Below are 57,671 nucleotides of genomic sequence, written 5' to 3'. Positions count from 1 at the left end.
GTATGCAATTTGCCCTGCACATGGCGCTGTGCTTGCACTGAAGCCAAATGCACATCTGTCACTCCTGCCTGTGACAAAATTGGCGTTTCAACTTCAAGTACTTCACGTTCCGCAAAAAACTGGCGTATTTGTGCATACAATTGTGCACGTGCGCGCATGCTGTTTAAGTCGCAAGTTGGTTGATATTGGAGATTTGAACTCATGCTTGCGGGCCTCCGTGTGCTGCCCATTCACGACGCAGAGGATAGGTTTTTCTTAAATGATCAAAAGCCTGCTGCTCAACTTTGCCCGCTTTGACACAGGCACGTAAATTGGCATCATCCTGTGCAATATCATAAATTTGACTTAAATGTGCATGCAGACTATTTTTCAAATCTTGGGTTTTGAAATATTGCGCGCAGCTTGGCAATTGAGTTTCAAATTGTTTTGTGGCATCTAAACCAAAATTTTCACAAAAAGCCTGATAAATCATTTGTGTGCCGCGTGCCTTGCCTTCTAGGCTATACCCTGCAATATGCGGGGTTGCCAAAGCAAGCAAATCTAATAATTCTGCAGAGATTTCAGGTTCATATTCAAAAACATCTAATACCACTAAACGCTGAGTATGTTGAATATCCTGCATTAAAGCCGCTTCTTCTACCACTGGCCCACGCGCTGAATTAATCAGAATGGCTTGAGGCTTCATACATGCCAAACGCGCTGCATTAATTAAATGATGAGTAGGATGTTCACCAGTTTCTGTTAATGGCACATGAATGGAAATTGCATCTGCCTGTTGTAATAGTGCATCTAAGTCACATTGCTGCACATTGGACAACTGCACAAATGGATCGTATGCGATGACATCCCAACCTAATAATTGTGCCATTTTGACCAAGCGCGAGCCGACATTGCCCAGTCCAATAATGCCAAGTTTAAAGTTTTGATTGGCATGTAGTAATTCAGGCTCGAGATGAAGCAATGCGGTAATCACATACTCACTCACCGCCTGCGCATTACAACCTGCCGCATTTGACCATGCAATGCCCTGCTGCTCGATGGCTGGGATATCAAGGTGGTCTGTGCCAATGGTCGCGCTGCCAATAAATTGAAGCGCGGTCTGTTGAATCAATGCTGCATTCACTTGGGTGACGGAACGAACTAGCAGCGCATCAGCATCTTGCACATCTTGATGCGTTAGACGGCGTCCAGCCTTGTGCTCTATTTCTGCCAAATCTGCAAAGAAATAATCGGTATATGCCAGATTTTCATCTGCAATGATTTTCATAACGCCATCCCATGTGTGTTTGCTTGTTTATGATAGCTTGAGTTGTCTAGGATGACTATGATTGTTGAGATTAATGCAGAATTGTTGAACAGCAAGCCGACGATTCATTTAGGTGGAAACATGCACGTCTATATAAAAGTTGCATATTCACAGCAAAAAAATCAGCCACCCGAAGGTGGCTGACTGCTATAGATTAAGCGAGTGAAATCTTAACCAATAAATTTACGCGCATTGCGGAACATACGTAACCATGCACCATCTTCAGTCCATTCTTCAGGTTTCCAAGAATGTTGAAGCGCACGGAAATTACGTTCAGGGTGCGGCATCATAATTGTTGCACGACCATCTTTTGAAGTTACGCCTGAAATACCTTCTGGCGAACCATTCGGGTTCATTGGATAATGTTGAGTCGCATTTCCGTGGCTATCGACATAACGTAAAATCACTTGGTTACCTGCATTTAAGGCTGCCAAATTAGCTTCAGGTGCAACGACACGACCTTCGCCATGCGCCACCGCGATTGGTAAAATCGAGCCTTCCATATCTTGCAATAATACAGAGTTTGATTTTTCCACACGGACGTTAACGCTACGCGCTTCAAACACTTCTGAAGTATTGCGATGGAAACGTGGCCACGCTTCTGCACCTGGAATGAGTGGTGCTAATTGTGACAACATTTGACAACCGTTACAGATACCCAGTGAGAACGTTTCTTGACGGTTAAAGAATTTCTCAAACTGGTCGCGTAATTTCGGGTTGAACAAGACTGACTTCGCCCAGCCACCGCCAGCACCTAATACGTCACCGTAAGAGAAACCACCACACGCCACTAAGCCTTCAAAGTCGTCTAAATCGACACGCCCTGCAAGCAAGTCACTCATGTGTACGTCAACGGTGTTAAAGCCGACTTTGTCAAATGCTGCCGCCATTTCTACATGACCGTTTACGCCTTGTTCACGTAAAATCACCATGTTAGGACGACGTGTGTTGATGTATGGCGCTTCAACTGGCTCATTTAAGTCAAATGTCGGTTGAGCAATTAAGCCTTTGTGGTTTTTGTCTGTGATCAAAGCAAATTCTTGATCAGCAGTTTCTGAGTTGTCACGTAAACGCTGGATTTGGTGTGATACTTCACTCCAAGCCGCTTGCAAATCGGCACGTTCAAGCACCAAGCCATTTACAGCAAGTTGGTCTGTGCTATTAACTGTACCGACTACCGAAATCGCATCTTTCAAAGTAGATGCAGCAACTTCAGCAGCTAAGTTAGCCCAGTCTGCTTTAGAGATTTGTAGTACTGCACCAATTTCTTCAGCAAACAATGCCGCAACAGATTGATCTTCTAACGCCACACCTAAACGTGAAGCGAACATCATTTCTGTTACAGTTGCCAATAAACCACCATCACCAATGTCGTGATAAGCTTGAATCAAGCCACGGTTATTCCAGTCTTGTACCAAAGCAAAGAATGCTTTGAATTCGTCAAAGTTATCGACATCTGGTGTTACTGAACCAATAGCTTTATACACTTGCGCTAAAATTGAACCGCCTAAACGGAACTGACCTTTAGACAAGTCAATACGTACCAATACTGAATCGGTATTTTTCAATTCAGGGGTTAGTGTTTTACGTACATCGGTCACTGGTGCAAATGCAGTAATTACACCTGACATTGGTGAAGTTACAGATTTATCAACACCTTCGTCATTCCAAGTGGTACGCATAGACAATGAGTCTTTACCTACTGGAATTGCAATTCCTAGCGCAGGACACATTTCCATACCAATGGCTTTTACACCTTCAAACAAAGCTTGGTCTTCGCCTTTTTGACCTGCTGCTGCCATCCAGTTTGCAGATAATTTAATGTCGCTGATCTGGTCAATTTTGGCTGACATGATATTGGAAATAGATTCTGCCACTGCCAAACGCGCAGATGCTGCAGGGTTTAATAAAGCTACAGGTGGACGTTCACCCATCGCCATTGCTTCACCTGTAAAGCCTTGCAAGCTGGTAGTGGTTACTGCTGCATCTGCAACAGGCACCTGCCATGGGCCAACCAACTGATCACGTGCAACCATACCTGTAATTGAACGGTCACCAATCGTGATTAGGAATGATTTAGAAGCAACAGTTGGATTCTTGATGACACGGTAAATCGCATCTTTCAGATCAGTAACTTGAGCTGCATCAAAATCATCACCTTGACGCTCAATGCTTTCATAAGAACGGCTCATGCGTGGCGTACCACCTAACAAGACCTGCATTGGCATATCTACAGCTTTGTTATTGAACAGTGGATCTTCAACCGTTAAATGACGCGCTTCTGTCGCTTCACCCAATACTGCAAACGGACAACGCTCACGCGCACAGATTGATTCAAATAATTCTAAAGAACTTGGACGGATGGCCAATACATAACGCTCTTGCGCTTCGTTTGACCAAATTTCCATAGGCGACATGCCAGGTTCTAAAGATGGAATCTTACGCAAATCAAGCACTGCACCTAGTTCGTGATCATTTACCAACTCAGGCATTGCGTTCGAAATACCACCTGCACCCACGTCATGCACTGATACGATTGGGTTAGCATCTTCCAAACGCCAGCATGTATCAATCACTTCTTGGCAACGGCGTTCCATTTCTGGGTTTTCACGTTGTACTGAAGCGAAGTCAAGATTTTCACCCATGGTTCCGCTATCTACAGAAGATGCAGCGCCACCGCCTAAACCGATCAACATCGCAGGGCCGCCTAAAACGATTAATAAATCGCCTGGCTGAATTGGGTCTTTTTCGACATGGTCTGGACGAATGTTGCCGTAACCACCTGCAATCATGATTGGTTTATGGAAGCCTTTTACTTCACCATTCACGTTTTGCTCGAAAGTACGGAAGTAACCATTTAACGCAGGACGACCAAATTCGTTGTTAAACGCTGCACCGCCCAATGGGCCTTCAATCATAATTTGTAATGGCGATGCCATACGTGAAGGCTTGCCATAGTTTTCTTCCCAAGGCTGTTCAAAACCAGGAATATTTAAATTCGATACTGTAAAGCCTGTTAAACCTGCTTTTGGTTTACCACCACGACCTGTCGCGCCTTCATCACGGATTTCACCACCCGAACCTGTCGCAGCACCTGCAAATGGTGCAATTGCAGTTGGGTGGTTGTGTGTTTCCACTTTCATAAGAATGTGGGCAGCTTGGCTCTTATATTTATAAACGTAGTGACCTGTTGCAGCATCTTTTTTCGGATAGAAACGCTGCGTATCAAAACCAACAATCACCGAAGCGTTGTCTTTGTAAGCCGACAATACGTCTGTTGGTGATTCTTTATAAGTATTTTTGATCATTTGGAACAATGACAATGGCTGTACTTCGCCATCAATTGTCCATTCAGAACCAAAGATTTTGTGACGGCAGTGCTCAGAGTTGGCTTGTGCAAACATCATCAATTCAATGTCATGCGGATTACGGCCTAACTTGATAAATGCTTCGGTTAAATAATCAATTTCTTCATCAGACAAGGCAAAACCAAACTCACTGTTGGCTTTTACCAATGCCGCTTTGCCTTCACCCAAAATATCAATGCTATTTAAAGGTTTTGGTTCAGTTTCAACAAATAACGCTGCAGCATCGTTAATGTGGTTAAACACACTTTCGGTCATGCGGTCATGCAATACTTGTTTTACTTCGTTTGAAACGTCTGTAATACCTTTTAAGGTAAACAAAACACCGCGTTCTAGGCGGTGTACAGGCGTATTACAGTTGGCAAAAATATCGGTTGCTTTTGATGACCAAGGAGAAATTGTGCCCACACGTGGTGTCACTAAAATTTGAACTTCATCACTTGCAGCTTGGCGTAATTCAAAAGATGCACCATCGTTTAAAAGCTGTAAAGCAGATTGCTGTTGTTGCTCGTCGAGCGCTTGGTCAAATAAATAAACCCATTGGCTATCGAAAGATTGAACAGAACTCATTGACGCTAAACGGTTTAAGAGTTGAGTTTTCTTAAAAGATGAATGTGCAGGTGCACCGGCAACGATAAACATGCTGATTTTGGCTCCACGGGCTGATCTTTTGGACCATGCCACAATGTGACTTGAAGAGAGCGCATATTCTACTGTGAAATGCCATAATCAGCTAGATGGAAAATGGTTTTCTTGGCGCGTTTCGGCAGTAAAACTTCCGAATGTTGATTTAAAGCCTCTATTTCAGATCAATGTATTCAAGATTCGTGCTTTAAATTGCACAAAGCACTCTCACTGTGGAAATTACTGAATGATTGATGCTGTTTTTATTTTCTATGCCATCTGTTTACACACAGATGCTCTAAAGATCAGGACATGACGCTCAACTTCCGCCTTGCTCAATATCAACTAATCAAAGCACCTCAAATTCAATACGTCGATTTTTCTTACGTCCTTGTGGCGTTGTATTGTCTGCGACAGGCTGATTAGAACCTTGACCTTCGGTGCTTAAATGCGTTATCGCAATACCTTTATCGATCAAATAATTTTTTACCGCGCCTGCACGTGATTGGCTTAACACTATATTTTTATGCGCATCGCCCGAACTGTCTGTATGTCCAACAATTTTCACTTTTTTGGTGCCAACTTGCTTCAATGCCACAGCCATTTCATCCAGAATTTTTTGCCCTACGTCAGTCAAAATTGCACTGCCCGATTCAAACTCAACAATCCTGTTTTTGAGCGCAGCATCCAGCATTTTTTGTTCATACTGACTCCCCGAAAGCTGTGTGTTCAAACAATAAGGCTGCTGTACCAAAGCCTGAAAGTTTGCTGTCGTAGCTTGAATTTGATGAGCAGCACTCACCTTTCCTATCAAATCAATTTGAGTCCCTTTCACACGTAACTGCCCTTGCGAAATCTTTTTTAAATCCGCTGTAATCATACGCGAAACTGAGTCATCCCAACCATTCGGTGCAACAACTGCACGGACTTGAATTTTATCTAGTACCTGCGTTTCACCATACACAGCTTGCATTTTCGCCAAAATAGCTTGTTTACTTGCTTCGTTTGGCACCACACCTTCTATAACAATGGGCGCTGCATAGATCAAATGACTTTGGACTAAAAAACACAAGCCAATAAGTAGACTTACGCGAATACGTTTTTGATTATTTTTCATATTTATTTATCTAAAAAAGTTTGCCTAAACAGCTTCAAGGCTTGGTTAAGATTTAACTGCCGCTGACAAAGTAATTGTTCCAATGTTGCAAGACCTGCATTTTGTTCTAAATAAGCATCAATCCAAGTGGCTTGAATTAAAGAAACCCAATGTTCATCCTGCATATTTTGAATAAATAGATCGCGCAGCGTCATGACATCAGCCCCCTGAAAATCAATGATCAAAATGGGTGCCTCAAAATGTAGTATCCCCAGCAAAATTTCAGTATGATGCGCGCCTAAAAACCGCCCGATCATGCCCATCCAAAATGCTGCGATTTCAAAGCAATATCGCGGATGATTCAGCGGTAAAATCATCACTTTGTTTAAACGACGAGTGCCATTTTTGAGGACGGGTTGCAGTAAAAGTCCCAACCCAATCATACTCTGAGCCAAGTCATTGACACTGATTTTCATTAATTGTGCCAATGAATGCGTGCTGTGTTTTTCATAAAAGTCTTGGTATTCTTCTGCACTCAAAAGTTGAACCCTATTCGGCAATTGATTCAACAGTTCAAATGACATATTGGGATCACGGATATTGCTTAAGACCTGATTGCGTTGCAATAAATCAGTCCAAATAGCTTTGTAAAAAAACGGCACAAATAATAACTTTTGACTCGGCTGTTCGACCTCAAACAACTGCCCCAGTAGCATTGGAAATGCCCGCCCCGAGCTATCTTGGCTCGCCTTTAAATTAACAGCTAAAAACATTGGTTCTGCTGGATGGGCAATCAAAAAATCTAAAGCAGGCAAAGTTGCATAACGCTGTTTAAAATCTGCGCTCTGCATGGCATGTTCCAGTGCATTACTAATCCACTGATCGAGCTGCTGAATGAGTTCCGATTGCCCTTTAGACTTTATAAAATCACCACGGGCAGGTATTTTTCCATAATATAAAGGTACGGTTTTTACTGCTTGCATACCCACCACGCCTTTTGCCAAGTGTTATTTCTCTTGATCATTGCGGAACGCCTCCCACTTGTGCAGACATTGTAGTTTTAGACTGCGTAGCCGCTGTTTGTGCGGGACTCATTGCTGTCGTTTGTGCAGCAACCACAAGAAGTGCTTTGGTCGTGGTGACTTGATCGACCAACTGCAACCCCACATAACCACGACTTGAACCAATATTGCCCGAGCTATGTCCGCTAATGAGTCGGAAATTCACTTTTAAAGATAAAGATGGTTCCGTTTTACTGACCCAAGTCATTTCAAAGTGACCGTTTTGCTCTTTGCGCTGTGCAGCATCAATTAAACGGTTAATACCATATTCGCCCGGTGCTTCAAAAATAGTATGCGACTGACCGTTTAAATCGACTGCACTAATACGCACGCCGGGAATTGCGCCTGGATTGGGCCACACAAAGTTGACCCATTGTTGAATTCCATTTTCAAACTGCATTCGCTGACCATCAATATCGATGCTATACGATAAAAATTGTGGGTGCTGTAATGGATAAAATTGGAAATTGGATTGATTTGAAACAGCAGATGTTGCAGGCTGATCTAAACGTCCTGTTGCCATACCATGAATTGGCGCAACATATTGCGGAAATGCCATCACAAACTGAGGATTTAAATTTAAGCCTAAATCTTTCCATGTTTTTGAAGTTAAGACATAACCACGACGAATCAACAACGGATCTAAAGTGTCTTTGACAAAGCCAGCAATACTTCCTGTTTCACCAAAAATTTGTCCCATTTCCTGACTGGTTGCCTGTAAAGTCCCCCCTGAATGAAATGGATATTTCTGACCTAAATGTGTTGCAAACGGTTGATAGGCTTGAATACGCCATAATTTATTAATTTCATCTTGTGTCGGTACAATTAAACTTGCAAAAGATTGAGTTAGCGGTGTCATCAACAGTTTTTGTAATAATTGTTGGTCAGCCTCTTTTAAACCCACCATCATTTTTTCATCGACATATTTTTGCGTTGTATTAAAGACCGAGTTTTGATCATGGATGGTTTGTTTGAACAATGCCATTGCACTTGGTCCAATTTCCCCTGCCGTTTGAAGATCATTTAACTTGCTGCGCACCTGTGCAAGGTTGTTCATATACACATCAAACAGAGATTGATCCTGTAAATCGTCACGTTTACGCAGCAGTTGATAAAACATTTGGTATTCTTGAGAAATCGCACCTTGCGCTTTTAGAGCTGCCTGCGCTGCAGCTTTGTCATTAGATTGACGCAGCACTTTGTCTTTAAACCACGCCATAAATCCTTGTTCAGGCACAGCAAGTTCAGCTTGCACAATTGGATTATCCCAATTGGTTTCCACTGCAATACGTTGCAATAACTTGCGAATTGGCGAGTTTTGCGGCTCTCCCAACAGATCAAGCTGTTTCACTTGCTGATTGAACTGATCTGTTTTTGCATAATGGATGCCATTTAGAAATTTCTTCCATTCACTCACATATTCTTGCTGATACAAGCTCAGCAATTGTTTACGGATTTGTTCAGGACTTCCTGAAAAAGTTAGATCATCCGACTGATGACTATTGAGCACCCAATCTTTGCTGTCCGTTGGCTGATTGGCTACCTGATCAATGGCTTGTTCGACATATTCATTCCACGCCTGCTGCGTAAAAATACCAGGCAAAGCATGACTGCCTAAAACAATGCGACTGTGTTGCTCCCCCACAATTTGACTGACCGTAAGTGCAGGAAAACGTACTGCTGCACGCATTTTTATTTCGTTATATACCCGATCTCGTGCAGGCATTCCCTGAATGACCGACAACAGCACTTGACGAGTTTGATCGACCATTTGTGCATCGCTTTCCAGTACAGGAAAATCGTCCTGATGAGCGAGTGTCATGGCATAAGACAGGATTTTTTCTGCCTGCTGAATCATGTCCGTACGTGGCATTTCTCCACGATGGGCATCCAACCAAGTGCGCCAAAAACGTGAAATCTGATCACTTAAATGACTGCTCTCCCGATATTCAGGATTCGTCAGCATTAAATAAGCCTTTAACGCATTATAAGCATCTTGCGGATTTTGCACGGAAGGCTCTAAATATGGTTGAGTTTTCGCAACTTGCTGCGTTTTTGCATGTATATGATGCGCTTTGAGTGTTGCCGCATCTTGTTGGACACGCTGTAAGTATTGCGCGATATTTTGCTGGGTTGGCAACAATACAATCTGCTGAACGCCTTTTAGATATTCAACTTTGAGCTGTTCGCGTAACTTCTTGCCCTGATATAAGCCAAAACTGAACTTAAGTGGACGTTGTTCGGAAAACCCATCCAACTGTTGCAGACGTGCTTGTAAAATTAATAAGCTTTCGAGTTGTGTGGATAAAACCTGTCCAAAAGTTTTTTCCAGTCGTATAACTTGATCTAAGTCTGCCTGAACATCGGCAATGAGTTGTTGGTTATGACGATATGACCACACCCAAACACTGAGCAACAATCCAACACCAAGTAATGCAGCAGTAAACGCCATATATCGCTGACGTTTTTTCGCAGGATTAATATGTTGTTTCACCAAATGTTGATCACGCAAAATCACATTGGAAAACAAACCTTGTAAAAAATAACCATGATTTGGGGCAATCGAACTTTTTTCTTCGTCCTGAAAAGGGCTTGCAAGCTGCTGCAGTTGAAATTCTTGTGCAATACTTTCTGTCATCGGGCTTTCGATGCTGCATTCCTGTAAAGCACTGGTAAAATAAAAACCTCGAAAAACAGGTTGGAATTGATACGGATTATCTTCAAATAAAGTACCAATAAAACTTTTTAATGCTGGCTTTAAGGTTTTAAATTCCATCGGGTGAGAGTTATCGTTTGAAGGATAAAAAAAGAATAGGGATTCAGCCACAGGTTGAAACTTAATACGAGATCAAAGGGGTCAGTTTTAAATTGCCGTTGACAGAGTTCTTGAAAGGCTGGCAGGGCTATCTAGTCTGTGATGATTACAGTGGTTATAAAGCACGCTTCAAATCAGGCCAGGTCATTGAGGTGGGCTGCATGGCCCATGCACGTCGTAAATTCCATGAACTGCATGTGACCGGGAAAAGTCAGGTCGCTGAACAGGCATTAGTGCTGATTCAGAAACTGTATGCCATAGAAGCAGAACTCAGGAAAAAGACGGATGGTACAGCGGAAGACCGCCGCGAATACCGACAACAGCATAGCCAACCGGTGATGCAACAACTATATGAATGGCTCAACCAACATCATCTGACGGTGCCATCGAGTTCTCCCACCGCCAAGGCCATCAATTACACTCTGAAGCGTTGGCCAGCCTTAAGCCGTTATCTGGATGATGGCAATCTACCGATATGCAACAATTGGGTAGAGAATCAGATGCGTCCCTGGGCGTTGGGGCGCAAGAACTGGCTGTTTGCAGGTTCGCTGCGCAGTGGTCAGCGAGCGGCGAATATCATGACTTTAATCCAGTCAGCAAAGCTGAATGGCTTGGATCCGTATGCCTATTTAAGTGATGTGCTGAAAAGGCTGCCGACACATAAAGTGACCCAAATTGAAGAATTGCTGCCGCACCGCTGGAAACCTGAATCGAATTAAAAAAAGCTATGGGGTTCAGCGGATGCTTACTGTACTGAAAAGGCTGCCGACGCATAAAGCGACCCAAATAGAAGAATTACTGCCACATCGCTGGAAATCCAACTCAAATTAAAAAATAGGCATGGGGTTCAGCGGACGCTTACATTTAATTTTTCTAGCCCGTTGAAAAGCATTACAATTGATCGCCATTTGTTCAATATTTGAAGGAAGTACTTGTAATAACTGTTGAAAATGAATCATGATACGCCACGGTAGTTGTGTTTTGTGTTAGCGCATTAATAAATACAACCACCTTTTTTATTTTTCAAGCGATAATTATAATATATTTCAACAATTTAAGCCTTAAGTTGGCGCGTATGCCATCATGGGTCTTATGCACCTTGTTCTTCATATCATAAAATTTTTCATCGGTGCCATAGAGATCAATAGCCACATACTTCAAAAGCCCTTCCCAATTAAAAGAGTTATTTAAATATCGAAGACTTAGACCAGTACCCACAAATAAAACTGGGTGATTCTTGTAACTACTAACAAACTCAAAAATGTCCATAACTTAACTTCTAAATTGTTGTTCTGAAGATAAGCACATCTTATATATTAGAAACAATTCAAGCAATTTGATAATTAGTATTTCAAAATTAAATATTTTTTGCTTACTACAGGCTTACGTTGCATAACCCTAGAAACAACAAAGCCCTGAATATGTCAGGGCTAAGTCATTGATATTTGGCGGAAGCGGTGAGATTCGAACTCACGGAGGACTCGCGCCCTCGTCGGTTTTCAAGACCGGTGCATTAAACCGCTCTGCCACGCTTCCATGTGGGCCATGATACGAAGCTTTTGATTTGATGACAAGTAAAAAATACCACTCAAGCACTCAAGTGAATATTGTTTCACCAAATCAGCGCTAAAGTTCATCAAAACAACAGCATAGCCACCTCACTTTTTAAAGTTTAGCAGCCAATTCAGCCCCTTCACGAATCGCACGTTTTGCATCTAACTCTGCAGCAAGCTTTGCACCACCAATAATATGATAGTTAGCCAAAGTATTTTCATCTGCCGCAGGCATTAAATCTTTAACCGACTCCTGCCCTGCACAGACTACAATGCTATCTACACGTAACAATTGGTCTTGACCTGCCATTTCAATCCACAAGCCTTCATTGCTGATGGCTTTATATTGCACACCACGTAGCATACGCACCGCATGTTTTTTCAACTGTGCACGATGTACCCATCCTGAAGTTTTACCCAAACCTGCACCTAAAGCTGTCGTCTTACGTTGCAATAAATAAATTTCACGGACTGGGGGATGAACTTCTGGAGCAAGCATACCACCTTCAGTCACATAGTTAGGATTCGGATCGACTCCCCACTCACGCTGCCAATCTGCCAAAGGCTGCGGTTGTGGCTGATGTTCAGGTTTCAGTAAAAACTCCGACACATCAAAACCGATACCGCCTGCACCAATCACAGCGACTTTTTGTCCAACAGGTGCACCACGTAATACTTCTGCATAAGACAATACTTGCGGTGCATCGCTGCCTTCAATTTTTAAAGCACGTGGTACTACACCTGTTGCAATGACCACTTCATCAAAACCTTCACGTTCGAGTTGCTCGCGGTTGACTTTGGTATTTAAACGCAAATCGACCCCAGTTTTTTCAATTTGCACTTTAAAGTAGCGAATGGTTTCGTGAAATTCTTCTTTGCCCGGCACGACTTTTGCCAAGTTGAATTGACCGCCCACTTCGTTGCTGGCTTCAAATAAAGTCACATGGTGCCCACGACTAGCAGCAACTGTAGCAGCAGACATTCCCGCAACACCACCACCGACAACTGCAATACGCTTCGGTTGCTTGGTTTTTTCATAGACCAATTCAGTTTCATAGGCTGCACGCGGATTGACCAAACAAGTCGCACGCTGATTTTTAAAGGTATGATCTAAACACGCTTGGTTACAGGCAATACAGGTGTTAATTTCATTGACACGATTGGTCGCAGTTTTATTGACCCAAAACGCATCTGCCAACAATGGTCGTGCCATTTGAATCATATCAGCTTTACCCGCTGCCAATATTTCTTCTGCAGTATCAGGCATATTAATACGGTTGGATGCAATTACAGGAATCTCAACGTGTTTTTTCACTTCTGCGGTGTAATCAACAAAAGCTGCGCGTGGCACAGAAGTCACGATGGTTGGAATGCGCGCTTCATGCCAGCCAATCCCTGTATTGAGCAAGTTCACACCCGCATGCTCTAAGGCTTTGGCAACGGTAATCACTTCGTGCATGGTATTGCCATCGTGGACTAAATCCAGCATCGACAAGCGGAAGCAGATAATAAATTTTTCACCCACTTCGGCGCGAATGGCTTTGACTACTTCTAAAGCAAAACGCATACGGTTTTCAATCGTACCGCCCCATTGGTCTTCACGCTGATTCACATGACGGCTTAAAAACTGATTCAGTAAATAGCCTTCCGAACCCATAATTTCGACACCATCGTAGCCTGCCATTTTGGCTAAACTAGCTGTTTTCGCATAATCTTCAATGGTATTTAAAATTTGTCTTTCACTCATTTTACGTGGTTTAAATGGTGAAATTGGAGATTTAATCGGACTTGCAGACACCACAAATGGTTGATAACCATAGCGTCCTGAATGCAGAATTTGCATTAAAATTTTCGCACCATGCTTATGTACGGCATGTGTCACTAATCGATGTGGTGCAACATCGCCCAATGTATTCATAGTACCGCCCGCAGGCAATAACCAGCCTTGACGGTTAGGTGAAATACCACCTGTAATAATTAAACCCACGCCACCTTTGGCACGTTCGCCAAAATAAGCAGCCAGTTTTGGATAATTATAAAAACGATCTTCCAAACCCGTGTGCATTGAACCCATCACGACACGGTTTTTAATGGTGGTAAATCCTAAATGTAATGGTTTTAGAATATTTGCATAGCGAGTTGTCATGATGAGTCCTTATATAATGAGCTTTGCAACTTGTTGCATGAATACTTTAACCGATTTTTATAAACTGTTTATGACTCTAAAGTTCGACTGTGTGGCGCAAACGTCAATTTATAGGGTCTGTTGACACTTCTTCTATGTTTGCGACGTGAGAGATATATCTCGCAAGGTTTTTTAGCTGATATAAGGCATGAGGCAGGAAATTTAATCATTCTAAATGACTGACTCATAACGCAATAGCAGCAAAAAATATGCTTGTCCCCTTGCGCAGCAAACAAAGCAGTGCTTTGTTCTTGCTCATGTGGCTAAAACTTTCTCAGATTGCGTTATGAAACTTGGCAATAGACCCTAACTATTCTTGATATAAACTTGATATAAAACCGCCCAAAAGTAAAAGTGATTTTATTCTGCACCATCCCAATTGCAGGTTTTGATCTTCAACATCTATACCAAGTTTGCCATTTCTAAATGAAAATTTAAGCCTGAACCTGATTTTTTTATCAAATGCGCTTTTTTAACGAAAACAAGCATTTTAAAGAGTGCTATAATTTGCAGTTTAGAATTCTCCTTGGCCACCAAATGTGGTGCCTATTTTAAAAAAGTTAGGACTAGCAATGACTGATAATGCAACTATCTTGCAGAATGTACCAGTAGGCAAAAAAGTCGGTATCGCCTTTTCTGGTGGTCTAGATACTTCAGCTGCTTTATTGTGGATGAAGCAAAAAGGCGCTGAACCATATGCGTATACCGCAAACTTGGGTCAGCCAGATGAAGATGACTATGATGCCATTCCAAAGAAAGCCGAAGAATACGGTGCGGTAAAAGCAGTCTTGGTTGACTGCCGTATGCAGTTGGCTTTGGAAGGTATTGCTGCCATCCAATGTGGTGCATTCCATATCAGCACAGGCGGTATACCTTACTTTAACACCACCCCGCTTGGTCGTGCAGTAACAGGTACAATGCTAGTGACTGCCATGAAAGAAGATGACGTAAACATCTGGGGTGATGGTTCAACCTATAAAGGTAACGATATTGAGCGTTTCTATCGTTATGGTTTATTGACTAATCCTGCGCTTAAAATTTATAAGCCGTGGTTAGACCAAACCTTTATTGATGAATTAGGCGGTCGTGCGGAAATGTCACAATTCCTTATCGACAATGGTTTTGACTATAAAATGTCAAAAGAAAAAGCTTATTCAACTGACTCAAACATGCTAGGTGCAACACACGAAGCGAAAGACCTTGAGTACCTAGATGCTGGCATCAAAATCGTTGATCCAATCATGGGCGTGGCGTTCTGGAAAGATGACGTTGAAGTTAAAGCCGAAGAAGTGTCGGTTACCTTTGAAGAAGGTATGCCAGTTGCATTAAACGGTCAGCGTTTTGAAAACCCTGTTGAGTTGATTCTTGAAGCGAACCGTATTGGTGGTCGTCATGGTTTGGGGATGTCTGACCAAATCGAAAACCGTATTATTGAAGCAAAATCTCGCGGTATTTATGAAGCACCAGGCATGGCGTTATTGCACATTGCTTATGAGCGTTTGGTTACGGGTATTCACAACGAAGATACTATTGAACAATACCGCATTAACGGTTTACGTTTAGGTCGTTTATTGTATCAAGGTCGTTGGTTCGATTCTCAAGCGTTAATGTTACGTGAAACTGCGCAGCGTTGGGTGGCTAAAGCAATTACTGGTACAGTGACTTTAGAATTACGTCGTGGTAATGACTATACCATTATGAACACTGAATCTCCGAACCTCACTTATGAAGCTGAGCGTTTAACTATGGAGAAAGGTGATTCAATGTTTACGCCAATGGATCGTATTGGTCAGTTAACTATGCGTAACCTAGACATTACCGATACACGCGCTAAATTGGGTCTTTATACCAATTCTGGCTTATTGTCGATTGGTTCAGGTTCTGCAGTGCCACAATTGAAAGACAAAAACAAATAATCACTTGGTGATGATTTTGTGAAATCGAAAGCCGCTCAAATTGAGCGGCTTTTTTATGTTTGTTTAAACATGAGGACTAAACAATTCATACTAAATGAAAGCTGCAATAGAAAAATTTACAGCACTTCTTCCACCTGCAAAGTGTGGTAATAAATTTGATTACGTCCCAACTGTTTCGCACGGTACAAGGCTTGGTCTGCACGTTGTAAGAAATCGCTTTTAAAAATGTCCGCCTCACCTTTATAGACGGTAAAGCCCAAACTGATGGTGACATTACTGTCAACCAAAGATTGACTATGTGGAATCGCTAAACGCTCAACCGCTTTAAAAATATTGGAAGCCACAGCATACGCACCATGCGCATCGGTTTCTGGCAATAACACCACAAATTCTTCACCACCATAACGCGCAACAAAATCCATGTGACGAATTGAGTCTTTAATGGATTTGGCAATCGCTGAAATGACTTCATCTCCCTTTTGATGCCCATAATGATCGTTATATTTTTTAAAAAAATCGACATCGATAAAGAGTAAAGACAATGGCACTTCATCATGCCGTGCCTGTTCGAAATAGCTGTCCAGCATTTCATCAAAAGTACGTCTGTTGGATACTTTAGTCAGCGCGTCATGCTGACTTAAATGCAACAATTCTTCAGCATGAATACGGTTAATTTTTTCACTAAGTCGGGCTTGGTGCATGACCAAAAAAATCATCCGCTCACGGGTACACAGCATTTTACTGATTAAAAAACCCACTACCGTACTGCCAACCAACACCCGCCCCATCACCATCACATCAATTGGAATATACAAGGTTAATAGCATAATCATGGCAACCACAGCCGCCATTAACCCAGTCAGCAGCATGTGAAACGGCTTCACCCCCGTCAGTACAAAACCCATAATATAAATCATGCTGATGATCATCATGGCTTGGTGTCTAAACACTTCGGTATGCACCGTCATGGTCAGCCAGGTCATCGACACAATGGCCCAAAAAATCATAGCCATGGCGGCATAGGCATAATACGGGCGCAAAATTTTATAATGGGCAAAAAAGAACAGGGTCAGTAAGCAAAACGCGCCATTGACCAAGCCTAGTAAAGAGTGGATAAAATCGTGTTTAAAAGAATTACGATCAATAATCCAATAATCCCCAGTAATCATCAGCACGGTGATAATAAAGTAGATGAGTACGCCCGACCAAAAATATTGGTTAATGTTGTGCCGAGCTTGTTCAAGATGCTGTTGCCAAAACTCAACTTCCAGTTGTTTCGGAAAAACCTGCCCCGCACGTTTACGTTGACGTTTAATCAACTCTTCATTTTTTTCTTTGTCGTACTGTAGCTTGGCTAACTTATATTTGTATTCCATGGATGCTTTAAATTCCATTTAATCACGATTGTTGCACAGCAAAACTGTAACAACCTGAATATAATTTTTTTAGTGGTTTAAAAATAACACAATGTCGAAACAATTAATTCAGGCATTTCTATTTTTTATGGCTTTCGACGTTACCATTTTAACATTTATAGATTATCATCTGTTTTATTTTTCAGACTGGCAGCGCCTTGAATACGATTACTCTTATCCAGCCAGATGACTGGCATGCTCATTTACGTGATGGTTTAGCACTACAACGTACTGTTCCCGATCTTGCCAAGCAATTTTCACGCGCAATTTGTATGCCTAACCTTGTTCCACCAGTAAAAACGGTAGAAGAAGCGGAAGCGTATCGTGAACGCATCATGGCACACGTCCCTGAAGGTGTAAATTTTGATCCGCGTATGGTGTTGTATTTTACCGATCAAACCTCTCCCGAAGAAGTCAAGAAAATTAAAGCCTCTGCGCATGTGAATGCCATTAAACTTTACCCTGCTGGCGCGACCACCAATTCAGACAATGGGGTGAGCGACATTCGTAAAGTATATGCGGTGATTGAGCAACTTGAAGAACAACAAGTGCCATTATTACTGCACGGCGAAGTCACGCACAATCATGTCGATATTTTTGACCGTGAAAAACGTTTCTTAGATGAAGTGCTTTCACCATTATTACAACAATTTCCAAACTTAAAATTGGTGCTTGAACACATTACGACCTCTGAAGCAGCGCAATTTGTTTTAGAACAAGGCCGTAATGTCGCAGCAACCATTACCCCACAACATTTATTATTTAACCGTAATGATATGTTAGTAGGTGGCGTAAAACCGCATTTCTATTGTTTGCCTATTTTAAAGCGTCAAACCCATCAACAAACCTTATTAGAAGTCGCAACTAGCGGAAATCCTAAATTTTTCTTAGGGACAGATAGCGCACCGCACTCAAAAAATGCCAAAGAAAATGCATGTGGCTGTGCAGGCTGCTATAGTGCGCCTACGGCAATTGAGCTTTATGCACAAGCTTTTGATCAAGTTGGACGTATTGACCGCTTAGAAGGCTTTGCAAGCTTCTTTGGTGCAGATTTTTATGGTTTGCCGCGTAATACCAACACCATTACTTTGGTGAAAGAAGAGCAAATCATTCCAACCAGTTTAGACTACTTGGATGGTGAACAAATTATTCCGTTATATGCGGGTAAAACCATTCAATGGAGAAAAGTGTGACAGATACAACTTTGCCCGTGATGGGGCAACGTTTTCGTGGTTTTTTGCCTGTGGTGGTCGATGTGGAAACCGCAGGCTTTAATGCCCAAACCGATGCTTTGTTGGAAATTGCTGCCATTCCAATTATTTATGATGCGGATGGCAAATTTGTACCAGGTGAAGCGTATCATGCGCATATCAACCCGTTTGAAGGGGCAAATTTAGACCGTCGTTCGTTGGACTTTATTGGGATTGATCCTTTCAACCCTATGCGTATGGCTATGGCTGAAGATGAAAAAACCGCATTAAAACGGATTTTCAAATCAGTCAATGAAGTGCGTCGCCAACAGAATTGTACCCATGCCATTTTGGTCGGTCACAATGCGCATTTCGATTTAGGCTTTGTACAAGCAGCCATTGCCCGCACAGGCACGAAAAACCAAAACCCATTCCACAGCTTTTCAGTGTTTGATACAGTGACTTTAAGTGCGGTGATGTTTGGTCAAACGGTGCTGGCAAAATCATGCATTCAGGCAGGTATTGAGTTTGATGGCAAAGAAGCTCATTCAGCTTTATACGATACGCAAAAAACTGCAGAGCTGTTTTGTTTTATTCTAAATAAACTTGCGCCGCACATGGTAGAGAACTTACTCAACACAGATCAATAATACGATTTGTACTCGAACATTGAGATGTTTACAGGATGACAGACTGCGTTTGTCGTCCTGTTTTCTTTTTAGTGTTGTGGTTTTGATTCGTGCTTTTCAACCACAAGACTGAGCATCAAAATGATTTTTACTGCGAATCAGCTTTTATGCATGCAGTCTTTTGAGCTGGCTTTGGTTATAATGGCAATATTCCAATTTGTGTTATTGATTCTGCCATGTTGAAAAAAATTGTCTTGGTTTTGGTCATTCTCGCGCCTTCTGCGTTGTATCTTTATATTGTGAATCGTGAGCCTGCTCAACCTAAACCAAGCACTCAACCCGCAGCCACACAAACAACAACCACTGAAAAGCAATATCAAACCCCTGATCATTAAAATGATGCACCGTATTCAAATTTACATGCACTGATTTATTTTTAAAGATGTATTGTTTTTAAGCAAATTACAAATAGTGCGGCAGTTTTTTTAGATTCAGGTTTGACACTGTCGCTAAAAATTCATAATATACGCATCACCTCGCAACGTCCCTATCGTCTAGAGGCCTAGGACATCGCCCTTTCACGGCGGTAACCGGGGTTCAAATCCCCGTAGGGACGCCATTTATCGTGCTATACGATCATTTCTAATCCAAATTTATTATTTCAAGATTGCAGATTTGTAGTTTTTCTCTACAATACTTCGCTTCATTTCATTTTTTCTCCTATCACTTATGCCGTCATCGAATCATCAAAATGATGCTGTGCATCAAGGCAATACTATGCCTTTAAAACGTGCGATGAGCACTCGACATTTGGTTATGATTTCACTGGGCGGTGCTATTGGCACAGGTCTATTTTTAGGCTCAGGTGAAGTCATTGCACAAACAGGCCCCGTTGGCGCCATCATCGCTTATATTTTTGGTGGTTTAATTGCCTATATGGTGATGCTGTGTTTGGGCGAGCTTGCCGTACACATGCCTGTTTCAGGTTCATTTGGGGCATACGCCAAACAATATATTGGACCTGGCACGGGCTATACCATCACTTGGTTATATTGGCTCACGTGGTCGGTCACTTTAGGCACAGAATTTACCGCCGCTGCGTTGCTAATGCAGGAATGGTTCCCGCATATTTCCATGTGGATTTGGACACTGATTTTTGGTGGCGTTGTATTTGGTTTGAATATGATTTCCACGCGCTTGTTTGCAGAATCTGAGTTTTGGCTATCTTTGGTCAAAGTCGTGACTGTCATTGCCTTTATCGTTTTGGGTTTAATGGCAATTTTAGGTGCTGTGTCTTATCAAGGTTATACCTCTGCACCTTTATTTAGCAATTTAACCGCACAAGGTTGGTTTCCTGAAGGGCTATTCCCTATTTTTGCCACCATGTTAATTGTTAATTTCGCCTTTTCAGGTACAGAGTTGATTGGTGTTGCCGCAGGTGAAACCAAAGACCCTGCCAAAAACGTGCCTAAAGCAATCAATACCGCAATTTTCCGTCTGTTGATTTTCTTTGTAGGTACCATTGTGGTGATTAGTGCCTTGCTACCACATCAGGCTGCAGGTTTGGCTGCAGAAGGTGTAAGCAGCAGTCCTTTTGTAACGGTGTTTAATCAGATTGGTATTCCTTATGCGGAAGATATTATTCGTTTTGTGATTATCACAGCGTTACTCTCTGCAGCGAACTCAGGTTTATTTGCAGCTTCACGAATGATGTGGTCGCTCTCACACCAAAAGCAATTACCACAGATTTTTTCTAAGGTGAATGCGCGTGGTATTCCTTATATTGCAGTCATGGTCACCATGCTCGGTGCAATGCCAGGTTTATTGTCTGAACAATTTGCGCCTGAAACCATCTTTAAAAACCTCTTGGGTGTGGCTGCATTTACCATGGTCGTGGTCTGGATGAGCATTTGTTTAAGCCAGTTTAACTTCCGTCGCCAATGGTATAAACAAGGTAAAACCGTGCAGGACTTAGGTTTTGCTGCACCGCTATTTCCAATAGTGCCTATTTTAGGTTTTGTGTTCTGTTTTATTACTTGCTTAAGTATGGTGTTTGACCCTGAAATGCTGGCAGGTTTTATTGGCTGTATGATTTTTATTGTGTTGTGCTATCTCAGTTATTACATGATTTATCACAAAAAATCATAATGCTTTTTTAGCGATGATGTAAAACAATAGGGGCGATCTTCGGATTGCCTTGTTTTTTGAGTTGTGTTGATTAGCAATGAATACTGCAAAATACAAAGAAAATCATGCTGCTCTAATAAATGTGTCCATTTAAAAATAACTTGAAAAGCATGATTTTTACCGCTTCAAACGTATCACGACAGCAGAATAGTTTTAATTTTATTCAGTTGAACATTTTTTTCAGAATTATTGCAGAAAAGCGTTTGACACCCCCCCTTATACGCCCTATTATACGCCCACCTCTGAAACGTCCCTATCGTCTAGAGGCCTAGGACATCGCCCTTTCACGGCGGTAACCGGGGTTCGAATCCCCGTAGGGACGCCAATTTCAGAAGTAGATATTTTTTTAAGTCCCTATCGTCTAGAGGCCTAGGACATCGCCCTTTCACGGCGGTAACCGGGGTTCGAATCCCCGTAGGGACGCCATATTCTCAACAACTGCATTGGTTGTTACATGGTTTAAAAATATAAACTTCTATTTGTCCCTATCGTCTAGAGGCCTAGGACATCGCCCTTTCACGGCGGTAACCGGGGTTCGAATCCCCGTAGGGACGCCATATTCGAGATGTTTACATCTCAACAAAAAGCCCAATCAATATGACTTGGGCTTTTTGCTATCTAACGCATTAGTTTTATATTTCAATCTGTGCGGACTGATTCAAAAACCATAGTTTAAGCTTTGAATCCGTCCACTGAGGTTTGAAAAATACGAATCAAGCTGATTTACGTGAGTTGACCTGTCCTTTAATCACCGCAGTTAAATTGCCTTTTAAATATTTGAAAAAGACTTTTAAAGGCGAGAGTTTTGGGTTTGGACGCTTGCCTTGTGCAATTGCTTTGAACTGCGCGGCATACCAAATAATTTCCATAATTGCCATTTTATCAATCATCGGGATACCAGTTTTAATTTTATCGACCCCGTAACGTACATCTTGACCCGCCAACAAACGGTTGGCTAAATCGGTTTCTACCGCAAATGGTCGGGCGATCCCAATAAAGTCACATGCACCACTGTCCAAAGCAGCATTCATGGCAACTACCGTTCTAAAACCACCTGTCACCATTAAGTGGCATTTCACCTGACTGCGAATCAATTCCGCAAAAGATAAAAAATAGGCTTCACGGGCAATGGTACTTGGTTTACGTTTATCAGCTTTAGAGCCTGCCATCGCGGGTGCTTCATAAGTACCACCTGAAATTTCAATCATATCTATACCTGCTTCATCCATGGCTTTAAACACGCTAATCACTTCTTCTTCAGTGATGCCGCCACGTTGAAAATCTGCAGAGTTTAGTTTGACTGATACAATAAAATTGTCTGAGGTCGCTGCACGTACCGCTTGATAAATTTGCATCAAAAAGCGCATACGGTTTTCAATATTGCCGCCCCATTGGTCTTGGCGTTTATTGGTCAGTGGCGATAAAAACTGGCTGATCAAATAGCCATGCGCACCATGCAGTTGAATCCCTTCAAAGCCCGCTTGCTCACAAATCTGTGCAGCTTTGGCAAAACGCTGAATAATATCGAGGATTTCATCTTCATGTAGTTCACGTGGTGTACCAAAACTCAAAGCTAAACTTGGACTAAAAGGCACAGCCGAAGGTGCAACCGTTTCTTTATTCAAACCTTTCGGACATTGCCGCCCAGGATGTGACAACTGTACCAATTGCACCATGCCATAACGTTTACCAACTTCTGCCCACTGTTTGAGCTTTTCTATATCTCGGTCTGATTCAATTCCCACAACACCCGGTTCATTTTTGGCACGTAAATCGACCATTACGTTGCCAGTGATGGCACAGCCCAAACCACCTTTTGCCCATGCTTCATATAGACCTAAATGCAGGCTATTCGGCTGCCCTGCCGTGTTGGCAAGCGCCTCACTCATCGCGCCTTTAATGATGCGATTTTTAAACATGGTATTACGAATCTGAATTGTTTCGGCAAGATGGCTCATACACTGTTCCGTATTGTGTTTTATTGGTCTTTTTTACTCTAAAGATTTTTCGGAACAGGTCAATGCCATTTTGACAAATCTTATTGTCAAAATGGTAAAACAAGTCAGCCAGCCGAAATAGCTGTTTAAAAATATTGAAGGTTTAATACTCACTGGCAGCAATCAATTGACGGGTATATTCTGTTTGCGGATGGCTAAATAACTGTACAGTATCTTGAAATTCCATGACTTTCGCTTGATGCAGCACCAACACTTTTTGACACAGTGCTTTCACCACTTGCAAATCGTGGCTAATAAACAAATAGCTCATCTGTTCTTGCTGCTGCAAACGGCGTAACAGCTGCACGACAGCACGTTGCGTGGTACGGTCTAAGGCAGAAGTCGGCTCATCCATAATTAACAGTTTAGGACGCAGCACCAACGCGCGTGCTAATGCAATCCGTTGTCGTTGCCCACCCGACAATTCATGCGGATAGCGTTGTTTAAAACTCACAGGCAATTCCACTTTGCTTAGAGCTTCATCAATGCGCTGGATGATTTCAGGCTTGGACAATTGTTGCAATGCCAAACCCTCACCAATGGTTTGCTCCACATTTAAACGTGGATTTAAGCTGCTAAACGGGTCTTGAAATACAATTTGAAACTGCTGACGTAAGGGACGCAATTGGCGTTCATTCAGTTGATTCAGATCTTGCCCAAGTAGTTCAATTTTTCCCTCACTTTCAATCAATCGTGCAATTGCAAGTGCCAATGAACTTTTACCCGAACCACTTTCACCGACAATACCAATAGATTGACCTTGCGGAAGTTGCAAGCTTAACGGCTCAACCGCAACCACATAATCTTTAACCCGATTCAGCAAGCCTTGTTTAATCGGGAATTTCACAGCAACCTGCTCCAACTCCAAAATGGTCGGCAACTCATCAACCTGCAAAGCTTCACCAAAATCATGATTCAACAAGTTTTGGGTATAGGCTTGCTGCGGTCTATTAAAAATATCTGCCACACTGCCCTGTTCTTCGACCCGCCCCTGATTCATTACAATTACCCGATCTGCATAGTGTTTGACTAAATTCAAATCGTGGCTGATCAAAATCATGGCCATATTACGACGCACTTGCAGGCTTTTTAATAAATCCAAAATCTGCGCCTGCAAAGTCACATCTAAAGCCGTAGTTGGTTCATCAGCAATTAAAATATCGGGATCGAGTGCCAACGCCATTGCGATCATCACTCGCTGACGTTGCCCCCCAGATAATTCATGTGGATAACGCTTTAGTTTTTCTTCAGGCTGTGGAATGCCGACATCTGCAAGTAATTGCAGCACCCGAGCACGCGTTTTTTCTTTGCTCCAACCTTGGAGTAATAAACTTTCACCAATAATTTTTTCCACTCGATGCAACGGATTTAAAGCCGTCATTGGTTCCTGAAAAATCATGGCAATTTTTTGACCACGAACTTGTCGCAATTGTTGCGGTTTAAGGCGAAGTAAATCTTGTTCTGCAAAGACTGCCTGACCTTGCACCTGTAAATGTTCGGGCAATAAACCCAGCAATGCCAAACTACTAATAGATTTTCCAGAACCACTTTCACCAACCAAAGCAATGGTTTCGCCTGCATGCAGCTCAAAGTTTAAATCGTGCAATAAAACCTGTTGCTGCTGAATACGCAGATGACTGACTGTTAGCAATACTGCAGGCTGTGATGCAGTTGAAGAATTAACGTCTTGGATCGAATGCATCACGGGTCGCCTCCCCAATATAAATTAACAAGGACAGCACAATTGCTAAGGTAAAAAAGCCTGACAATGCCAACCACGGTGCATTTAAATTATTTTTACCTTGTAACAACAACTCCCCTAAAGATGCTGCATCGGGCGATAAGCCGTAACCTAAAAAATCCAGTGCGGTTAAAGCTGTAATATTGGCGGTTAGCATAAATGGCAACTGCGACAAACTCGAACTCATGGCATTGGGTAAAATATGCCGAAACATAATGGTACGATCGGTTACGCCTAAACTTCGCGCTGCACGGACATAGTCAAAATTTCGGGCGCGTAAAAATTCTGCTCGAACCAAGCCGACCAGTGTCGTCCAGCCAAATAACAGCATAATCACAAATAGCCAATACACACTTGGGGTAAACATGCTGACCAAAATCATCACCATGAACAGCATCGGTAAACCACCCCACACCTCTAAAACGCGCTGACCAATTAAATCGACCCAGCCGCCATAGTAGCCCTGAATTGCCCCGACCAAAATGCCCAAAGCTGCCGATGCAAAAGTCAATGCAAAGCCAAATAACAACGATACACGCAAGCCATATAAAATTCGCGCCAACACATCGCGCCCTTGGTCATCTGTACCTAGCCAATTTTGTGCAGTTGGTGCAGAAGGTACAGGAACGGCCAAATCTAAATTCGGGGTCTGGTAAGAAAACTCAATGAGCGGCCAAACTGCCCATCCTCGGTCTGCAATCAGTTGTTGCACCACTGGGTCTTTATAATCTGCTTCGGTTTCAAATACACCGCCAAAGGTCGTTTCAGGATAAGCCTTGAACACTGGCAGATATAAAGATTGCTCATATTTGACCAATAACGGTTTATCATTGGCAATCAGTTCTGCCGCCAAAGACAACACAAAAATAATGATAAAGACAATGAAACAACCCAAACCCAATTTATTCTGTTTAAAACGCTGCACACGCGCCTGCATGATCGGTGACATTATTTTGCCCCTCGCGATTCAAAACTAATACGTGGGTCAATCACCTGATATAACACATCGCTGATTAAGCGTAGAATTAAGCCCAATAAGGTAAAAATAAACAAAGTGCCAAAAATTACAGGATAATCACGCTGTACAATCGCCTCAAAACCAAGCAGGCCTAATCCATCTAAATTAAAAATAATTTCGATGAATAAATTCCCAACAAAGAAAATACTCACCAACGCTTCGGGTAAACCTGCAATCACAATCAGCATGGCATTACGAAACACATGCCCATATAACACACGCGATTCAGTAAGACCTTTAGAACGTGCCGCCAACACATATTGTTTGTTTAATTCTTCCATAAATGAATATTTGGTCAGATAGGTCAGCCCTGCAAAACCACCAATCACCATCGCCAATAAAGGCAAAGTCATGTGCCAAAAATAATCGGTGATTTTTCCCCACAGACTCAATTGAGCAAAGTTTTCAGACACCAAACCCTGTAAAGGAAACCACTGAAAATATGAACCGCCTGCAAAAAATACAATCAGTAAAATAGCAAAGGCAAACGCAGGAATGGCATAGCCAATCGCCAACAAAATAGAAGTGGCTTTATCAAACAACAAGCCATGCTGACGGGCTTTTTTAATGCCTAAAGGAATAGAAATTAAATAAATCAGCAAGGTGCTCCATAAACCTAAAGATAGCGATACAGGTAATTTTTCCCATAACAATTGGGTCACAGGTTTATCTTTAAAAAAGCTGGTGCCAAAATCGAACTGCACATAGCTGGTGAGCATTTGCCAAAAGCGTTCATGTGCAGGTTTATCGAATCCATATTGCGCTTCGATTTTTGCGACCATTTCATCACTTAAACCTTTAGCACCTTGATAATTGCTGCTATTGGAGGTTGCAGCAGTTTCACCGCCTGTCGCCCCCATGCCCTGAAAGGCTTCGGCTTGCTGAATCGCCTGTTCGACTGGACCGCCCGGTGCAATTTGAATCACCACAAAGTTAATCAATAAAATGAAAAACAAGGTTGGAATAATCAGGAGCAATCTTTTGAGTATGTATGTGCCCATGTACTTACCTTTTGGCAATGTTCTGGTTTATCGCAAACACTGTCATGCTTGAGTTTTAAAATCGTTATTGTTGACGTAAATAATGTGCAACTTTCTTGGCTTGGGCAGCATCACTCCACCAATAATCAATTCCTGCCGATAGTTTAGGTTTGATGGCGGGCTGACGATACATATTCCAATAGGCATACCAGTTTTCACCTTTGCCATAGGTTGGAATTTGATAATACCCCGCACGCAATAAACGATCCAAAACTTTGGTACGCACAATCAATTGTTCACGATTAGGCGCACGAATCAACTGTTGTACCACTTCATCAATTACTGGGTTTTTAATGCCTGCGTAATTATAGTTTCCTGGTTGATCTGCGGCAGCACTACTCCAAAGCTGTGCTTGCTCATTGCCTGGACTTAAAGATTGCGGCATGACACTGGTGGTCATATCAAAATCGGCACGGCGCATGCGTTCAATATATTGCGGCACATCGACATGCCGAATATTTACCGTAACGCCCAGACGTTTCATATTGCGCACAAAAGGCACTAATGTGCGTTGCAAACCATCCTGATGAATTAAAAATTCAATTTGAATGGCTTTGCCTTTGGCATCGACCAATTTACCTTGCTGAAAACGATAACCCGCTTTCAAAAGCAATTCACGGGCTTTAAGCAAGCCGTTACGGTTAAAGCCACTGGCATCAGTCACAGGATACTGCCAATTTTGCAATACGCCTTGGCGTTGAATAGGATGCAGCTTGGCCAAATAGGGTTTTAAAACAGACAATTCTGCGGCTGAAGGTGTGCCTTTGGCTTCTAATTCACTGTTAGAAAAATAACTTTGCAAACGGCGATATTGCCCATAGAACAAGGCTTTGTTTTGCCATTCAAAATCATAAGCGTAGGTTAAAGCCTGCCTAAAACGAATATCCTGAAACGCATGTCTGCGGGTATTAAAAACAAAACTTTGGGTCGGAATTGGGTTTTGGTGCTGAAATTTATGCTTGACCACCATGCCCGCATTCACAGCAGGAAAACGATATTCAGTGACCCATTTTCGTGCGGTATATTCTTCATGCAACGTGTATTGCCCCGACTTAAACCCTTCGAAGGCAATATCCAGATTGCGATAATAAACATACTTCAGGCGGTCAAAATTATAGCGCCCTTTATTTACGGGTAAATCTTTGCCCCAATAATTTGGATTACGCTTATAAGTAATGCTGCGCCCTGCATCAATCCGCTCAATAAGATACGGCCCTGAACCTAAAATCGGTTCTAGTGTGATGCGGGTAAAGTCACGCTTTTGCCAGTCTTTTTTAGAATAGATTGGCATTTGCGACAAAATCAGCGGCATTTCTGCATTGTTAGTGGATTTAAAACTGACTTTAACCTGATGCTTAGACAAGACCGTGGTTTTATCTAAATCGGATAAATACATTTGCAAACCTGGATTAGACTTGGTCTGAAAAGCATCAAAACTGAATTTCACATCATCTGCTGTAACTGGGCTGCCATCACTAAATTTAGCTTTAGGATTTAAATGAAAAATGACAAATGCAGTTTGCTTGGGGTCATAGCTGACTTTTTCTGCCAATAAGGGATACATCACCCCCGGCTCATCTAAAGAACTGCTCATGAGTGAATCGAATATAAAACTCACCCCATCGGTTGAGCTGCCCTTGCCATTCATGTCATTTAAATTATCAAAAGTGCCATTACTGGCACGAATTAAATCGCCACCTTTGGGCGCTTGCGGGTTGGCATAAGGCATAGCCGAGCGCCCCACATACTGAGGCTGGCTATGTACGGCAATATAGGGCGTGGTTTGTAACGCAGCCCATCCAAACTGCGGCAAGACCACACAACCTAAAATACAGCCCAGATATTGATGTGTCTTTTTTATGGCAAATGACATGCACACAGCTCCTTGTGCAGTATTCCTGAGGATGCCGTCAAAACATGACATCCTCAGGATTAAACTTTACAGATTCGGGACTTTAATCACATCGCCAATACGCAATTGAGTATTTGGCTGCATATCATTTAAATCTGCCAATGCTTTGGTGTCGATGCCATAACGACTGGATAAGCCAATCAGCGTATCCCCACGTTTCACTTTATATTCAGTTACGGTTTTGGGAACTTGAATATTTTGTCCAATGCGTAAACCTGAACGTGGCGTTAAGTTATTTAAACTCGCCAATTCTGCAACCGACACACCCACACGGCTGGCAATCGAATTTAAAGACTCACCACTTTTAACGGTATAAGTTTCGGTGGCTTTACTACTGCTGCTTTTCGCAGCACTTACGACCTCTGTTTTTACTTCATTTTTTGCAGCGCTGGCATCGACTTTTAAGCGCTGTCCAATGCGGACATTGGCAGTACGTGAAAGATCATTCAGCTCTGCCAAATAATTCAATTGCAATTTATATTGGCGCGCAATACTGCTTAAAGTTTCCCCTGCTTTGACCACGTGAATATCATTGGTGGTTTCAGCCACCGCTTCAACTTGGGCTTTTTTCTCAGGAACATCACCCGTGAGTTTAAGAATTTGTCCTGCTCTTAAACCACTGTTACGGCTTAGATTGTTTAAGTCTGCAATATAGTCTTGGCTGAGATTATATTTTGTCGAAATCGCCGATAAGGTATCGCCACGTTGTACCGTATAACGCTCAGGCACATTGACACCTGCAGGCACTTTGAGGGTTTGACCAATGCGCACACCGCTTTGCGTGCTTATATTATTTAAACTGGCGAGCTCTGCCAAAGAAATTTTGGCTTTGTTGGCAATGCTCGATAAAGTATCACCACGCTGTACTTGGTAGTATTCAGTCGGATAGTTTGGCTCTGCTGCTTTTGTTTCTGACTTACTGGCTTCAGCTTTGCTCGCTTCCGTTTTTTGTGCAGTCACTTCATTTACAGGCACATTAATGCGTTGCCCAACCAATAAGCTACTGTTCGCGTTTAAACCTGGAGTTAAATCAGCCAATTCCTGATTTGACAAGGCATAACGGTCTGCAATCAGTTTTAAGTATTCGCCACGCTTCACTACGTAAGTTTTGGTTGCGATTTTTGCAGCCTGTTCTGCGGCTTTTTTGTCGGCTTCTGCTTTGGCTTTAGATGCAGCCGTTTCTTTTAAACTTAGACGCTGCCCTACAAATAAGCCACTGGTGGTGCTTAAGTTATTAAAATCTGCCAATTGTTTTACAGTTAAACCAAACTGACTGGCGACACCTGTTAAGGTATCATTGGCTTGCACCACGTATTGCTCAGGCATGGTTTTTGGCTTAGCAGGCTCTGCCTGTACTTGTGGCTTGGCGTCGTATAAATAAATACTGGTGCCCACATACAAAGTTGCATCTGGAGCAATTTGGTTCCACTTGGCAATATCACGCCAGTTCAAGCCATTTTTCATGGCAATACTGGCCAAGGTGTCCCCCGCTAACACGGTGTACGTGGTACGTTTGCCTTTTGGTGGTACGACCACCACTTCAGACTCCGTACGCACATAATTCTTACCTTGGTTACGCTTTGCTTCTTCTGAATCTAGGCGCGTATTTTCTGCCACACTTTTCGGGTAAGCAAAACCTTTGGTTAATTCTTTACCTTGCTGCTCTGCAACAGACAGACTGGTTTGAATAGCGGTCAGCTTAATTTTTCCATCGTATGGATCAACAATTTCAGTGCCTTGAGGCGCAATTTGTTTTAACTCAGCCACAAGTTGTTCTTGTTCTGCTTTAGAAGCCACAGGCTGCAACACTTCTTCTACAGTTTTATTGCTACCTTCTGCCTGCACTGCTGCAAGAATTTGCTCACGCTCAGTATTGGAAATTGGTGGTTCAATCCGCACAGGCTGAATATTGGCAGCAGGTGTAACAGCAACAGGAATACGCGGCGCACTTGGAATATCGCTACCCGCAGCAAATGCTGCCAAAGCGTCCGAACCTTGTGGCGTACGTGACAAACGTGTAGGCGTAGTCGTTGCTGGTTTTGAAACACTGGCTGTAGTCGATGCTGTGCTTGGTGTAGTGGTAGTTGTGACTGCCGTAGAGGCAGCAGGCTTGCCTGTAGTCGTTCTGGTTGTTGTACTGGTCGTTAACGCAGGTGGCTCAGATTTAGATGGTGTAATGGTCACACCAGAAGATGAAAACGATGGTGTGTTGCTGCTATTGCTTGCCCATAAACCGCCACCACCTTGTAGTTTTTTCAATCGTGCATCGACTGTTGGGCTTAAATCTGCAGGAATCAAAATACGCATTGGACTTTGGGTGTCAATCCGATCCCCACGATGTCCAGGGTTAAGCGAATACAGTTCGGCACGGCTGAGACCGGTAATATTGGCCACATCATTTAAATTCACCGCGCCCACATTAATTTCACGGAAGTGTGGACGGTTGGCAATTGGGGGTAAAGACACGCCATAAGCATGCGGGCTTTTAATAATTTGTGCTACCGCCAAGAAACGCGGCACATAGTTCATGGTTTCTTGCGGCAGTTTTAAAGACCAATAATCGGTTGGTAAACCTGCAGCTTTATTGCGGTTAATGGCTTGTTGAATACGACCCGGGCCTGCGTTATAAGCCGCCAATGCCAATTCCCAAGAACCAAACTGATTATACAAACTGCCCAAAAACTCATAGGCAGCACGAGTCGACTCCACGACATCTCGGCGACCATCGTACATCGAAGTTTGTTTTAAGCCGTAAATACGCCCTGTACTTGGAATGAACTGCCATAAACCTGCGGCAGCTGCGCTACTGGTTGCTGCAGGGTCATAGGAACTTTCAATCACAGGTAACAACGCCAATTCAGTTGGCATACCACGACGTTCAGCTTCTTTAACCGTGTGATACAAATAACGTGACGCACGCGCACTTAAACGATCCAAATACGGTTGACGTGAAATAAACCAGCCTCGCTGCGCTTCAATACGTGGGTTCCAATGGTTTAAATCCATTTTGAAACCAACGGTCATACGCTTCCAGACATCACCGTGTTTTAAAATTAATAAACGGTCACCTTCTACCGCGCGCATATCGGTTGCAGAGAGTAAATCTTCCAGACCATCTAAAGTACTGGCATCTAAATAACCCGAACCGACCTGACTTGAAGTGAGTGGCTTGCTCGCACCCTGCGTCGAGCTACAGCCCGTCATCAAGCCAAGGGCAGCCAATGCTGAACCTAAAACTGTAATTTTTAAAAATGAAGGTAAAGTCGGCTGCCACATGCGCGTGGTTGGTTTATACATAAAAAAATCCAAACAACTCGTATATAAATTATTTTTTAGACTTGCCATTGTAGTAGAGCTAGACAACGACACAAGGCATTAATTTAGCGCGTTTCGTCTATAAATGTTACAAGAAATTAAAAAATAGACAGGATTTACACGTCTAAACCGAATTTGCGATATACAATAGCTTTTCATTTTGATTTATTTTGCACAACCTGCGGATCTGATTTATGTCTCAAACAATCACTTTATATGTTGATGGTGCTTGTCGTGGTAATCCTGGCTTGGGTGGCTGGGGTGCGTATATTGTTACTGAACAAGAAGAACATAAATTATATGGTGGCGAAGCTCAAACCACCAATAACCGTATGGAATTGACTGCAGCGATTGAAGGCATTTTATTTTGCCCAATGGATGCCAAGCTGATTATTTGGACTGACTCCAATTACGTCAAACAAGGCATTACCGAGTGGATTCACGGCTGGAAAAAGAAAAACTGGAAAGATGTCAAAAACCCTGACCTTTGGCAAAAATTAGATGCCACCTGTCAAGGTCGTGAAATTGAATGGCACTGGATTAAAGGTCACGCAGGACATGTAGGCAATGAAATGGCAGATCAACTCGCCAATGTGGGTGCAGATCAAGTCAGCAAAATGTTAAAAACCGCAGACTCAAACCCAACCCTCAATGCAACCTTAATCACATCGGCAGTAGACATAGCAGAACATGATAAAAAAAAAGCGGAATCTGACTGGTTGCTCGATGACCCGTTTGGTTTTGATTTAATGGGCGATGATGCCGAGGTTGAAACAGAAGATATGCAAAATACGCTTCAGGAAGCTCATCAGGCAACCGACACGGAACTCGAAATCAGCGCATCTGTTCATGTCATTGAAGCAGAAACCAACGTGCCTGCAACTGAATCAACCATTACAGATGAAACTGAAACAGAAAAAACCAATCCATCAGCTCGCGTTGACGCAGTGAACACAACTCAATTGCATCCGCATATTGTGGTCACCCCTGCCACAATGGAGCTACACGGCCCGCGCCAATTGATTCTAGATACCGAAACCACAGGTTTTTACTATCAAGATGGTGACCGAATTATTGAAGTCGGTGCGCTGGAAATGATTAACCGTAAACTCACGGGCAGTTCCATCCACATTTATATTCAGCCTGAAAAACTGGTCGGTGAATCAGAAAACATTCACGGTATTTCAGATGAGTTCTTAAAAGACAAACCCAAGTTTGCCGAAATTGCCGATGTGCTGTATCAATATCTTAAAGGTGCAGAAATTATTGCGCATAACGCCACCTTCGATATGAACTTCTTAGATATGGAGTTCAGTCGTGCGGGGTTGGGCAATTTGTCCGAAGTATGCGAAGTGACCGACTCACTGCTCATGGCAAAAAGTAAGCATCCTGGGCAAAAAAACTCACTCGATGCGCTCGTCAGACGCTATGAAATTCCTGCGCGTGACCGTACGTTCCACGGCGCATTACTAGATGCTGAAATTCTAGCCGATGTTTACTTGGCAATGACTGGCGGACAAGTCGCCTTTGATATGGATGCTCTGTCTGCAAGCGAAGAACAGCAACGTCAAAGTGATCGTTTAAGTATTGATATTGATCTTGCTGTGATTCTGCCATCAGAAGAAGAATTGGCTGCACATGAGAATTGGGTCAAACAATTTGAAGAAAAACACGGTAAACCTTGCTTTTTTGACAAATAAAATCTACGAGTTTTGTAATTTTATGTATTTAAAGATTTGCCAGTTCAGTTATAGTTAAAGCAAATAGGACTTTGTGTATTTTGCAAAGAACCAACAAACAGATAAAACACTAGGAAAGGTGCAGATCCATGTCTTACCAAACCTCTATACATTTTGATCCAACTGCCTTACTGATAATAAAAAATGAGGTTGATAATTCTATCAAACTGGTTGAATCCGCAGTAAGCACCTTAGCAGAAGATCAAACTTTGCCTTTTGGGATTGATGATGCACTGAATCAGTTTGAACAGTGTGCTCAGGTTTTAGCCTTAATTGATATGGAAAGCTTGGCAAAAATTGCGCAATACTCAGCAGAGCTGATGCGTAAAATTATGGGGAATCCAAGCAATATCAATACGCTGGAAGTCATTGCACTTAGCGAAGGCACCACCATGCTCAAGCGTTATATTGAGTTTATTTGCCTACGTGAAGTTAAAATTCCACAATTCCTACTCGACACTTTAAACCGTTTAGAATTGGCATTGGGTAAACCATTGACTCAAGAAGGTCAGCATATTGAAACTTTATTGGACTGCATCACTCCAAGTTTCCAATTGCCGCAAGTGCCTTCTTTAGAAAAGTCGGCTTATGTGCATCGCTTATATAAACTGTCATTACATAAGCTGCTCAAGCAAGAAGAATCTGCCATGGATCTTCAAGCGATTAAACTGGTAGGAACGTATTTGGCAGGTTTGGCAGAACAACATCCGAGTCAGCAATATTGGGGCTTAGTACACGTTGCCTTTAACCATATTGATAACTTGTTGTTGAATGAGCCACGTTTGCGTACTTTTATTAGTATTGAGCACAATATGCGTCAATACTTTGCTACGCCAGAAAGCTTTACCGCCAGCTTGTCTGATCTTGCGAATGTGTTGAGCCTGTGTATTAGTCAAGAAGATGAAATTTCTCAACATATTCGCAGTCAAATGAATATTGGTGAAGACTTACTCACCGACATGCAGCTCCAAGTATTCAGCCGTCATTTATATGGTCCAGATTTTGACACCATGCATACCATTAGCGATTTGGTCACCACAGAAATGACACAAATTCGCAATGATATTGAATACAACTATCAAAACATGAGTCCTGAAAAAACGCTGGAATTACAAGGCAAATTAACAGAGTTAGCAAACTTGTTTAAAGTCTTGAACTTAAATGAAGCGCATTTGGACTTACAACGCCAAGCTGAATCATTAAGCCGTCCTGAATTACTCAAAGATGAAAACTTTGCCCAGCAATTAATGAACGTGATTTTATCGGCCATGAACTCAATCGGTGTGCTTGAACGTCACCACACCTCTAGCCGTTTGCAGTTACGTGTGAATAACATGAACATTTCGCTAGATCGTTTAGATGAAGCACACGAAGCCTTGCTGACTGAAACCAAGTTACTGATTGACTTAATCACGCAAACACTGACACAGCACCTACAAACTCAAAGTGTTGCAGATTTAGAGCATACTTCAGCGCAAATTCGTGAAGTTGCAGGGGCAATGTTGTTCTTGAATGCTGAAAGTGGTCAAAAAGCACTGAAAGTATCTGCAGATTTTGTTCATGCACAAGTTGAAGCAGGGCAAAACTTAACAGCTGAACAGGTCAACAATATCTTAGATACGCTTGCCAGTGCAGATATGCTGATTGACAATTTAAAGAACAAACAACCTGTTCTGCAAAGCATGTTTAAGGTAGCATTGGACAGTAGTGAAAAATTGAAAACTGTAGCCTAATGACTGAACTCTCACTTGCATATATTTTTCAGCAACAACAACTTTTGGTCGATGAAAACTTCCAATTACCACGTGTGGAAAAGTTGGCAAGTGATTTAAGTTTTAGCTCGGGTGATCAAGTGATTGCCCGAGATCTACTTGAAGATGAATCTATCCCTGAAGGCTTTCAACTGGTTCCAATCCGACAACTTTTACAAGTCTGGAACACCCAACAGTTTGAACAAGCTAGCCGTGCTATTCAGTTACTCGAATGGCGTCGCAATCATAAATTCTGCAGCCATTGCGGTCATAAAACCGAAGTCCATGCGACTCAATATGCCATGGTCTGCCCTGCTTGTGGCTATCACCAATATCCGCGCGTAAATCCATGTGTCATTACCGTGATTACTCGTGGTGAAGATGAAGTCTTATTGGCGCGTAATGCACGCAATAAACTGCCCATTTACGGTTTAATCGCAGGCTTTGTTGAAGTGGGTGAAACACTCGAAGAAGCAGTACGTCGTGAAACTTTTGAAGAAGTTGGCGTACAACTTAAAAATATTCAGTATCTTGCCAGCCAGCCGTGGCCTTTTCCAAGTAACTTAATGATCGCCTTTAAAGCTGAATATGCAGGCGGTGAAATTCAGTTACAGGAAGAAGAAATTCGTGATGCACAGTTCTTTAAGTTTGATCAACTGCCTGATATTCCATTTAAAGGCAGTATCGCCCATGCCATGATTATGCATGTGACCCAAGGCACGCCTGTGGCAGATGACACCAAAGCTTGGCTATAAGTCTAATTCGCAATCTTGCATTTAAAAAACCGTTGCACCCCATAAGCTGCAACGGTTTTTTTAATTGCCATTTTCCACAGAAGATCAATCAACATCACGCATCTTTAAGTGCCTGATCTAAAGCACGCATAATTTGGCGTTTGGTCGCAAAGAAACGACTAAACAAACTCGACACCGATGCCATAACACTGACATGCCCTGTTTTTGGAATGACAATAATTTCACTATGATTGCCATATTTCTTTAATACGTGGTCGAAGTCTGTGGCATTACTTGCCCCCACAATTTGATCTTTTTCTGCCACCAATAAATAGTGTTTGACTGAATTCGGCTCCACAAAATAATACGGCATCACATCCTGATACGGCACCTCTTGATCAAAGGCATCGGCACATAGCGGATCATCCTTATAATCAAAATGATAAGGCCCTGCCAAACCAATAATCGCACGAATGTGATCTTTACAGCTTAAAGCATAGGGCTGGGGATGGTACAACAAGGACATCACATTAAATGCCCCAGCCGAATGTCCCATCAATACCACCTGTGCCGTAGAAATACCCAGTTTGTGTTGCTGCTGAGTCAAGTAATTCAGTGCAAGAGTTAAATCATCAATATAGGTGGGAAAAATATGCTGTGGCGCGAGTTGATAGTTCATCACCGCAACATCAAAGCCTTCTTTTGCAAAAGCTTCGCCCACAAAACGATAATCCTGCTTATCGCCACGTGACCATGCCCCACCATGCACAAACACCATGAGTGGACACTGCGGGCGTGGTGTTGTAGTGCGGTACAAATCCAGACGATGTCGCGCACGTAAACCATAAGCAATATTGCTTTGAACGGTATAACCCTGACGTGGGGTTAAACGGTTCAGCGCATAGCTGCCCAAACTATACAGGCGAAATTCTTCATAAATACGTTTCGCCTGTTCTAAAGTTTTATTCAGTTGTTTAAACCAGTGTTCCACATTATTGAACATGTGTCGGTTCAACCTGATCTGGGTCAATCGCGACTGGCGTTTGTGTTTCTGGAGCAACCATTGGGCTGACAAAGTTCGCATTGTTGCTCGGTTGTAGCTCAATATTATCAATCAGGGTAATAATTTTAGTGACATTGCCCACTTGTTGTAGCACTTGGTTTAAATCCTGCAATTCTACATTGTTTAAACGTCCCATCACATACAACACACCATCTTCGGTATGAATACGCACTTTGCTGTCTGACACCACAGGTGCTTTCATAATCAAACCACGGGTATTTGCAGTAACCGTGGTGTCCTGCATAATGGTGCTATAGCTGATTTGATTACCCACTGTAATATAATTGTGGATGGTTTTTACATCACTCATGGCACGCACATTGTCTTCTGCCAACTGTTTTAAATGCGCGTCAGGCACTTGCCCTGTCAACAACACATTGCCATGAAAACTTTCTATATTGACACGTGATTGTTTAAAACGTGAATCCAGTTTATATAAATTAATTTTTGCAGTACGTTCAATAGAGTTATCTATAAACACTTGCCCAAGTGAGCGTGCACCACTTTCTGTACCCACTGGCGCAGTGCCTGTGCCACTTGAAATAAAACTTGCACAACCCGATAAACTTGCTACACACAGCAAGGTCACTGCAATACGCTTGAACACTCAGCAAGACTCCTATTATTTTCTTTCAATTCTGGCTTGTGCTGTGCATTTCATCCTTAGATTTGCACGATCAACAATACACCGACTGATGCTTTTGCTTTAAATTTCACTCAAAGATTAATCAAGTCTGCATCAAAAGTAAAAGCATTTTCAATCCATTGCAAATCATACGGGAATTTGGAAAAGTCTTGCTGTACTGTTTTTGCAAATTGCTGAGAAAAATCAAAGCAAATCACATCAAAACGACAATAATATTCTGAATAGTGTGGATATTCTGTTAAAAACTGCATGGCGGTTTTCATAATTTTACGCTGCTTAGATGCAGACACCACTTCGTAGGCTTTGCCATAGCCAGTTTGCGAACGCGCTTTAACTTCTACAAAAATCAGTTGTTCTGCTTGAATAAAAATACCATCTATTTCACCAAAAACACTGTGATAATTCTGCTCCAGCATACGCCAACCGTGTTGATGTAAATATTGCCAAGCCGTCTGCTCTGCCCATGTGCCAATGCTTTGCTGCAGTGTTTTTTGATTCATGCTATATCCGATTTTTTTTATTTTGTTATGGTGCGCAATCGTAGTATTCGCTGAAGTGCGATGACGCGAGTTTCACACGCCAGACTGCAATTCAGGTAGAATAAGCGCTTGGTCTGTAACTTGTATCAGACGCAAGCCAATACTGCTGTTGTTTCGTGTTCCATCATTTTTATTTTAGTTTGCTATTTCCCACGGAGAAAACTCAATGAGTGCCCAGTTATTTGTTGTTGCTACCCCAATTGGTCACTTAGATGATATGAGCTACCGTGCAATTGATGTGCTCAAATCGGTCAGCCTAATTGCAGCTGAAGATACCCGCACCTCTGCACAATTAATGAAACATTTTAATATTTCAACTCCGCTTACAGCCTGCCATGAACACAATGAAAGCAACAAGATTGATATTTTAGTCCAAAAATTACTCAATGGCGAAGACATGGCGCTCATTAGCGATGCAGGTACACCACTGATTAGCGACCCAGGTTTTAAACTGGTTCGTGCAGCACAAGCCAATGGTATTCGTGTGATTCCTGTGCCGGGTGCATGTGCAGCCATTGCAGCGCTCAGTGCGGTTGGCTTACCAAGTGATCGCTTTAGTTTTCAGGGATTTCTCGCTTCTAAACAGTCACAGCGATTACAACAACTTGAAAAGCTAAAAGATGAAACCCAAACCCTGATTTTTTATGAAGCACCACATCGAATTTTAGATTCAGTCAAAGATATGGCTGCCGTGTTTGGTGCAGATCGCCCTGTTGGCTTTGCCCGTGAAATCACCAAAACCTTTGAAACCATTAAAAAAATGACTTTAGGTGAATTGGCTGAATTTATCGCAGCAGATCATCATCAACAAAAAGGTGAAATTGTATTGGTGGTGGGGGGAGCGAGCGAAGAAAAAGACATGGAACAAGAAAAATTAGATCAATTATTGCAGCGTTTGTTGCAAGATTTATCGGTAAAAGCAGCATCACAATTGGCGGCTGATCTAACAGGGATTAAAAAGAAAATTGCCTATCAACGTGCGTTGGAATTAAGCCAAGCAGCTGAATAAGCCGATTGAGCAATAACTGTGATGACGATCATCGCGCATAAAAAAAGCATCACCCTTTATACAAGGTGATGCTTTTTTATCTTGAAGTGATAAACATTAGAGCAGCCTGCATAGTAAGCATCCCGCCCTAACTCACTCAACAGTTCAACGAATAAATTCAATCAACAAGTTCAGCAAGCACGTTCAACAGATTAGTCGCGCGCAGACTCATCTGGTGGCACTTCGGTAATTTTTCCGCCACGCGCCAAGAATGCAGCCACTTCATCTTCCAATGCCTGACGCTGTTTTAGTTTGGCAGTTACAGTGAGAGTTTCTGCTTCTGCAAGATCACCATCTACAGCACCTTCTTCTGATTCTGCTGCACCTTTTTCAGCCGCTTTCGCTTCATCTTCGTCTACAGTTGAATCTTCTACATCATCGTAATCGTTCATGTCCGTCATCTTAATCTCCCCACAAATGACTTCAATTTAGTCCAAGTGAAAACTGGTTATGAATTACGATGAAATTTAGCAATCTCTTGGCCTTTCGCATAGAGTCTAGATTAAAAAAAACGTATCTTTTTTAACCAAATTCGTAATCAGGTATGTATGACCGTACAAAAAACGACTGTTTTGCTTTAAACCGCGTAGCGTGTGTCTTTAAGCAGGCTTAATCCACTGGCTTGTGACATAAAGGCATCTTTTAACGCAGGCAGCTGCTCCACCTGTTTTAAACCAAAGTTACGTGCCCACACCACAGGGAATAAAGTGGTGGTTTCCATCCAGCCAATCGCAGACATACTATGCATCATGGCATCATTTTGTCCTTTACGACGATGCTCGTAACGCTTTAAAGTTTGCTCATGCGCCCAAACACCACGTTTGAAATCATGCAACAACACATCGCACAGTACGGCTGCATCCAGACAACCAATATTCACGCCCTGCCCTGCAAGCGGATGAATTACATGCGCGGCATCACCAATAAGTGCCAAACCATCTTGCACATAACGCTGCGCTGCACGTGCTTTCAGTGGGAAAATAGCACGTGGGGTTGCCTCTAAGACTTCCCCAAGCATGTGATGACTTTCACGAGTCAAAAGTTGGGTAAAGTCGTCATCATTCAGTTTGGCATATTCTTCGGCATAGTCATCAGGCAAAGTCCAAACAATCGACTGCCAATGCCCTTCCTGCTCGACGTGTAAACTTGCCATCGGTAAATAGGCCAAAGGACCAGTTTCTAAGAAAATTTGACGTGCAACATGCTGATGCGGCTGCGCAGTACGAATTGCACAGGTTAGACCTGCCTGACGATAATCCAACACATCAAAATCAATAAAGGCTTGTTCGCGCACAAAGGAGTTAGCACCATCTGCGCCAATGACTAGCTTAGTCTGTAATTGTGTACCATCGGCCAAATAAATGTGCCAAACGCCAACACCACGCTCTAAACGGGTCACTTTGACTTGCGTTCGATAATCTTGCACTTGTTGCAACATTTGCTGCTGAATCGCTAGATTTAAAATGCTTGGCTCGACCATTGAACCCAGAGCCTGCTCAATAGCGGGTGTACGTTCGTTACTTGCCCCAAAGTTAATTTCGCCATAGCCATTTTTATTCCAAACCTGCATGCCGCTATACGGCATATGTCGCGCCAGTTTAGACCAGACATTGACTGTTTTTAACAGGTGGATGGTGGCCTGACTTAAAGCCAATACACGCGGATTGGCAACTGCAAGGGTTTTCTCTGCATCTAAAATAGGTGCGGCATCTAAAACTGTAGCCTGCACACCCCCTTGTGCCAATAAAAGTGCAGTTAAGCCTCCCACCAAGCCGCCACCAATAATGACGACATCTAACACTTGCGTTTGTTGATTTGCTGTGATCATGCTTTTAACCCCATGGCATAATTGGCGACCAAAGGTTTAATGCCTGGAATGGTATCAAACGCGACTAAGCCTGTATTACGCATAAATTTCAGGATTGGGTTTTGATTGCTAAATCCACGTACCACGCTGTCACAGAATTTAATGACTCGCTGTTGATCTTTCAAACGCGATTGTTCATAGTCACGCAGCATTGCAGCATCGCCTAAATCTGCTGACTGTGCCGCCTGTTCGGTGAGATAACGCAATAATACGTAAGCATCTCGCATACACAAGTTAAAGCCCTGCCCTGCGACTGGGTGAATGGTATGCGCTGCATTACCCATCAGTACAACGCGACCAACCGCCTGTTTTTCTGCCAGAACTTGTGACAATGGAAAACTAAAACGACGTCCTGTTTTTTCAAACTTCCCTGCACGATCACCATAGGCTTGTTGCAAAGCATTTAAAAAGTGTTGATCATTTTCATCGCCAATCCATTCATGTTCTGTACCTTTTGGCACAGGCCACACCACAGAACGGCGATATTCACCTGGCAGGGGCAGCAACGCCAAAGGCCCTAAGTGACTAAAACGCTCAAAACCCACATGCGCATGCGGCTTGGAGGTTTGCACTGTGGTCACAATCGCTACTTGGTCATAATCATGTTCCGATGCACCAATGCCCAAGGCTTTACGGCAGAAAGAATCACGACCATCGGCAGCAATCAGTAGTTTGGCAGCAAGCTGTAATTGTTCCTGACCACGTACCGCTTCAATATAGGCAAAATCTGCATCTTGTTTAAGACTGGTGACCTGCACACCATCAATCAATTCAATCAAAGGTTGTTTACGCACTTCGGTCAGTAACACCCGACCTAACCATGCATTTTCAATCACCTGACCAAAGCTTTCGACTTTTTCTTGTTCGGCCAATAAACGTGCCTTGCCAAAACTACCTTGTTCGGTAATTTGAACTTCTAAAATAGGCGTAGCATGTTCTTGCAAGGCATCCCATAAACCTAGCTCTTGGTAAATTTGTACGCTGCGACGCGACAAGGCACTGTTACGTGCATCAAAACTGGAATGATACGGCGCAAGGTTAGCATCGTCATAATTGGGGTATTGAATCGCTTCTAGCAACTTTACTGCAATGTTTGACTTAGCCAACATCAAGGCTAAGCTTAGCCCGACCATACCACCGCCTACAATGATCACTTCTTGTTGCATGCCTTGATCCTTTTTATGAGGTATTCGACTTCAAAAGATTCAATCGAAATACGTATAATCTGTAATGGATTTTATCTTACCGCAAAGTCATTTATTTTTATAATGAATTAGTGTTGAAGCTATGGAAGATGATTAGACTTCTTGCAAATGTCCAATTCAAACTATAATTATTAGTCCCTCATCTTCTTGCTCCGAGCCATGTATGACACAAGAGAAGATAAATTCAATACTTAGTATTATTGATGGCTGATGATTGATTTTAGAATAAGCTCAACGATAAAAATGATCTCACATAATGGTTATTATACAAACTATCTTTGTAATGCATATTGCATTACAATATTTCCATACATTCAATAACTGAGAGAAGTGATGGCTACTGTTAATTTCAGGGTCGATGAAGCCCTTAAAGAAAAATCTTATTCAATCCTTAAAGAACAAGGTATCTCACCTACCGATTTCTTTACCAATATTCTTGAATATGTGGCAACGACTGGAAAGCTTCCAGTACAGAAAGCGTTGCTTTCAGAAGAAGATGCTGAACTATTGGCACTTGTCCGTAAACGCATGAATGATCCTAAAGAGATGTTCGAGGAAGTCACATTAGATGACTTATAATCTTTTACGTCACAAGGACTTCACTGCAGAATGGGAAAAGCTTCCGAGTGCTATCCGCGACCAATTCAAGAAAAAATTAGCCAAAGTCATTGAGCAGCCACATATTCCAAAGAACATGCTTAAAGGTGATCTTGCTGGCTGCTATAAAATCAAATTATTAAAAGCGGGTGTCCGACTTATTTATCAGGTCAAAGATGATCAGGTCGTTATTTTGCTCATTACCGTTGGAAAGCGTGCTGATAACATTGTTTATGATGAAGCAAAAAAGCGGATCAAAGACTAAAAATTATTTACATACTCAAAATTTACACGCGCTTTCTAATAAAAAAGCTGATCACTTGACCAGCTTTGATTAGACCCAATTAAGCAGATTTAGCTTTTGCCATCAATGCTTCAATCTCTTCTACGGTTTTCACCACTTTTGAAGTCAGATTCAATGGCCCGTTCGCAGTCGCAACAATATCATCTTCAATACGGATACCTATACCACGCCATTTAGCATCTACCGTTTCATCATCGGGTGCAATGTATAGACCCGGTTCAACGGTCACCACCATACCTTCTTCATAAACACGCCAGTCTTCACCGTGTTTATAGCTGCCGACATCATGCACATCCATACCCAACCAATGCCCTGTACCGTGCATATAAAACTGGCGATAACTTTCCGAAGCAATAATTTCTTCTAAATTGCCCTGCATAATGCCTAGATCAAGCAAACCTTGCACCAAAATACGCACCGCAACATGGTGTGGTTCTTTATAGGAGTTACCAATTTGTACAGCTTCAATTGCTGCAATTTGCGCATCCAATACAATGTTATACAGTGCTTTTTGTTCTGGACTGAATTGACCATTCACGGGAAAAGTACGGGTAATATCTGAGGCATAGCACTGATATTCACAGGCTGCATCAATCAGGACTAAATCGCCATCTTTAAGCACTTTGTCATTTTCGACATAATGCAAAATGCAGGCATTTTCACCACCACCGACAATACTGTTATAGGCAGGTACGCAGCCATTTTTACCAAAAATATAATTCAGTTCAGCTTCTAGCTCATATTCCATCATGCCTGCTTTTACTGTTTGCATGGCACGAGTATGTGCTTCTGCACTAATATTTGAAGCAATTTGCATCAGTTCCAATTCAGACTCAGTTTTATGCAAACGCATTTCATCCAGCAAACGATCTAACTGAACAATTTTGGCAGGTGCAGTATTGCCTTGACGATGTTGTGCATCAGCTTGTTGGTTCCATGCCGCAACACGTACATCAAATTCAGTCTGATGCCCCAAGCGATAGTACAACGTGTCTTTATTGACAATTTTGGCGATGATTTCTGCATCTAATTGCGCAATTGCAAAAGACTCATCTGCCTCAAACAGCTCAATTGCACCTTCTAAACCTGCGCGATAACCATTCCAGATTTCCATTTCACGGTTACGTTCACGGCAGAACAACGTGTAGGTATAACCTTCATCAATTGATTCATAGGTTTCAATCACCGCAACTGCTTCAGGTTCAGCAAAACCTGTTAAATAGAAAAAACTGCTGTCGGCACGATATTTATAATCTGCATCACGATTACGCATTGCCACAGGACTGGTTGCAATAATTGCGACACTATTGGGTCCCATCAGTTCTGCAAGTTGATCACGACGTTCTTTAAATTCGACTTGAGTCAGTTTTTTCATAAATACGGTCTACATATATAAAATGATGAAAATATGATTGTTGTAATGACTTAAAGCACCTTACACCGACATACTTAGGCACACAACGCCCGATTAACTCGGACGGTGTGGCGTAAACATTTCAACAACAGCACTTGCGTTTTGTGTTGTTTGTACGGTTTGTTGACGCGACTTAGCATGTAAGTTTTGCAATAAAGAGCTTTCTTCTACAGACACTTTTTTACGTCCTACAGATAAACTCACAGGAATCAAACGTACAAATTCATACAATTCCTGATAGCTTTCTTCGCCTTCTTCATCATTGTCTGAATCTTCAAATTCAACCGCAGCAACATCTTGTAAATGCTCAATCAGTTCAATTTCATCTGAACGAATATGCCCAGAAGCCAAACCAAAACCAAGCACAACGCCTGCACACCAATCTGCCAAAGCTTGCACACGTTCTTGTAAAAGATGTTCATCATCTGGCAATAACGGCAGATAATCTAACTCATCTTCAGACAAAGTATGTGCGACATCTTCCGATTCATCGGTTAAAAGTGACAGTGCGGCTGGCTCTAATTCTGGCACATTGAGGGTTTCTAAAATCTGCTGCCACTCGGTTTCAGTTGGTGCATTTGTCACACAAACTATACCTGTCAGCAAGCCATGTAACTCACTTGGGCTTGAAATTTCTTCAATGTTAGAAAAATTGCGGAACCATTCCGACCAACCTGAAATATCGTCTTGCATTCGTTTATCCAATCTCTATACTTCGTATATATTACCTTTGTTTGCAATACTGTGCGACCACGATATGTTAGAAGAATTACAGCGTCTACAAGCGCATATTGATGTTTTAAAAACACGAATTGATCATTATGAAAGTGAAAATACCGCCCTCAGCACAGCCAAGCAAACTGCTGAGGAACAGCATCATGCACAAATTGTGCAAAGAAACAGCATTATTACTGCCAAGCAAGATGAAATTGAGAATCTGACTGAGCAATTAAGCAGCACTCAGGCGCAATTTCAGCAGTTAAACCAAGATGCGACAGCACTGGCAGACCGTTACAGTCGTTTGGAAAAAAGCTGTACTGATTTGAAAAACCGCTTTCAGGAAATTTTGGCTGAGCGCAATGAATTACGCATTCTGAAAGAAAAAATGCTGAATGATCAGCGTATGAATCAGCATGAAATTCAGACACTCAAACAAGAACGTGAAAGATTGTTACAAAAAAATGAGCATGCCAAAGCCAAAGTTGAAGCTATTATTCAGCGTCTTGCAATTTTAGGTACAGCTCAAGATCATCATGCGCAAGAAATTCAACAACTTGCCCACCCTGCCGAAGTGAGCGAGGAAGGTTAATATGTCAGTTCAAATTCCAATTGATTTACGTGTTTTAGGACATAGTTTCCGTTTAGCCACAACTGAAGAAAAAAGAGAAGATTTAGAGCGTGCAGCACAATTATTGAATGAACGCTATGATGAGTTTCGTCGTAAAGCGCCCAATATGGAACCGAGCAAACTGATTATTGTGGTGGCTTTAGAGTTGATGCAAGAGGTTCTTTCTATGAATAAATCTTTGCAGCATTATGAGCATTGTGAGCGTTTACTCAGCACCATTTTGCAAGAAGTTGAAGCCCTTACTTAAGTGTCGTTTTTTTGACTTAAGTTTGCATAAAGGCTATGCAAACAAGCTCTATCTTTACAGTTAATTCGTGAACATGAGTTGCCAAGCAACTGAGATGGGTTATACTAATTCTAACTCTGAGGTGTTCGCCAGCGAGTCTATATCCCTGCCGATACTTAAATCTTAGGATTGTGTTCTGCATATTTAGAGCGTATGCCCATCTCGTATGGGAAACCCAGCAAGTATGCGTCGCGTCCGCCTTGAACTTTTTCGGGTTCAGGGTAACGACATGCAGCGGCATCTTCGGAGCTATTTATTTTTAAATATCTAAAAATAAAATGTCTAAAAAATATAAAATCGTTTAGAAAAATGTATCAGCAGAAACCTTAAACCGCTCAGACAGCGCTTTAATATGACGAATATTCAACTGGCGTTTGCCGCTTAAAATCTCCGAAATCACAGATTGAGTTGCAACCTCTGCCAAGTCAGATTGACCTAATCCATGTTGCGCCATTAAAAAAGCTAAAGCAGCACGACCATCTCCATGAGGAATAGGCAGGTGTTCATTTTCATAAACAGAAACCAAGTCACCGAGTTGATGAATCAGCCCCATTAAAGGATGCGTTTCATCATCACCAACAATATCTAAAAGCTCATCTAAAGCCTCGACAAGTGCATGAAAATCTTTTTCATTTTCTGGTTTACTCAGCAAAGGAGCAACGTAGTGCCAGTGATCTACAGCCTGTTTAATCATTGCGTTCATACTAATCCTCCTTCCAATGACCTTTGTCATATTCTTTATGGGATAACACATGACGAATATACACACGCTTTGCCTGATACATCACAACAGCAATAAGTCGAATCTTATTCCCACCAATATCGAATACATGAAACTTTCCAACTTTATCAACTGCTGGAAATAACTGCTTCATTTCGGCAAAGTCTTTCGGATCATTTGCCTTAATAATTCGATACCAACCATCGAGTGCTGTTTCAGCCTGTGGCCACTTGTGCATTGCCTCTATAATTCTAGCGTGGGTGATCACATGCATAATATTTTATCGCATTTTGCTATAAATCAAGTATAAACTGATTATCGCATATTGCAATATTTTATAGCGAATTAAACAAACTCAGTTTCACCAACTTGATGATAGTGACGATTAAAATAAACCAACGCCTGATCTTGTTGATTTTTTTGAATGGCAACTATTGGGCAAATAAAAATAGTATGCGTCCCCACTTCTTGAATTTGCGAAATTTCACAATCAAAGCTGACCAATGCATTTTTTAATATAGGAGCGCCCGTTTCCAAAGCAGCCCATTCAGCCTGCTTAAAACGCTCATCGGAACTCAATTTTGATGAGGCAAATGCATTGGAAAGATGTTCTTGTTCTGCATTTAGCACATTCACACACAGCACTTTATTCTCTAAAAAACTGAGATGAGAACGCGATGATTTGTTCATACACACCAATAATGTTGGCGGTGTATCTGTCACGCTACATACCGCAGATGCAGTAAAACCATGACGTCCTGCATCTCCCATTGTCGTCACTACATTGACTGCACTTGATAAGAAAGACATTGCATTTTTGAAGTCTGTTGCTTTAACCATCACCGTATTCCAACACTCAACTTTTTTAGAAAGTTCAAAGGATGCTTTTTGCCTGAAAAAGCATCCCTGATTCACTTAACTTAAATTCACTTGGCTTGAATTCACTTCGCCTGATCGAACGCTTAACTAGATAATTCTTGGCGAATAATCTTCGTACCAGCAGCCAAAGCCTGTAACTTGCCTCGTGCAACCTGACGACTCAATGGTGCCATTCCACAGTTAGTCGATGGGTACAACTTGTTAGCATCGACAAATTGCAATGCTTTGCGCAATGTATCTGCAACTTCATCGGCTGTTTCAATCGTATTCGTTGCGACATCAATCGCACCCACCATCACCTTTTTACCACGGATAAGTTCAAGCAAATCCATCGGAACACGTGAGTTGTGACATTCCAGTGAGATAATATCCAAATTAGACTGCTGTAGTTTTGGGAAAACTGCTTCGTATTGACGCCATTCTGAGCCGAGTGTTTTTTTCCAATCGGTATTGGCTTTAATGCCATAGCCATAGCAAATATGCACGGCTGTTTCACATTTCAAACCTTCTAACGCGCGCTCTAATGTTGCCACGCCCCAGTCATTCACCTCATCAAAAAACACATTAAACGCAGGTTCATCAAACTGGATGATATCCACGCCTGCTGCTTCAAGTTCACGCGCTTCCTGATTCAGGATTTTGGCAAATTCCCACGCCAGTTTTTCACGGCTCTTGTAGTGCGCATCGTATAAAGTATCAATCATGGTCATAGGACCAGGCAGCGCCCATTTGATGGGTTGATCTGTCAGTGAACGCAGGAATTTGGCATCTTCAACAAAGACTGGTTTTTGCCTAGAAACTGCACCCACCACAGAAGGGACACTGGCATCATAACGATCACGAATTTTGACTGTTTCACGTTTTTCAAAATCGACACCTTCAAGGTGTTCAATAAAGGTGGTGACAAAATGCTGACGGGTTTGCTCCCCATCACTCACAATATCAATCTCTGCTTGCTGTTGTTCATGCAGTGATAGACGTAGCGCATCTTGTTTTGCGTCCAGTAATTCTTGCCCTGTTAATTTCCAAGCTGACCAAAGCTTTTCAGGTTCTGCGAGCCACGAAGGTTTAGGTAAACTGCCAGCCGTTGAGGTCGGTAATAAAATAGCCATTTTGAATCTTCTATCTGTATTTTAAGTTAAGCAACACGTTCTTGATTGGCAGCATGTAGCGGCACGAACTTGGCAGCCCATTGTTCAAGAATATCTTGATAAGGCTTGATAAAGTTTTCTTCAGTCCATTTGCCCTGCTTGACTGCCAACTGACCTCGCTCAACACGGTCATATACAACTTGGGTTAATGAATAATCCTGATAATTCAAACTTGGCTGATAGACCTCGCCTGCAGGTGAGTTGGTGTTATAAATTTCAGGACGATAAATTTTCTGGAAACTTTCCATAGTACTGATGGCACTGATCAACTCAAAATCTGTGTAATCATGCAGTAAATCGCCAGAAAAATAGAACGCAAGCGGTGCATTGCTATTTTCAGGTTTGAAGTAACGCACGGTTAAACCCATTTTTTCAAAATAGTCATCGGTTCTTGAATATTCATCATTTTTATATTCTGTACCTAAGACAGGATGCACATTGGTCGTACGATAATAAGTTTTTGTGGTTGATACGCTCAGGCAAATCACAGGTTGTTTTTGAAACTCAGCTTGGAACACTGCTGAACTGACCAAATGCTGATAAAGCTTGCCATGTAAATCACCAAAACTTTCAGGCTTTTCATTTACTTTGCAGCCTAATGCTGGCAAGACCACACTAAAATCATAATCACGAACATACGATGAAAAACTGTTGCCAATCATGCCTTCAATACGTTCATTTGTTTGATGATCTGTGATCGTACTTTTTAGCATTTCAATGAATGGAAAAGTTTTGCCATTTCCTTCAATATCAATTTCTGCAGAAATAATGTCGATTTCAAGCGAATAACGATCACCTTTTGGGTTATCGCAAGATGCCAGCGAGTTAAAACGATTATTGATCATCGCTAAAGTTCTGCGTAAATTTTCCTGACGGCTTTCACCACGCGCCAAATTTGCAAAATTGGTGGTTAAACGCGTGTTGTTAGCAGGTTCATAGTTTTCGTCAAAACGAATACGTTTAATTGAACAGGTGAATGGCTTTGTCATGATGATCTACTACCCAAATTTAAAAAGTTAAAATTTCTGAATGAGGGTATTTATACTGGAACGACAAAGTGAATAAAAATGATTTAACCTCAGTCCAAAGTGAATTTTATTCACCTTAATTTAAAATATGCAGCAAAACATCTAAAAATGATGGTTTTTCTGTTATCCCTTAAATTTAAAAATTAAAATAAATATTTCAATAACAACAAGTTAAAACCAAAAAATATTTTTATTCCGATAAATATTGAAGAGTATATTTTAGAGGACAGCACATAGTTCATTCAGTAGATTTCAGCCCTGAATGAATGAAACTCAGCTTGAAGTTAGAAAATCTCAGCTTCTGATTGGCTTGGTTTAGCATCTTCGTGATCAAAATGTATTCAGTTGGTCACATCAAAAAACAACGAGAAAAAAATCGGCAGGCAAAAAAATAGGTCAATTCGTCAGTTGACCAATTGACCTTACGATAAGCTCACTCGGAGCTTCTTAGATGATGCAGTTTTATTGAACTTGTGCAGGAAAATCATCTTCTGCCAATGCAGCGGTAATTTGATCTACTGTTGCAGTGCTTTCCACAGTCACAATTTTAGTCGCTAAATCGACTTCAACTTTTGCAGCAGGATCAACATCTTGAATGGTTGCCGTGACACCACGTGCACAACCGCCACAAGTCATATTTTCAATCAATAGTTTCATTGCGAACTCCACACTTCTGCCTTTGTTGAACTGTAGTTTAAAGCTTACTATGCTGGCAAGGTCAAGCCTATTTTGGGCTAAAATTTACTTGACCTTACCATCGTGTCAATCTATATGCTAAACACATCCTCCAAATTATAGAGACGACCATGGACGCAAAACACCCAAATGCCTCTCCCTATCAGGAAACTTTGTCTATAGAAGGCATGACCTGTGCCTCATGTGTCGGGCGTGTCGAAAAAGCCTTAAAAAAAGTCGATGGTGTAGAAAAAGCTGAAGTGAATCTTGCAACAGAAAAAGCACTGATTCACGCATCGCAACCTTTAGACCGTGCACTGCTCATTAAGGCAGTGCAACGTGCAGGTTTTGATGTAGCTGCCATTCAACCAATAGAACTGTCTATTGATGGCATGACCTGTGCCTCGTGTGTAGCACGTGTCGAAAAAGCCTTAAAGAAAGTGTCTGGTGTAGAACAAGCCAATGTCAATTTGGCGACTGAACGCGCATGGATTCAACCGAATGCCACAGTTTCTAGCCAAGACCTGATTCGAGCGATTCAAAAAGCAGGTTATGACGCCAAACTGCTGCAACACGACTCTAACGAACAACACGATAAAAAGAATCTGGAACAGCAACAACTGAAACGTGATTTAGTAATTTCACTGATTTTAGCCTTGCCTGTATTTATTCTGGAAATGGGCTCACACATGATTCCCGCCTTTCACATGTGGGTGATGCACAATATTGGGCAACAACAAAGTTGGTTGATTCAATTTGCTTTAACCACATTGGTGCTGCTGTTACCAGGACGTCGTTTTTATCAAAAAGGGATTCCAGCGCTGTTACGTTTTGCGCCTGATATGAACTCTTTGGTGGCTGTGGGAACTTTGGCTGCATACAGTTTTTCATTGGTAGCGACATTTATGCCACAGCTTTTACCAGAAGGCACAGTGCATGTTTATTATGAAGCTGCGGCAGTGATTGTCAGTTTAATTTTGCTAGGGCGCTATTTCGAAGCCAAAGCCAAAGGTCGCACTTCACAAGCCATTCAGCATTTAATTGGTATGCAAGCCAAAACTGCGCGTATTCATCGAGATGGTCAAATCATTGAAGTACCTGTGGCAGAAGTCAGTTCCAATACCATTGTCGAAATCCGCCCGGGTGAACGTATTCCTGTAGATGGTGAAGTAGTCGAAGGTCATAGTTATATAGATGAATCGATGATTACAGGTGAACCTGTTCCTGTGGCAAAACAAGTGGGCAATCAAGTTGTAGGCGGTACCATCAACCAAAATGGCACACTAAATATTCGTGCTACTGCCATTGGTGAAGCTTCGGTGTTGGCGCAAATTATTCGTATGGTCGAACAAGCGCAAGGCTCTAAATTACCTATTCAAGCCTTGGTGGATAAAGTGACCATGTGGTTTGTACCTGCCGTGATGTTATTGGCTGCACTTACTTTTATTGTGTGGTTTATTTTTGGCCCAGAACCTACCCTAACCTTTGGTTTAGTCAATGCAGTCGCTGTTCTAATTATTGCCTGCCCATGTGCGATGGGTTTAGCCACACCGACTTCAATTATGGTGGGAACAGGTCGTGGCGCAGAAATGGGCGTGCTGTTTCGTAAAGGCGAAGCTTTGCAGCTTTTGCAAGATGTTAAAGTGGTCGCGGTGGATAAAACAGGAACGCTCACCGAAGGCAAACCAACATTAACCGATTTTCATGTGCAATCGGGTTTTGATGCAGATCAGGTCTTTGCACTTTTGGCATCGGTAGAAGCGAAATCTGAGCATCCCATTGCACTGGCGATTGTGCAAGCTGCAACAGAAAAGCAAGTCAGTTTACTGCCTGTGACCGAGTTTGACAGCATCACAGGTTCAGGTATTGAAGCACTGGTGAATGGTCAACGTATTCAGATTGGTGCAGACCGTTATATGCAACAAATTGGGCTAGATGTTAGCGCTTTTAATGCAGAAGCTGCACGTTTAGGACAAGAAGGCAAAACACCCATTTATATGGCGATTGATCAACAACTGGCAGCCATTGTTGCCGTTGCAGACCCAATTAAAGACACGACTTTTGCTGCTATTGCAGCGTTGCATCAACTGGGTTTAAAAGTGGCGATGATTACGGGAGATAACCGACATACGGCTCAGGCAATTGCTGCACGTTTACAGATTGATCATGTGGTGGCCGAGGTTTTACCTGAAGGCAAGGTCGATGTTGTACGTGAATTACAACAGCAATTTGGACGTGTGGCTTTTGTGGGTGATGGTATTAATGATGCCCCTGCTTTGGCACAAGCCGATGTTGGAATTGCGATTGGGACAGGTACAGATGTTGCGATTGAAGCAGCCGAAGTTGTATTGATGTCGGGCAATTTACAAGGTGTGCCCAATGCAATTGCTTTGAGTAAAGCCACCATCCGCAATATTCGTCAAAATCTATTTTGGGCATTTATTTATAATATTGCCTTGATTCCAATTGCTGCAGGCGTGCTATACCCGTTTGCAGGTATTTTGCTCTCGCCTATTTTTGCTGCAGGCGCGATGGCATTATCTTCAGTGTTTGTATTGGGTAATGCGCTCCGCTTAAAATATTTCCAAGCAGCACAGGTTTAAATGCAACACACAAAGGGTTTAGAAGATTGTTCTACGCCCTTTTTATGAGAGAAGTCACATGAATATTGGTCAAGCCTCTAAGCTATCGGGTATTTCCAGCAAAATGATTCGTTATTATGAGCAAATTGGTTTGCTGGATAGCGCCATACGCTCTGCTTCGGGTTATCGGATTTATTCTGAGCAAGATTTAAAAACTTTGTCTTTTATTAAGCATGCACGGGATTTGGGTTTCTCTTCTGAGCAAATGAAAGAATTGCTAGGTTTATGGAAAAATGCTGACCGACAAAGTGCAGAAGTAAAGCAGCTCACACTTAAACATATTGAAACCTTAAAACAGAAGATTGCGCAATTACAGGAAATGGCGAACTGGCTACAAAGCTCTGCAGATCATTGCTCTGGGGATGAGCAGGCAGATTGTGTGATTTTGAAGGATATTGAGTTGGGGAAGTGATTTGGAATTAAGCCTCCCCCATTCAAACAAGACCTGACAGTTATCCACTTGTTAGAAACCATTGTTGTATCTGTCAGCTTAAATTTGACTTAGGAAATCTACATCCCTATCTTTTTTAATACATAGCATAAAAAAAATCACACTTTGGGGAAGTGTGGGGGGAAACTTTGAATATCTGTTACTTTATGGGAGCGTATTATATATAAAAACAATTTGAATTAGTGAGCATTCTATATAATTTACGAGATAAATTTAACACTTTTTAAGAATCTCTCCAATAAACTGCACAACAATCAAGTTTTAGCACTATTCATTACGCATATTTTAGCGCGGTAATTCATACCCTTTTTCATTAATTAAACGAACCGCAGCATCACAGACTTCTGCATCATAAATTGTACCGTGTCCACGTATGACTTCTGCAAGTGCGACATCTACCCCTAATGCGAGGAGAAATAAATGACTTTAAGTCAAATACGTCTGGCGATACTAAGTCACGAGATAATTTAGGCATACTTTACCCTGCACCCAACCGATGAATGGTTTTTAGACTGACTTCGCTCACTACAGGTACGACAATATTCTGAAAAGACATCACGATATTTCCTATTTACTTGCAAGCCTGATTGAATCAATCTCTTTTATCATCTTACAAGCTATTGATCATTTTTTAAGGCATTTAAAGGTTGAAATTTAAGGAAATTTTATAAAAAACTCCAAGCTCAAACTCAAAAACCACATTACGACTTCATCTATTTTGTGAAATACCTCTCATTTTTAAACGATAAATTTTTTAGAATGATTTATGCTATATCACACATCAATAAACGAAAATTGAATAACAAGAGAGTTTGATCTATGCCACATTCTTACCACCTCGAAAAACACTATATTGAACGGTCTGGATGGTTACGTGCTGCAGTATTGGGTGCGAACGATGGGATCATTTCTGTGACCAGTTTGGTCGTGGGGATGGCAGCCAGTGGTGCATCTTCTCAAACATTGTTAATTACCTGTATTGCAGGCTTAATTTCGGGCGCTGCTTCTATGGCAGCAGGTGAATATATTTCGGTGAAATCTCAACAAGACATTGAACAAAATGACCTTGCGATGGAAGCACGCGAATTAAAACTCAATCCAGAGCATGAGCTAAAAGAACTCACCAATATTTATATGATTCGCGGTTTAGATGCCGAATTGGCAGAACAAGTCGCCATACAACTGACTGCACACAATGCTTTAGATGCCCATGCCCGTGACGAAATTGGTATTTTAGAACACACCTCAGCGCAGCCATTTATGGCAGCTTTTTCGTCGGCATTGGCATTTACTGTAGGTTCATTATTCCCGTTGGTGTCTATTTTACTCTTACCTGAACATCTGTTAGACAAAGGCGTAATGTTGGTTGGTGTAATTAGTCTAGGGGTTATGGGTGCGCTTGCCAGCTATGTCGGTGGTGCAAGTATGTGGAAAGGCGCATTGCGTGTCATGATCTGGGGTATTGTCGCCATGGTATTCAGTGCGTGGATTGGTTCAATGTTCCATGTCGCTGTGGCTTAAAAAATCTAGGAAATTCAGTGTAAATCTCTGCCCTATCTTTGGATAAAAATATATTCAGAGATAGGGGGAAACTTCAGAAATAGCGTGAATGAGCAGCTTGCCCATACAAAGTTTACATCTCTAAAATTTCTTCTATCTTCAAAATTATTCCAATAAACCCCACAACATATTTAGCCCACAATTTTAAGTCCGTTTTAAGTTTCAAATTTTAAGCTAAAGCATCTTAAGGTCTTTTGAATCATTGACGATGTCTAAACAGCCCCAATCACCACTTGCTCCGTCTTTCTTTGCCCGACTGCGCTTTTGGCAAAAACCAATTTCATTATTCTATTTCAATCTGCTGCTTGCCTTATGGTTAGGCTTGGTATTGAACTATGGATTTTATGAGAAAATTCAACAATTCACGCCTTATCAGGGCATTAAAGCCATAGGCTTATTGAGCGCAACCGTGATCGTGATCATATCGGCGTATAACCTATTGCTGCAATGGCTGAACTGGCGTTGGAATGCCAAAATATTAGCCAGTATTTTGATTGTAGTCGGTGGATTCAGCGCTTATTTTGTTAATAGCTTGGGCGTAGTGATTACCGCAGACCAAATTCAAAATATGCTGCAAACCGATGTACGTGAAGTACGTGATCTTTTGTCTGTACGCTTAGTGGTTTGGAGTGTGCTGTTTGTACTATTGCCATTGGTCTTGGTGTGATCTGTTAAAATTCAGCCGACTCATTTTGCCCGTCAATTACTGCAAAAGACTTTAGGCAGTGTAGTTTCGATTGTGCTGATTTTGGGTTTATTGTTCTGTTTTTATGTGGATTATGCTGCAATCTTCCGCGAGCATCGTGATTTAAAAGGCATGCTTTCTCCACAAAATGCGATTGCCTCTAGTCTATCGTATTATAAAAAGAAAGCACCCAAACAGAATTTGCCGCTGCTGCGCTATGGTGAAGATGCACATTTAATTCAACGTGCGCAAACAGGCACAGCACCCAAAATTATGCTGTTGGTGGTTGGTGAAACTGCACGTGCCGAAAGCTTCTCGCTGAATGGCTACGCAAAAAATACCAACCCTGAACTCTCTAAGCTGCCTGTGATTAATTTCACTCAAGTCAGCTCTTGTGGTACAGCCACGGCTGTTTCTGTGCCGTGCATGTTCTCGGGGATGCCACGCCAAAATTATGATGAACAACTGGCAAGTCACCGTGAAGGATTACTGGATATTGCTCAGCGTGCAGGTTATCAAGTCACTTGGATTGATAACAATTCAGGCTGTAAAGGTGCCTGTGATCGGGTGCAGCAATATCAAATTCCTGCAGAACTAAAACAAAAATGGTGTGATGCCAGCGGTGAATGTTTAGACGAAATTTTAGTAGACAGTTTACAGGCTTATCTTGCTCAACTGGACCCGAAAGACACGCGCTCACATTTAATTGTATTGCACCAAATGGGCAGTCATGGACCTGCTTATTTCAAACGCTCAACCGCAGCTTATCAACCCTTCCAACCGACGTGTAACAGCAATGCGATTCAGGGGTGCAGTGCCGATGCCTTACGCAATACCTATGACAACAGAGGTGGTCCCACTTGTTTGAACAACTAAAAGCGTATTTATAAGTGATATTCCGCTCTAGTTAAGCCACCTTGTTTTGTTGGGGTAGCTGATCATAGTAAAACTCATTTGGTGTCATTTTGTCTAG

General features: G+C 42.1%; 44 protein-coding genes, 5 tRNA genes, 1 other RNA gene and 3 pseudogenes (1 of these 53 running past the window's edge). 24 read left to right on the top strand and 29 right to left on the bottom strand.

The genetic code is table 11. The annotated features are described in order from the left end of the window. Together epmA and FTU70_RS08490 are read right to left on the bottom strand one after the other, a co-directional pair. Positions 1-203 carry the 5' end (the start) of an EF-P lysine aminoacylase EpmA gene (gene epmA / locus FTU70_RS08495; protein WP_096902381.1) on the bottom strand. Its footprint begins 778 nt before the window's first position, so 203 of the gene's 981 nt are visible here — the first part of the coding sequence; its start codon is at positions 201-203; its stop codon lies beyond the left edge, outside the window. Continuing rightward, a complete protein-coding gene (locus FTU70_RS08490; RefSeq protein WP_180060447.1) occupies positions 200-1,267 on the bottom strand; it encodes a 4-phosphoerythronate dehydrogenase in 1,068 nt (355 codons plus the stop codon). The genes epmA and FTU70_RS08490 overlap by 4 nt, the downstream gene beginning before the upstream one ends. Before the next feature lie 51 nt (positions 1,268-1,318). Between FTU70_RS08490 and FTU70_RS14355 the strand changes: the two genes are divergently transcribed. Beyond that, entirely contained in the window at positions 1,319-1,450 is a 132-nt protein-coding gene (locus tag FTU70_RS14355) for a hypothetical protein (RefSeq protein WP_256732322.1), read from the top strand. A gap of 26 nt (positions 1,451-1,476) precedes the next feature. Here the strand turns inward: FTU70_RS14355 and purL are convergent, their stop codons facing one another. The 4 genes and pseudogenes from purL to FTU70_RS08470 form a co-directional block, all read right to left on the bottom strand. Further along, positions 1,477-5,313: a phosphoribosylformylglycinamidine synthase gene (gene purL, locus FTU70_RS08485; RefSeq protein WP_179988931.1), complete on the bottom strand. Its 3,837-nt coding sequence runs from the start codon at positions 5,311-5,313 to the stop codon at positions 1,477-1,479. A gap of 331 nt (positions 5,314-5,644) precedes the next feature. After that, on the bottom strand, positions 5,645-6,412 hold the full coding sequence (locus tag FTU70_RS08480) for an OmpA family protein (RefSeq protein WP_180060446.1): 768 nt from the start codon (positions 6,410-6,412) through the stop codon (positions 5,645-5,647). A 2-nt stretch (positions 6,413-6,414) separates the two neighbouring features. Continuing rightward, complete coding sequence (tagF, locus tag FTU70_RS08475) at positions 6,415-7,374, bottom strand: type VI secretion system-associated protein TagF (RefSeq protein WP_180060465.1); 960 nt, start codon at positions 7,372-7,374, stop codon at positions 6,415-6,417. 37 nt (positions 7,375-7,411) lie between these two features. Further along, positions 7,412-10,231 (bottom strand): annotated as a pseudogene (locus tag FTU70_RS08470) (ImcF-related family protein); the annotation flags it as partial. Between the two features lie 101 nt (positions 10,232-10,332). Between FTU70_RS08470 and FTU70_RS08460 the strand changes: the two are divergent. Beyond that, positions 10,333-10,986 (top strand): annotated as a pseudogene (locus FTU70_RS08460) (IS66-like element ISAba25 family transposase); the annotation flags it as partial. A 727-nt stretch (positions 10,987-11,713) separates the two neighbouring features. Here the strand turns inward: FTU70_RS08460 and FTU70_RS08455 are convergent. Together FTU70_RS08455 and FTU70_RS08450 are read right to left on the bottom strand one after the other, a co-directional pair. Next, a tRNA-Ser gene (locus tag FTU70_RS08455) sits at positions 11,714-11,803 on the bottom strand. 129 nt (positions 11,804-11,932) lie between these two features. Further along, positions 11,933-13,966 carry an NADPH-dependent 2,4-dienoyl-CoA reductase gene (locus FTU70_RS08450; protein WP_004972684.1) on the bottom strand — a complete coding sequence of 678 codons (2,034 nt, stop codon included), beginning with the start codon at positions 13,964-13,966 and terminating at the stop codon, positions 11,933-11,935. Between the two features lie 611 nt (positions 13,967-14,577). Here FTU70_RS08450 and argG point away from each other — a divergent pair. Then, positions 14,578-15,921 (top strand): argininosuccinate synthase, encoded by a 1,344-nt coding sequence (argG, locus tag FTU70_RS08445; RefSeq protein WP_004972682.1) that lies wholly within the window; start codon positions 14,578-14,580, stop codon positions 15,919-15,921. A 116-nt stretch (positions 15,922-16,037) separates the two neighbouring features. Here argG and FTU70_RS08440 read toward each other — a convergent pair whose 3' ends face one another. Beyond that, complete coding sequence (locus FTU70_RS08440; protein WP_180060445.1) at positions 16,038-17,297, bottom strand: GGDEF domain-containing protein; 1,260 nt, start codon at positions 17,295-17,297, stop codon at positions 16,038-16,040. Positions 17,298-17,494: 197 nt separating this feature from the next. Between FTU70_RS08440 and pyrC the strand changes: the two genes are divergently transcribed. From pyrC to FTU70_RS08400, 8 genes are all read left to right on the top strand, one after another. Beyond that, a complete protein-coding gene (gene pyrC, locus FTU70_RS08435; RefSeq protein WP_004972678.1) occupies positions 17,495-18,529 on the top strand; it encodes a dihydroorotase in 1,035 nt (344 codons plus the stop codon). Then, the gene (gene rnt / locus FTU70_RS08430; protein ID WP_096902181.1) at positions 18,514-19,176 is read left to right on the top strand and encodes a ribonuclease T; all 663 of its coding nucleotides are present in this window, start codon (positions 18,514-18,516) and stop codon (positions 19,174-19,176) included. The genes pyrC and rnt overlap by 16 nt, the downstream gene beginning before the upstream one ends. 215 nt (positions 19,177-19,391) lie before the next feature. Continuing rightward, positions 19,392-19,550: a hypothetical protein gene (locus FTU70_RS08425; protein ID WP_004972674.1), complete on the top strand. Its 159-nt coding sequence runs from the start codon at positions 19,392-19,394 to the stop codon at positions 19,548-19,550. Positions 19,551-19,698: 148 nt separating this feature from the next. Next, a tRNA-Glu gene (locus tag FTU70_RS08420) sits at positions 19,699-19,774 on the top strand. A 110-nt stretch (positions 19,775-19,884) separates the two neighbouring features. Next, positions 19,885-21,303 (top strand): amino acid permease, encoded by a 1,419-nt coding sequence (locus tag FTU70_RS08415; protein WP_026438458.1) that lies wholly within the window; start codon positions 19,885-19,887, stop codon positions 21,301-21,303. A gap of 288 nt (positions 21,304-21,591) precedes the next feature. Then, positions 21,592-21,667: transfer RNA gene (locus tag FTU70_RS08410), tRNA-Glu, on the top strand. Positions 21,668-21,692: 25 nt separating this feature from the next. Next, positions 21,693-21,768 (top strand) — tRNA-Glu (locus FTU70_RS08405). 55 nt (positions 21,769-21,823) lie between these two features. Further along, positions 21,824-21,899, top strand: a tRNA-Glu gene (locus FTU70_RS08400). Between the two features lie 156 nt (positions 21,900-22,055). Here the strand turns inward: FTU70_RS08400 and FTU70_RS08395 are convergent. The 6 genes from FTU70_RS08395 to FTU70_RS08370 all read right to left on the bottom strand — a co-directional run bounded on the left by FTU70_RS08395 (position 22,056) and on the right by FTU70_RS08370 (position 32,347). After that, the gene (locus tag FTU70_RS08395; protein WP_004972669.1) at positions 22,056-23,300 is read right to left on the bottom strand and encodes an NADH:flavin oxidoreductase/NADH oxidase family protein; all 1,245 of its coding nucleotides are present in this window, start codon (positions 23,298-23,300) and stop codon (positions 22,056-22,058) included. A 142-nt stretch (positions 23,301-23,442) separates the two neighbouring features. Beyond that, the gene (locus tag FTU70_RS08390; RefSeq protein ID WP_179996132.1) at positions 23,443-25,041 is read right to left on the bottom strand and encodes an ABC transporter ATP-binding protein; all 1,599 of its coding nucleotides are present in this window, start codon (positions 25,039-25,041) and stop codon (positions 23,443-23,445) included. Then, the gene (locus tag FTU70_RS08385; protein WP_179988923.1) at positions 25,019-26,029 is read right to left on the bottom strand and encodes an ABC transporter permease; all 1,011 of its coding nucleotides are present in this window, start codon (positions 26,027-26,029) and stop codon (positions 25,019-25,021) included. Before FTU70_RS08385 ends, FTU70_RS08390 begins: the two co-directional genes overlap by 23 nt. Then, the gene (locus FTU70_RS08380; RefSeq protein ID WP_004972662.1) at positions 26,029-27,099 is read right to left on the bottom strand and encodes a microcin C ABC transporter permease YejB; all 1,071 of its coding nucleotides are present in this window, start codon (positions 27,097-27,099) and stop codon (positions 26,029-26,031) included. The genes FTU70_RS08385 and FTU70_RS08380 overlap by 1 nt, the downstream gene beginning before the upstream one ends. Positions 27,100-27,163: 64 nt before the next feature. Continuing rightward, complete coding sequence (locus FTU70_RS08375) at positions 27,164-29,011, bottom strand: extracellular solute-binding protein (RefSeq protein ID WP_004972660.1); 1,848 nt, start codon at positions 29,009-29,011, stop codon at positions 27,164-27,166. Positions 29,012-29,077: 66 nt separating this feature from the next. Continuing rightward, positions 29,078-32,347: a LysM peptidoglycan-binding domain-containing protein gene (locus FTU70_RS08370; RefSeq protein ID WP_180060444.1), complete on the bottom strand. Its 3,270-nt coding sequence runs from the start codon at positions 32,345-32,347 to the stop codon at positions 29,078-29,080. Between the two features lie 212 nt (positions 32,348-32,559). Between FTU70_RS08370 and dnaQ the strand changes: the two genes are divergently transcribed. From dnaQ to nudC, 3 genes are all read left to right on the top strand, one after another. Further along, a complete protein-coding gene (dnaQ, locus tag FTU70_RS08365) occupies positions 32,560-34,065 on the top strand; it encodes a DNA polymerase III subunit epsilon (RefSeq protein ID WP_180060443.1) in 1,506 nt (501 codons plus the stop codon). A gap of 128 nt (positions 34,066-34,193) precedes the next feature. After that, positions 34,194-35,837, top strand: coding sequence for a chemotaxis protein (locus tag FTU70_RS08360; protein WP_096902171.1), 1,644 nt, complete (start codon positions 34,194-34,196; stop codon positions 35,835-35,837). Further along, positions 35,837-36,610, top strand: coding sequence for an NAD(+) diphosphatase (gene nudC, locus FTU70_RS08355; protein WP_096902169.1), 774 nt, complete (start codon positions 35,837-35,839; stop codon positions 36,608-36,610). Before FTU70_RS08360 ends, nudC begins: the two co-directional genes overlap by 1 nt. A 94-nt stretch (positions 36,611-36,704) precedes the next feature. Here the strand turns inward: nudC and FTU70_RS08350 are convergent, their stop codons facing one another. The 3 genes from FTU70_RS08350 to FTU70_RS08340 form a co-directional block, all read right to left on the bottom strand. Further along, positions 36,705-37,592: an alpha/beta hydrolase gene (locus FTU70_RS08350; protein ID WP_104852296.1), complete on the bottom strand. Its 888-nt coding sequence runs from the start codon at positions 37,590-37,592 to the stop codon at positions 36,705-36,707. Continuing rightward, positions 37,582-38,259, bottom strand: a complete 678-nt coding sequence (locus FTU70_RS08345) for a BON domain-containing protein (protein WP_180060442.1) — start codon at positions 38,257-38,259, stop codon at positions 37,582-37,584. The genes FTU70_RS08350 and FTU70_RS08345 overlap by 11 nt, the downstream gene beginning before the upstream one ends. 110 nt (positions 38,260-38,369) lie before the next feature. Further along, positions 38,370-38,798 (bottom strand): YraN family protein, encoded by a 429-nt coding sequence (locus FTU70_RS08340; protein WP_004972647.1) that lies wholly within the window; start codon positions 38,796-38,798, stop codon positions 38,370-38,372. Positions 38,799-39,003: 205 nt separating this feature from the next. On the opposite strand from FTU70_RS08340, the gene rsmI reads away from it, so the two are divergent. Then, positions 39,004-39,846, top strand: coding sequence for a 16S rRNA (cytidine(1402)-2'-O)-methyltransferase (gene rsmI, locus FTU70_RS08335; protein ID WP_178319212.1), 843 nt, complete (start codon positions 39,004-39,006; stop codon positions 39,844-39,846). Positions 39,847-40,037: 191 nt separating this feature from the next. Here rsmI and FTU70_RS08330 read toward each other — a convergent pair whose 3' ends face one another. The 3 genes from FTU70_RS08330 to ubiH all read right to left on the bottom strand — a co-directional run bounded on the left by FTU70_RS08330 (position 40,038) and on the right by ubiH (position 42,918). Next, positions 40,038-40,286, bottom strand: a complete 249-nt coding sequence (locus FTU70_RS08330) for a hypothetical protein (protein ID WP_004972644.1) — start codon at positions 40,284-40,286, stop codon at positions 40,038-40,040. A gap of 176 nt (positions 40,287-40,462) precedes the next feature. Continuing rightward, positions 40,463-41,713 (bottom strand): FAD-dependent monooxygenase, encoded by a 1,251-nt coding sequence (locus FTU70_RS08325; RefSeq protein ID WP_180060441.1) that lies wholly within the window; start codon positions 41,711-41,713, stop codon positions 40,463-40,465. Then, positions 41,710-42,918 (bottom strand): 2-octaprenyl-6-methoxyphenyl hydroxylase, encoded by a 1,209-nt coding sequence (gene ubiH, locus FTU70_RS08320; protein ID WP_104852300.1) that lies wholly within the window; start codon positions 42,916-42,918, stop codon positions 41,710-41,712. Before ubiH ends, FTU70_RS08325 begins: the two co-directional genes overlap by 4 nt. 372 nt (positions 42,919-43,290) lie before the next feature. Between ubiH and FTU70_RS08315 the strand changes: the two genes are divergently transcribed. Both FTU70_RS08315 and FTU70_RS08310 read left to right on the top strand, forming a co-directional pair. Then, positions 43,291-43,536, top strand: coding sequence for a type II toxin-antitoxin system RelB/DinJ family antitoxin (locus tag FTU70_RS08315; RefSeq protein ID WP_004970507.1), 246 nt, complete (start codon positions 43,291-43,293; stop codon positions 43,534-43,536). Then, entirely contained in the window at positions 43,526-43,819 is a 294-nt protein-coding gene (locus FTU70_RS08310; protein WP_004970510.1) for a type II toxin-antitoxin system RelE/ParE family toxin, read from the top strand. The genes FTU70_RS08315 and FTU70_RS08310 overlap by 11 nt, the downstream gene beginning before the upstream one ends. 79 nt (positions 43,820-43,898) lie before the next feature. On the opposite strand, the gene pepP is transcribed toward FTU70_RS08310, so the two are convergent. Continuing rightward, positions 43,899-45,233 (bottom strand): Xaa-Pro aminopeptidase, encoded by a 1,335-nt coding sequence (gene pepP / locus FTU70_RS08305; protein ID WP_154320488.1) that lies wholly within the window; start codon positions 45,231-45,233, stop codon positions 43,899-43,901. 93 nt (positions 45,234-45,326) lie between these two features. Beyond that, complete coding sequence (locus FTU70_RS08300; RefSeq protein ID WP_180060440.1) at positions 45,327-45,965, bottom strand: UPF0149 family protein; 639 nt, start codon at positions 45,963-45,965, stop codon at positions 45,327-45,329. A gap of 64 nt (positions 45,966-46,029) precedes the next feature. On the opposite strand from FTU70_RS08300, the gene FTU70_RS08295 reads away from it, so the two are divergent. The 3 genes from FTU70_RS08295 to ssrS all read left to right on the top strand — a co-directional run bounded on the left by FTU70_RS08295 (position 46,030) and on the right by ssrS (position 47,160). Further along, positions 46,030-46,581 carry a hypothetical protein gene (locus tag FTU70_RS08295; protein ID WP_180060439.1) on the top strand — a complete coding sequence of 184 codons (552 nt, stop codon included), beginning with the start codon at positions 46,030-46,032 and terminating at the stop codon, positions 46,579-46,581. A gap of 1 nt (position 46,582) precedes the next feature. After that, the gene (locus FTU70_RS08290; RefSeq protein ID WP_004970518.1) at positions 46,583-46,867 is read left to right on the top strand and encodes a cell division protein ZapA; all 285 of its coding nucleotides are present in this window, start codon (positions 46,583-46,585) and stop codon (positions 46,865-46,867) included. A gap of 110 nt (positions 46,868-46,977) precedes the next feature. After that, positions 46,978-47,160, top strand: a non-coding RNA gene (gene ssrS, locus FTU70_RS08285) — 6S RNA. Positions 47,161-47,207: 47 nt separating this feature from the next. On the opposite strand, the gene FTU70_RS08280 is transcribed toward ssrS, so the two are convergent. The 6 genes from FTU70_RS08280 to FTU70_RS08255 form a co-directional block, all read right to left on the bottom strand. Next, complete coding sequence (locus FTU70_RS08280) at positions 47,208-47,609, bottom strand: type II toxin-antitoxin system HigA family antitoxin (RefSeq protein ID WP_004970519.1); 402 nt, start codon at positions 47,607-47,609, stop codon at positions 47,208-47,210. Between the two features lies 1 nt (position 47,610). Continuing rightward, positions 47,611-47,901, bottom strand: a complete 291-nt coding sequence (locus tag FTU70_RS08275; protein ID WP_019836372.1) for a type II toxin-antitoxin system HigB family toxin — start codon at positions 47,899-47,901, stop codon at positions 47,611-47,613. A 71-nt stretch (positions 47,902-47,972) separates the two neighbouring features. After that, the gene (locus FTU70_RS08270; protein WP_004970523.1) at positions 47,973-48,467 is read right to left on the bottom strand and encodes a flavin reductase; all 495 of its coding nucleotides are present in this window, start codon (positions 48,465-48,467) and stop codon (positions 47,973-47,975) included. 122 nt (positions 48,468-48,589) lie between these two features. Further along, positions 48,590-49,618, bottom strand: coding sequence for a methionine synthase (locus FTU70_RS08265; RefSeq protein ID WP_179988915.1), 1,029 nt, complete (start codon positions 49,616-49,618; stop codon positions 48,590-48,592). Positions 49,619-49,644: 26 nt separating this feature from the next. Next, on the bottom strand, positions 49,645-50,646 hold the full coding sequence (locus FTU70_RS08260) for a putative oxygenase MesX (RefSeq protein WP_154320486.1): 1,002 nt from the start codon (positions 50,644-50,646) through the stop codon (positions 49,645-49,647). A 501-nt stretch (positions 50,647-51,147) separates the two neighbouring features. Then, positions 51,148-51,342, bottom strand: a complete 195-nt coding sequence (locus FTU70_RS08255; protein WP_004970528.1) for a heavy-metal-associated domain-containing protein — start codon at positions 51,340-51,342, stop codon at positions 51,148-51,150. A gap of 149 nt (positions 51,343-51,491) precedes the next feature. Here FTU70_RS08255 and FTU70_RS08250 point away from each other — a divergent pair, with 149 nt between their 5' ends. The 4 genes and pseudogenes from FTU70_RS08250 to FTU70_RS08235 all read left to right on the top strand — a co-directional run. Beyond that, the gene (locus FTU70_RS08250; RefSeq protein WP_180060438.1) at positions 51,492-53,963 is read left to right on the top strand and encodes a heavy metal translocating P-type ATPase; all 2,472 of its coding nucleotides are present in this window, start codon (positions 51,492-51,494) and stop codon (positions 53,961-53,963) included. Between the two features lie 58 nt (positions 53,964-54,021). After that, on the top strand, positions 54,022-54,414 hold the full coding sequence (cueR, locus tag FTU70_RS08245; RefSeq protein ID WP_180060437.1) for a Cu(I)-responsive transcriptional regulator: 393 nt from the start codon (positions 54,022-54,024) through the stop codon (positions 54,412-54,414). Between the two features lie 858 nt (positions 54,415-55,272). Next, positions 55,273-55,974 (top strand): VIT family protein, encoded by a 702-nt coding sequence (locus FTU70_RS08240; protein WP_096902719.1) that lies wholly within the window; start codon positions 55,273-55,275, stop codon positions 55,972-55,974. Between the two features lie 247 nt (positions 55,975-56,221). Continuing rightward, a pseudogene (locus FTU70_RS08235) lies at positions 56,222-57,544 on the top strand (phosphoethanolamine transferase); the annotation flags it as partial. Between the last annotated feature and the right edge of the window lie 127 nt (positions 57,545-57,671).

This window comes from Acinetobacter sp. YH12135, from assembly GCF_013418565.1.
GTDB classification, from domain to species: domain Bacteria; phylum Pseudomonadota; class Gammaproteobacteria; order Pseudomonadales; family Moraxellaceae; genus Acinetobacter; species Acinetobacter towneri.
Note: the sequence above shows the minus strand (reverse complement) of the source record. Positions and strands in the feature narration are given on the sequence as shown.

What these genes read in the sequence shown, in the direction of transcription:
- FTU70_RS08490 (WP_180060447.1), bottom strand. Translation starts at nt 1,267, where the DNA reads ATGAAAATCATTGCAGATGAAAATCTGGCATATACCGATTATTTCTTT.
- FTU70_RS14355 (WP_256732322.1), top strand. Translation starts at nt 1,319, where the DNA reads ATGACTATGATTGTTGAGATTAATGCAGAATTGTTGAACAGCAAGCCG.
- purL (WP_179988931.1), bottom strand. Translation starts at nt 5,313, where the DNA reads ATGTTTATCGTTGCCGGTGCACCTGCACATTCATCTTTTAAGAAAACT.
- FTU70_RS08480 (WP_180060446.1), bottom strand. Translation starts at nt 6,412, where the DNA reads ATGAAAAATAATCAAAAACGTATTCGCGTAAGTCTACTTATTGGCTTG.
- tagF (WP_180060465.1), bottom strand. Translation starts at nt 7,374, where the DNA reads ATGCAAGCAGTAAAAACCGTACCTTTATATTATGGAAAAATACCTGCC.
- FTU70_RS08450 (WP_004972684.1), bottom strand. Translation starts at nt 13,966, where the DNA reads ATGACAACTCGCTATGCAAATATTCTAAAACCATTACATTTAGGATTT.
- argG (WP_004972682.1), top strand. Translation starts at nt 14,578, where the DNA reads ATGACTGATAATGCAACTATCTTGCAGAATGTACCAGTAGGCAAAAAA.
- FTU70_RS08440 (WP_180060445.1), bottom strand. Translation starts at nt 17,297, where the DNA reads ATGGAATACAAATATAAGTTAGCCAAGCTACAGTACGACAAAGAAAAA.
- rnt (WP_096902181.1), top strand. Translation starts at nt 18,514, where the DNA reads ATGGAGAAAAGTGTGACAGATACAACTTTGCCCGTGATGGGGCAACGT.
- FTU70_RS08425 (WP_004972674.1), top strand. Translation starts at nt 19,392, where the DNA reads ATGTTGAAAAAAATTGTCTTGGTTTTGGTCATTCTCGCGCCTTCTGCG.
- FTU70_RS08415 (WP_026438458.1), top strand. Translation starts at nt 19,885, where the DNA reads ATGCCGTCATCGAATCATCAAAATGATGCTGTGCATCAAGGCAATACT.
- FTU70_RS08395 (WP_004972669.1), bottom strand. Translation starts at nt 23,300, where the DNA reads ATGAGCCATCTTGCCGAAACAATTCAGATTCGTAATACCATGTTTAAA.
- FTU70_RS08390 (WP_179996132.1), bottom strand. Translation starts at nt 25,041, where the DNA reads ATGCATTCGATCCAAGACGTTAATTCTTCAACTGCATCACAGCCTGCA.
- FTU70_RS08385 (WP_179988923.1), bottom strand. Translation starts at nt 26,029, where the DNA reads ATGTCACCGATCATGCAGGCGCGTGTGCAGCGTTTTAAACAGAATAAA.
- FTU70_RS08380 (WP_004972662.1), bottom strand. Translation starts at nt 27,099, where the DNA reads ATGGGCACATACATACTCAAAAGATTGCTCCTGATTATTCCAACCTTG.
- FTU70_RS08375 (WP_004972660.1), bottom strand. Translation starts at nt 29,011, where the DNA reads ATGTCATTTGCCATAAAAAAGACACATCAATATCTGGGCTGTATTTTA.
- FTU70_RS08370 (WP_180060444.1), bottom strand. Translation starts at nt 32,347, where the DNA reads ATGTATAAACCAACCACGCGCATGTGGCAGCCGACTTTACCTTCATTT.
- dnaQ (WP_180060443.1), top strand. Translation starts at nt 32,560, where the DNA reads ATGTCTCAAACAATCACTTTATATGTTGATGGTGCTTGTCGTGGTAAT.
- FTU70_RS08360 (WP_096902171.1), top strand. Translation starts at nt 34,194, where the DNA reads ATGTCTTACCAAACCTCTATACATTTTGATCCAACTGCCTTACTGATA.
- nudC (WP_096902169.1), top strand. Translation starts at nt 35,837, where the DNA reads ATGACTGAACTCTCACTTGCATATATTTTTCAGCAACAACAACTTTTG.
- FTU70_RS08350 (WP_104852296.1), bottom strand. Translation starts at nt 37,592, where the DNA reads ATGTTCAATAATGTGGAACACTGGTTTAAACAACTGAATAAAACTTTA.
- FTU70_RS08340 (WP_004972647.1), bottom strand. Translation starts at nt 38,798, where the DNA reads ATGAATCAAAAAACACTGCAGCAAAGCATTGGCACATGGGCAGAGCAG.
- rsmI (WP_178319212.1), top strand. Translation starts at nt 39,004, where the DNA reads ATGAGTGCCCAGTTATTTGTTGTTGCTACCCCAATTGGTCACTTAGAT.
- FTU70_RS08330 (WP_004972644.1), bottom strand. Translation starts at nt 40,286, where the DNA reads ATGACGGACATGAACGATTACGATGATGTAGAAGATTCAACTGTAGAC.
- FTU70_RS08325 (WP_180060441.1), bottom strand. Translation starts at nt 41,713, where the DNA reads ATGATCACAGCAAATCAACAAACGCAAGTGTTAGATGTCGTCATTATT.
- ubiH (WP_104852300.1), bottom strand. Translation starts at nt 42,918, where the DNA reads ATGCAACAAGAAGTGATCATTGTAGGCGGTGGTATGGTCGGGCTAAGC.
- FTU70_RS08315 (WP_004970507.1), top strand. Translation starts at nt 43,291, where the DNA reads ATGGCTACTGTTAATTTCAGGGTCGATGAAGCCCTTAAAGAAAAATCT.
- FTU70_RS08310 (WP_004970510.1), top strand. Translation starts at nt 43,526, where the DNA reads ATGACTTATAATCTTTTACGTCACAAGGACTTCACTGCAGAATGGGAA.
- pepP (WP_154320488.1), bottom strand. Translation starts at nt 45,233, where the DNA reads ATGAAAAAACTGACTCAAGTCGAATTTAAAGAACGTCGTGATCAACTT.
- FTU70_RS08300 (WP_180060440.1), bottom strand. Translation starts at nt 45,965, where the DNA reads ATGCAAGACGATATTTCAGGTTGGTCGGAATGGTTCCGCAATTTTTCT.
- FTU70_RS08295 (WP_180060439.1), top strand. Translation starts at nt 46,030, where the DNA reads ATGTTAGAAGAATTACAGCGTCTACAAGCGCATATTGATGTTTTAAAA.
- FTU70_RS08290 (WP_004970518.1), top strand. Translation starts at nt 46,583, where the DNA reads ATGTCAGTTCAAATTCCAATTGATTTACGTGTTTTAGGACATAGTTTC.
- FTU70_RS08280 (WP_004970519.1), bottom strand. Translation starts at nt 47,609, where the DNA reads ATGAACGCAATGATTAAACAGGCTGTAGATCACTGGCACTACGTTGCT.
- FTU70_RS08275 (WP_019836372.1), bottom strand. Translation starts at nt 47,901, where the DNA reads ATGCATGTGATCACCCACGCTAGAATTATAGAGGCAATGCACAAGTGG.
- FTU70_RS08270 (WP_004970523.1), bottom strand. Translation starts at nt 48,467, where the DNA reads ATGGTTAAAGCAACAGACTTCAAAAATGCAATGTCTTTCTTATCAAGT.
- FTU70_RS08265 (WP_179988915.1), bottom strand. Translation starts at nt 49,618, where the DNA reads ATGGCTATTTTATTACCGACCTCAACGGCTGGCAGTTTACCTAAACCT.
- FTU70_RS08260 (WP_154320486.1), bottom strand. Translation starts at nt 50,646, where the DNA reads ATGACAAAGCCATTCACCTGTTCAATTAAACGTATTCGTTTTGACGAA.
- FTU70_RS08255 (WP_004970528.1), bottom strand. Translation starts at nt 51,342, where the DNA reads ATGAAACTATTGATTGAAAATATGACTTGTGGCGGTTGTGCACGTGGT.
- FTU70_RS08250 (WP_180060438.1), top strand. Translation starts at nt 51,492, where the DNA reads ATGGACGCAAAACACCCAAATGCCTCTCCCTATCAGGAAACTTTGTCT.
- cueR (WP_180060437.1), top strand. Translation starts at nt 54,022, where the DNA reads ATGAATATTGGTCAAGCCTCTAAGCTATCGGGTATTTCCAGCAAAATG.
- FTU70_RS08240 (WP_096902719.1), top strand. Translation starts at nt 55,273, where the DNA reads ATGCCACATTCTTACCACCTCGAAAAACACTATATTGAACGGTCTGGA.